At 71.5% G+C, this 57,119-nt stretch carries 51 protein-coding genes (2 of these 51 cut by a window edge); 31 read left to right on the forward strand and 20 right to left on the reverse strand.

Going from position 1 to position 57,119, the window contains the following annotated elements:
- On the reverse strand, positions 1–738 hold the 5' portion of the coding sequence (locus HD557_RS10390; protein WP_196873834.1) for a primary-amine oxidase. The gene continues 1,257 nt to the left of window position 1, outside the view; only the first 738 of its 1,995 coding nucleotides appear in the window; its start codon is at positions 736–738; its stop codon lies beyond the left edge, outside the window.
- 8 nt (positions 739–746) lie between these two features.
- A complete protein-coding gene (locus HD557_RS10395) occupies positions 747–2,228 on the reverse strand; it encodes an APC family permease (RefSeq protein WP_196873835.1) in 1,482 nt (493 codons plus the stop codon).
- Positions 2,229–2,451: 223 nt separating this feature from the next.
- On the opposite strand from HD557_RS10395, the gene HD557_RS10400 reads away from it, so the two are divergent.
- Both HD557_RS10400 and HD557_RS10405 read left to right on the forward strand, forming a co-directional pair.
- Positions 2,452–3,924 (forward strand): APC family permease, encoded by a 1,473-nt coding sequence (locus HD557_RS10400; RefSeq protein WP_196873836.1) that lies wholly within the window; start codon positions 2,452–2,454, stop codon positions 3,922–3,924.
- On the forward strand, positions 3,921–4,580 hold the full coding sequence (locus HD557_RS10405; protein WP_196873837.1) for a helix-turn-helix domain-containing protein: 660 nt from the start codon (positions 3,921–3,923) through the stop codon (positions 4,578–4,580). The genes HD557_RS10400 and HD557_RS10405 overlap by 4 nt, the downstream gene beginning before the upstream one ends.
- A gap of 10 nt (positions 4,581–4,590) precedes the next feature.
- On the opposite strand, the gene HD557_RS10410 is transcribed toward HD557_RS10405, so the two are convergent.
- Positions 4,591–5,502, reverse strand: coding sequence for a cation diffusion facilitator family transporter (locus HD557_RS10410; RefSeq protein WP_040754973.1), 912 nt, complete (start codon positions 5,500–5,502; stop codon positions 4,591–4,593).
- A 58-nt stretch (positions 5,503–5,560) separates the two neighbouring features.
- Between HD557_RS10410 and HD557_RS10415 the strand changes: the two genes are divergently transcribed.
- The 4 genes from HD557_RS10415 (at position 5,561) to HD557_RS10430 (ending at position 9,006) form a co-directional block, all read left to right on the forward strand.
- Complete coding sequence (locus HD557_RS10415) at positions 5,561–6,352, forward strand: isocitrate lyase/PEP mutase family protein (RefSeq protein WP_196873838.1); 792 nt, start codon at positions 5,561–5,563, stop codon at positions 6,350–6,352.
- Between the two features lie 8 nt (positions 6,353–6,360).
- Entirely contained in the window at positions 6,361–7,134 is a 774-nt protein-coding gene (locus HD557_RS10420; RefSeq protein WP_196873839.1) for an MOSC domain-containing protein, read from the forward strand.
- On the forward strand, positions 7,131–7,964 hold the full coding sequence (locus HD557_RS10425; RefSeq protein WP_231380250.1) for an alpha/beta fold hydrolase: 834 nt from the start codon (positions 7,131–7,133) through the stop codon (positions 7,962–7,964). Before HD557_RS10420 ends, HD557_RS10425 begins: the two co-directional genes overlap by 4 nt.
- A gap of 82 nt (positions 7,965–8,046) precedes the next feature.
- Positions 8,047–9,006: a lipid kinase gene (locus HD557_RS10430; RefSeq protein ID WP_040754972.1), complete on the forward strand. Its 960-nt coding sequence runs from the start codon at positions 8,047–8,049 to the stop codon at positions 9,004–9,006.
- 14 nt (positions 9,007–9,020) lie between these two features.
- On the opposite strand, the gene HD557_RS10435 is transcribed toward HD557_RS10430, so the two are convergent.
- Positions 9,021–9,914: an SMP-30/gluconolactonase/LRE family protein gene (locus HD557_RS10435; RefSeq protein ID WP_008356953.1), complete on the reverse strand. Its 894-nt coding sequence runs from the start codon at positions 9,912–9,914 to the stop codon at positions 9,021–9,023.
- Between the two features lie 122 nt (positions 9,915–10,036).
- Here HD557_RS10435 and HD557_RS10440 point away from each other — a divergent pair, with 122 nt between their 5' ends.
- Positions 10,037–10,672 (forward strand): LysE family translocator, encoded by a 636-nt coding sequence (locus HD557_RS10440; protein ID WP_196873841.1) that lies wholly within the window; start codon positions 10,037–10,039, stop codon positions 10,670–10,672.
- A 9-nt stretch (positions 10,673–10,681) separates the two neighbouring features.
- Here HD557_RS10440 and HD557_RS10445 read toward each other — a convergent pair whose 3' ends face one another.
- From HD557_RS10445 to HD557_RS10475, 7 genes are all read right to left on the reverse strand, one after another.
- Positions 10,682–11,869, reverse strand: coding sequence for an ABC transporter permease (locus tag HD557_RS10445; RefSeq protein ID WP_196873842.1), 1,188 nt, complete (start codon positions 11,867–11,869; stop codon positions 10,682–10,684).
- Positions 11,866–12,747 carry an ABC transporter ATP-binding protein gene (locus tag HD557_RS10450; protein WP_196873843.1) on the reverse strand — a complete coding sequence of 294 codons (882 nt, stop codon included), beginning with the start codon at positions 12,745–12,747 and terminating at the stop codon, positions 11,866–11,868. The genes HD557_RS10445 and HD557_RS10450 overlap by 4 nt, the downstream gene beginning before the upstream one ends.
- Before the next feature lie 86 nt (positions 12,748–12,833).
- Entirely contained in the window at positions 12,834–13,499 is a 666-nt protein-coding gene (locus HD557_RS10455) for a response regulator (protein ID WP_196873844.1), read from the reverse strand.
- Positions 13,496–14,866, reverse strand: a complete 1,371-nt coding sequence (locus HD557_RS28960) for a sensor histidine kinase (protein ID WP_196873845.1) — start codon at positions 14,864–14,866, stop codon at positions 13,496–13,498. The genes HD557_RS10455 and HD557_RS28960 overlap by 4 nt, the downstream gene beginning before the upstream one ends.
- Positions 14,867–14,940: 74 nt before the next feature.
- On the reverse strand, positions 14,941–16,239 hold the full coding sequence (locus HD557_RS10465; protein ID WP_196873846.1) for a DEAD/DEAH box helicase: 1,299 nt from the start codon (positions 16,237–16,239) through the stop codon (positions 14,941–14,943).
- 132 nt (positions 16,240–16,371) lie between these two features.
- Positions 16,372–17,526 (reverse strand): zinc-binding dehydrogenase, encoded by a 1,155-nt coding sequence (locus tag HD557_RS10470; protein ID WP_231380251.1) that lies wholly within the window; start codon positions 17,524–17,526, stop codon positions 16,372–16,374.
- A gap of 16 nt (positions 17,527–17,542) precedes the next feature.
- Positions 17,543–18,541, reverse strand: coding sequence for a hypothetical protein (locus HD557_RS10475; RefSeq protein ID WP_196873847.1), 999 nt, complete (start codon positions 18,539–18,541; stop codon positions 17,543–17,545).
- Positions 18,542–18,779: 238 nt separating this feature from the next.
- On the opposite strand from HD557_RS10475, the gene thrS reads away from it, so the two are divergent.
- From thrS to HD557_RS10500, 5 genes are all read left to right on the forward strand, one after another.
- On the forward strand, positions 18,780–20,759 hold the full coding sequence (gene thrS / locus HD557_RS10480; protein WP_196873848.1) for a threonine--tRNA ligase: 1,980 nt from the start codon (positions 18,780–18,782) through the stop codon (positions 20,757–20,759).
- 195 nt (positions 20,760–20,954) lie between these two features.
- On the forward strand, positions 20,955–21,950 hold the full coding sequence (locus tag HD557_RS10485; protein WP_008356931.1) for an AurF N-oxygenase family protein: 996 nt from the start codon (positions 20,955–20,957) through the stop codon (positions 21,948–21,950).
- A 45-nt stretch (positions 21,951–21,995) separates the two neighbouring features.
- Positions 21,996–23,678, forward strand: coding sequence for an FAD-dependent oxidoreductase (locus HD557_RS10490; RefSeq protein ID WP_196873849.1), 1,683 nt, complete (start codon positions 21,996–21,998; stop codon positions 23,676–23,678).
- A gap of 40 nt (positions 23,679–23,718) precedes the next feature.
- Positions 23,719–24,426 (forward strand): TetR/AcrR family transcriptional regulator, encoded by a 708-nt coding sequence (locus tag HD557_RS10495; RefSeq protein ID WP_196873850.1) that lies wholly within the window; start codon positions 23,719–23,721, stop codon positions 24,424–24,426.
- 57 nt (positions 24,427–24,483) lie between these two features.
- Entirely contained in the window at positions 24,484–25,536 is a 1,053-nt protein-coding gene (locus tag HD557_RS10500; RefSeq protein WP_196873851.1) for a M36 family metallopeptidase, read from the forward strand.
- 31 nt (positions 25,537–25,567) lie between these two features.
- Here HD557_RS10500 and HD557_RS10505 read toward each other — a convergent pair whose 3' ends face one another.
- Positions 25,568–26,230: a response regulator transcription factor gene (locus HD557_RS10505; protein ID WP_307785586.1), complete on the reverse strand. Its 663-nt coding sequence runs from the start codon at positions 26,228–26,230 to the stop codon at positions 25,568–25,570.
- Positions 26,209–27,483 carry a sensor histidine kinase gene (locus tag HD557_RS10510; protein WP_196873852.1) on the reverse strand — a complete coding sequence of 425 codons (1,275 nt, stop codon included), beginning with the start codon at positions 27,481–27,483 and terminating at the stop codon, positions 26,209–26,211. The genes HD557_RS10505 and HD557_RS10510 overlap by 22 nt, the downstream gene beginning before the upstream one ends.
- Before the next feature lie 109 nt (positions 27,484–27,592).
- Here HD557_RS10510 and HD557_RS10515 point away from each other — a divergent pair, with 109 nt between their 5' ends.
- From HD557_RS10515 to HD557_RS10525, 3 genes are read left to right on the forward strand one after another with little or no spacing between them, the layout of a single operon-like run.
- Complete coding sequence (locus HD557_RS10515; protein ID WP_196873853.1) at positions 27,593–28,384, forward strand: ABC transporter ATP-binding protein; 792 nt, start codon at positions 27,593–27,595, stop codon at positions 28,382–28,384.
- Entirely contained in the window at positions 28,381–30,264 is a 1,884-nt protein-coding gene (locus HD557_RS10520; protein ID WP_196873854.1) for an FtsX-like permease family protein, read from the forward strand. Before HD557_RS10515 ends, HD557_RS10520 begins: the two co-directional genes overlap by 4 nt.
- A 40-nt stretch (positions 30,265–30,304) precedes the next feature.
- Positions 30,305–30,850, forward strand: coding sequence for an HIT family protein (locus HD557_RS10525; RefSeq protein WP_196876361.1), 546 nt, complete (start codon positions 30,305–30,307; stop codon positions 30,848–30,850).
- Between the two features lie 56 nt (positions 30,851–30,906).
- On the opposite strand, the gene HD557_RS10530 is transcribed toward HD557_RS10525, so the two are convergent.
- From HD557_RS10530 to HD557_RS10545, 4 genes are read right to left on the reverse strand one after another with little or no spacing between them, the layout of a single operon-like run.
- Positions 30,907–32,295, reverse strand: coding sequence for a GntP family permease (locus HD557_RS10530; RefSeq protein ID WP_196873855.1), 1,389 nt, complete (start codon positions 32,293–32,295; stop codon positions 30,907–30,909).
- A gap of 34 nt (positions 32,296–32,329) precedes the next feature.
- Positions 32,330–32,968 carry a bifunctional 4-hydroxy-2-oxoglutarate aldolase/2-dehydro-3-deoxy-phosphogluconate aldolase gene (locus HD557_RS10535; protein WP_231380253.1) on the reverse strand — a complete coding sequence of 213 codons (639 nt, stop codon included), beginning with the start codon at positions 32,966–32,968 and terminating at the stop codon, positions 32,330–32,332.
- An 11-nt stretch (positions 32,969–32,979) separates the two neighbouring features.
- Positions 32,980–34,590 (reverse strand): N-acyl-D-amino-acid deacylase family protein, encoded by a 1,611-nt coding sequence (locus HD557_RS10540; RefSeq protein ID WP_196873857.1) that lies wholly within the window; start codon positions 34,588–34,590, stop codon positions 32,980–32,982.
- Between the two features lie 13 nt (positions 34,591–34,603).
- Positions 34,604–35,935 carry an alanine racemase gene (locus tag HD557_RS10545; protein WP_196873858.1) on the reverse strand — a complete coding sequence of 444 codons (1,332 nt, stop codon included), beginning with the start codon at positions 35,933–35,935 and terminating at the stop codon, positions 34,604–34,606.
- A 126-nt stretch (positions 35,936–36,061) separates the two neighbouring features.
- Here HD557_RS10545 and HD557_RS10550 point away from each other — a divergent pair, with 126 nt between their 5' ends.
- The 3 genes from HD557_RS10550 to HD557_RS10560 are packed head-to-tail and all read left to right on the forward strand — an operon-like array spanning position 36,062 to position 38,264.
- Positions 36,062–37,087, forward strand: coding sequence for a sugar kinase (locus HD557_RS10550; RefSeq protein WP_307785587.1), 1,026 nt, complete (start codon positions 36,062–36,064; stop codon positions 37,085–37,087).
- Positions 37,084–37,833: an IclR family transcriptional regulator gene (locus HD557_RS10555; protein WP_196873859.1), complete on the forward strand. Its 750-nt coding sequence runs from the start codon at positions 37,084–37,086 to the stop codon at positions 37,831–37,833. The genes HD557_RS10550 and HD557_RS10555 overlap by 4 nt, the downstream gene beginning before the upstream one ends.
- 26 nt (positions 37,834–37,859) lie before the next feature.
- Positions 37,860–38,264, forward strand: a complete 405-nt coding sequence (locus HD557_RS10560) for a RidA family protein (protein ID WP_008356904.1) — start codon at positions 37,860–37,862, stop codon at positions 38,262–38,264.
- Here the strand turns inward: HD557_RS10560 and HD557_RS10565 are convergent.
- Entirely contained in the window at positions 38,261–40,426 is a 2,166-nt protein-coding gene (locus HD557_RS10565) for an acyltransferase family protein (protein ID WP_196873860.1), read from the reverse strand. The genes HD557_RS10560 and HD557_RS10565 overlap by 4 nt on opposite strands.
- A gap of 193 nt (positions 40,427–40,619) precedes the next feature.
- Between HD557_RS10565 and HD557_RS10570 the strand changes: the two genes are divergently transcribed.
- From HD557_RS10570 to HD557_RS10580, 3 genes are read left to right on the forward strand one after another with little or no spacing between them, the layout of a single operon-like run.
- A complete protein-coding gene (locus tag HD557_RS10570) occupies positions 40,620–41,741 on the forward strand; it encodes a sugar ABC transporter substrate-binding protein (RefSeq protein WP_008356901.1) in 1,122 nt (373 codons plus the stop codon).
- Positions 41,738–42,487, forward strand: coding sequence for an ATP-binding cassette domain-containing protein (locus HD557_RS10575; RefSeq protein WP_008356899.1), 750 nt, complete (start codon positions 41,738–41,740; stop codon positions 42,485–42,487). Before HD557_RS10570 ends, HD557_RS10575 begins: the two co-directional genes overlap by 4 nt.
- Positions 42,484–43,758 (forward strand): sugar ABC transporter permease, encoded by a 1,275-nt coding sequence (locus HD557_RS10580; protein ID WP_196873861.1) that lies wholly within the window; start codon positions 42,484–42,486, stop codon positions 43,756–43,758. Before HD557_RS10575 ends, HD557_RS10580 begins: the two co-directional genes overlap by 4 nt.
- A gap of 79 nt (positions 43,759–43,837) precedes the next feature.
- Here the strand turns inward: HD557_RS10580 and HD557_RS10585 are convergent, their stop codons facing one another.
- The gene (locus tag HD557_RS10585; protein ID WP_008356895.1) at positions 43,838–44,869 is read right to left on the reverse strand and encodes a LacI family DNA-binding transcriptional regulator; all 1,032 of its coding nucleotides are present in this window, start codon (positions 44,867–44,869) and stop codon (positions 43,838–43,840) included.
- A gap of 159 nt (positions 44,870–45,028) precedes the next feature.
- On the opposite strand from HD557_RS10585, the gene HD557_RS10590 reads away from it, so the two are divergent.
- From HD557_RS10590 to HD557_RS10605, 4 genes are all read left to right on the forward strand, one after another.
- Positions 45,029–46,318, forward strand: coding sequence for an ABC transporter substrate-binding protein (locus tag HD557_RS10590; RefSeq protein ID WP_196873862.1), 1,290 nt, complete (start codon positions 45,029–45,031; stop codon positions 46,316–46,318).
- A 147-nt stretch (positions 46,319–46,465) separates the two neighbouring features.
- Complete coding sequence (locus HD557_RS10595) at positions 46,466–47,335, forward strand: carbohydrate ABC transporter permease (RefSeq protein ID WP_196873863.1); 870 nt, start codon at positions 46,466–46,468, stop codon at positions 47,333–47,335.
- Complete coding sequence (locus HD557_RS10600; protein ID WP_196873864.1) at positions 47,332–48,180, forward strand: carbohydrate ABC transporter permease; 849 nt, start codon at positions 47,332–47,334, stop codon at positions 48,178–48,180. Before HD557_RS10595 ends, HD557_RS10600 begins: the two co-directional genes overlap by 4 nt.
- A 14-nt stretch (positions 48,181–48,194) precedes the next feature.
- On the forward strand, positions 48,195–50,606 hold the full coding sequence (locus HD557_RS10605; RefSeq protein WP_307785588.1) for a beta-xylosidase/alpha-l-arabinosidase: 2,412 nt from the start codon (positions 48,195–48,197) through the stop codon (positions 50,604–50,606).
- A gap of 7 nt (positions 50,607–50,613) precedes the next feature.
- Here the strand turns inward: HD557_RS10605 and HD557_RS10610 are convergent, their stop codons facing one another.
- A complete protein-coding gene (locus HD557_RS10610; protein ID WP_196873865.1) occupies positions 50,614–51,795 on the reverse strand; it encodes an ROK family transcriptional regulator in 1,182 nt (393 codons plus the stop codon).
- Positions 51,796–51,934: 139 nt separating this feature from the next.
- On the opposite strand from HD557_RS10610, the gene xylA reads away from it, so the two are divergent.
- The 6 genes from xylA to pdxT form a co-directional block, all read left to right on the forward strand.
- Positions 51,935–53,089 carry a xylose isomerase gene (gene xylA, locus HD557_RS10615; RefSeq protein ID WP_196873866.1) on the forward strand — a complete coding sequence of 385 codons (1,155 nt, stop codon included), beginning with the start codon at positions 51,935–51,937 and terminating at the stop codon, positions 53,087–53,089.
- 10 nt (positions 53,090–53,099) lie between these two features.
- On the forward strand, positions 53,100–54,494 hold the full coding sequence (gene xylB, locus HD557_RS10620) for a xylulokinase (RefSeq protein WP_196873867.1): 1,395 nt from the start codon (positions 53,100–53,102) through the stop codon (positions 54,492–54,494).
- 158 nt (positions 54,495–54,652) lie between these two features.
- Positions 54,653–55,273: a phosphatidylinositol phosphate synthase gene (gene pgsA / locus HD557_RS10625; protein ID WP_196873868.1), complete on the forward strand. Its 621-nt coding sequence runs from the start codon at positions 54,653–54,655 to the stop codon at positions 55,271–55,273.
- Positions 55,270–56,043, forward strand: a complete 774-nt coding sequence (locus HD557_RS10630; RefSeq protein WP_008356878.1) for an inositol monophosphatase family protein — start codon at positions 55,270–55,272, stop codon at positions 56,041–56,043. Before pgsA ends, HD557_RS10630 begins: the two co-directional genes overlap by 4 nt.
- Positions 56,044–56,133: 90 nt before the next feature.
- A complete protein-coding gene (gene pdxS / locus HD557_RS10635) occupies positions 56,134–57,030 on the forward strand; it encodes a pyridoxal 5'-phosphate synthase lyase subunit PdxS (protein WP_196873869.1) in 897 nt (298 codons plus the stop codon).
- Positions 57,027–57,119 carry the start of a pyridoxal 5'-phosphate synthase glutaminase subunit PdxT gene (gene pdxT / locus HD557_RS10640; protein WP_196873870.1) on the forward strand. Its footprint extends 480 nt past the window's final position, so the window shows 93 of its 573 coding nt (coding positions 1–93); it begins with the start codon at positions 57,027–57,029; its stop codon lies beyond the right edge, outside the window. Before pdxS ends, pdxT begins: the two co-directional genes overlap by 4 nt.

Consider the following 57,119-nt stretch of genomic DNA (forward strand, 5'->3'; position numbering starts at 1 on the left):
CGCCCAGGTCACGGCGTCGCCGTCCACCTGGAAGGACGGACCCTCGGGCTGGGTGATCTCGATCGGCTTGAGCCCCTCCAGCGGCGCCGGGCGCCCCTTGTCGAGGTGGAACTGCGAGGGTTCGCTGGGCACCGGGAGCACCTCGTTGTCGACCAGCTCGATGACCTCGCCGGCGATGATGTCGACGTAGGCACACAGCCCGTCGATCGGGTGGGCCCAGGGATGGTCGGTGGGGTCGGTGAAGCCGAACGGGAAGACCCGGATGATCCGCTTCCCCTCCTCGCCGGGGTTCTCGTAGTAGCCGGGCGAGAGCGGCGCGGTGACCACGTCGGTGACGGCGTAGCCGCGCTTCTCCAGCGCGGCCGCCCAGGCCGGGTCGGCCTGGACGATCGGGTCGATCGCCTCGAACTCCTCCACGAGGATCGGCAGCTGGCCCCGGGAGCCGTCCACCTCGCTCACCGTGACCGTGCCGGCGGTGAGGTCGACCAGCGTGTCCAGGCCTGCTCCGGTCGCGGTGTCAAGGAGCAGGGCCCGTACGCAGCGGGCCGGCGTCGGCCCGCCGGCTAGCGCCGCGAGCACCTCGGCCTTCGCGGGCTCGTCGAGGCCGACGTAGGCGAACCTGGTCTTCTCACTCACGTGCCCGGCCTCGTGGAGGAGCTTGCTGGCGGCGGTGATCTCGGCGGCGGTCAGGGAGGAGACCGGGTTGGTCCGTACGGTGGGTGACATCTGCAGGGTCATGGGATTCCTCACTCGGAGATGGTGTCGATGACGTTCGCGTACGTCTCCGGGCGCCTGCGCCTCAGGACGTACGCCTGGACGATCCCGAGCACCGGGAACGCGGCCATCACGATCAGGAAGGTGAGCGTGAGGGTGCCGAAGCGCGGCGCGCCCGCGGCGTCGACGTCGCCCAGCAGCAGCGGGAAGTTGACGAACAGGACGGCGGTGACCGCGAGCAGCCCCGCGAGCCCGATCCCGGGTGCGACCCAGGTGTGCCAGAGCCCGGCGCCGACCCGGTTGCTCGCCAGGTAGACGATCACCGCGAGGCAGGTCAGCGCCATCAGGACCACGATCGCGAAGGTGGCCACGCCGGAGAACCAGGTGAAGACCTCCAGGAAGGGGTCCAGACCGAGCACGGCGAAGGCGATGGTGAAGAGCGCCGCGGTGACGGTCTGCGCGAGCGAGGACAGGTGGGGCGACTCGTGGCTGCCGTGCACCTTGCCCACCGCCGCGGGCAGCAGCGAGGCGTGAGCCATCGAGTGCTGGTAGCGGCTGATGACGTTGTGGAAGGAGAGCACGCAGGCGAAGAGGCTGGTCATCAGCAGGATCGCGACGATCTCGGCACCCACGCCGCCGAGGTAGCGCGCGGTCGTGGTGCCGATGAAGCCCTCGTAGTCGGTCTGGATCTCCTCGGTGAAGCCTTCGCCCCATCCCTGCACCAGGGCCCAGGAGGTGAAGGTGTAGAAGACGGCGATGATCGCGACCGCGGCGTACGTCGCCAGCGGGATCGTCCGCGCCGGGTCCCGGGCCTCGTCGCGGAAGATCGCCGTCGACTCGAACCCGATGAACCCGGCCATGCAGAACATCAGCGCCAGCGCGGGGGTGCCGGAGGTGATCACCGACGGCGTGAACGAGGAGACGCTGATCCCGTCGGCGCCTCCCTGCACGAGGATCACGACCGCGAGCACGACGACGATCCCGACCTCGGCGGCCAGCAGTGCCCCGAGCACCTTCGCGGAGAGCTCGACGTGGCGGTAGCCGAGCACGCCGACGGCGGCGACCATGGCCAGCGCCCAGACCCACCAGGGCAGCGCCAGGCCGGTCTTGTCCTCGACCCATCCGGCGAGGGTGAGACCGAGGAAGCCGTAGACCGCGATCTGAACGGCCGTGTAGGTCAGCATCGCGAGCCACGCCGCCGCGATCCCGCCGGGGCGGCCCAGGCCGTAGCCGACATAGGTGAAGAAGGCACCGGGGCGGGCGACGTACCGGCTCATCGTGGACAGCCCCACGGAGAAGAAGAGCAGGATCACCCCGCCGATGGCGAACATGGCGGGGACGCCGGCACCGTTGCCCAGCAGGGCGGCCAGCGGGAACCCGCCGCCGATGACGGTCAGGGGCGCCGCGGCGGCGACGACCATGAAGACGATCGATCCGGCTCCGAGCTTTCCGGACAGCCGTCTGGTGGCGGGTGGGGCGGCCGTTGCGACGGTCGCCGGCTGAGCGGTGGTCATGGGGGACTCCTGGGTCGGGGGGCAGGTGGTTCCCACCGTTTCCGGCCGCGCTTTCGTCCCTGTCACCACGACGCAAACATCCGACGCCGACCGAACGGGAACGCCGTTCTCAACTGGTGCGTCGCGCGGCGTGACGGCGGCGTAACCGGTCCGAAACCATCAGGCCCCTAGCCTGGTCCGAACCTTGCGAACCGGATGCGAGGCAGACCGAAAGCAGACGCCGATGAACGCACTCGACCGGGCGATCATCGACCCACCTCGGGTCGCCGGGGTGGGCGAGCGGTCGCCGATGGCAGGGCTGGAGCGGCGTACGGTCGGGTTCGTCGATGTGCTCGCGCAGTCGGTCGGGGCCACCGCCCCGGCGGCCGCCGCCGCGACGCTGCCGGCCCTGATCGCGGTCCGCTCCGGGCACACGCTGCTGGTCTGCCTGGCGCTGGCGTGGATCCTGGTGGCCGGCGTCGGCGCGGCGGTCGGCCAGTTCACCCGCCGGATGGCGGCACCCGGCTCGCTCTACACGTTCGTGACCAAGGGGATCGGGCCGAGCGCCGGGTTCGTGACCGCCGTCGGACAGGTCGTCGGGTACGCGTTCGTGGCCATGTTCGGGCTGGTCGGAGCGGCACTGTCGGTGCAGACGTTCCTGGCCTCGGTCGGGGCTGCGGCCTCCTCGGCGGTGGTGACCGGTCTCGGCGTGGTGGCGCTCGGCGCGGTCTGCTTCGTGGTGCTGCGCCGTGGCATCCGGATCTCGGCGCGGGTCACCCTCGTGGTCGAGGTGGTCTCGGTCGCGATGCTGCTGGTGCTGCTGGTGACCGTGCTGTCCCGGGCCGGGGCCGAGGCGCTGGCAGCACCGTTCCGGGCCGGGCTGCCGGGCCCGGGCGGGCTGGTCGCGGGCACCGCGGTCGCGATCACCGCCTTCGTCGGCTTCGAGACCGCGGCGTCCCTGGGTCGCGAGGCGGCGCGCCCGTTCCTGACCGTGCCGCGCACGATGCGCTGGACCCTGATCGTGGTCGGGTTCACCTACCTGCTCTCCGCCTACACACAGGAGGCGGGCGGGGTCTCCTTCGGTCTGCAGCTCGCCGACAACGACGTCGCGCTCAGCGCGCTCTCCGACGGCGCCGGCGTGCCGCTGCTGGGCCGTCTGCTCGACCTCGGGCAGGCCACCTCGTTCCTGGCGTGCGCGATCGCCTCGCTGACCGCGCTGGCGCGCGTGGTCTTCAGCCTCGGCCGCGAGGGCGTGCTGCCTCGGGTGGTCGGGTTCACCGACCCGCTGCGCAGCACTCCGCTCGGCGCCCTGGCGGTCGTCGTACCAGTCACGGTGGCGCTCCCGCTGCTGCTGCTCGCCGGCGGCCTCTCCGCCTGGCGGACGATGAGCGTCCTGATCGCGGTCGCCGCGGTCGGCTACATCGTCGCGTACGTCCTGGTGGCGGTCGCCGCGCCCGCGTTCCTGCACAGGATCGGGGAGCTGACCCGTTCCGCGGTCTGGGGCTGTGGCGCCGTGGCTGTTGCTCTCACCGGGGTGCTGGGGGTCTATCTCGCGGTCGTGGGTGGCACCGATCCGCTGGCTCTGAGCCTGGTCGGTGTGGTCGTGCTGGGCGGCGGGGCCGGCTACCTCTTCGTCCGGCTGCGGCAGCGCGAAAGCTTCGCCCGGATGGGCCTGTTCGACGAGCCGATCTCGGACGATCTGCTGGGTGGCCGGTGAGCCCCGGCGGCGACGCCGGCGGCCGTCAGCCGCATGCCGTACGCAGCGCACTCTCGGTCCTCGAGGAGGTGGCGCGGGCCGGCCCAGGCATCACCGCCAAGCAGATCTCGGCAGCGCTCGGGCTGCCGCGGGCCACCACCTACAGGCTGGTCAACCTGCTGGTGCAGGACGAGTATCTCGTCCGGTTGCCCGACCTGTCAGGCTTCGCGCTGGGCCACCGGGTGACGCTGCTGGCGTCGAACGCGGTCCCGGACCGCGAGCGAGAGACCGCGGAGATCCTGCGCGGGATGCGGGCCCGGATCCGGGCGGGCGTTCATCTGGCGTCGTTCCGGGACGGGCGCCTCGAGCTGGTCGATGTCGACCCCGACTTCCCGCTGACCGCCGCCGCCCTCGCGGACCCGCCGGAGCTCGGCGCGGACCCGGGTGCGGCTGCGCTGGGGCTGCTGCCCGCGGCCGGCGCCGTGGAGCGCTATGTCGTCTGCGTCGGTCAGTCGGGCTACGGATCCCTCGCGGCGGCGGTCCGCGACGGCGCCGGCGTGCTGGTCGCCGGTGTCGCGCTGGCGGTCCCGGCGCCGCGGCTCGACGACCCTGCCGGTCTCTACGGCCTGGTCCATGACGACATCGAGCGGCTGCGGGTGGTGCTGACCCGGGGCTGACCCGTCGGGCTCAATGCATCCCCGGCTCGTGGGCCAGGTGGGTCTCGGGCTCGAGCTGGAAGGTGGAGTGCTCGACGTCGAAGTGTCCGGCCAGACAGGCCTGGACCCGGTCGAGGACCTTCGGCGCGCTCCCGTCCAGGAAGCACTCGGGGCGCAGCGTGAGGTGGGCCGAGACGGTGGGCAGGCCGGAGGTGACGGTCCAGGCGTGCAGGTCGTGCACGTCGACCACGTCCTCGACCTCGAGCAGGTGCTGGCGCAGATCCTCGACGACGACCTCCGCCGGCGCACCCTCGAGCAGGATCCGGCCGCTGTCGCGGAGCAGACACACACCTGCGTACGTCATCAGGGCGACGACCACGAGCGAGGCCACCGGGTCCGCGCGGGTCCAGCCGGTGAGGAGGATGACGACGGCAGCGACGAGGGTGCCGATGAAGCCGTAGAGGTCGGAGAGGACGTGCTGGTAGGCGCCCTCGACGTTGAGCGAGGTGCGGTTGGCGCGCGCCATCAGGGCCGCGGCGATCACGTTGACGACGCAGCCGACGAGCGCGACGACGAACATCGGCCAGCCCTCGGCGTCGGGCGGGTCGAGCAGACGCCGGATCGCCTCCACACCCACCACCGCGGCGAAGACGAGCAGGGTGATGCCGTTGAGCGCCGCGGAGAGGATCTCGGCGCGCTTCCAGCCGTAGGTCCACTGGCCGTGCGCCGGGCGCGCGGCCAGCCGCATCGCCCACAGCGCCGCCGCGATCGCCCCGACGTCGGTGAGCATGTGGCCGGCATCGGCCAGCAGCGCGAGCGAGTTCGCGAGGATCGCGACCGTCACCTCGCCGAGCAGGAACACACCCAGGAGCGACATCGCGGCGATCAGGTAGCGCCGGTCCGCCGCAGGTGAGATGTGGTCATGATCATGGCCCATGTTCATCGATCCTAGGCCGGAAATCCGGTTCTCGGCGGAGCCGACGCGTGGCAGGGTGGCCGGCATGTCGCTCGCCGAGAACTTCCTGTCGCTGCACCTGCCCGGACGCCCGCTGCTGATGCCCAACGCCTGGGACGCAGGCTCGGCGAAGGTCCTCGCGTCGCTGGGCTTCCAGGCGCTGGCCACGACCAGCAGCGGGTACGCCGCGACCCTGGGCCGCCTCGACGGCCAGGTCACCCGCGACGAGGTCATCGCCCACGCGACCGTGCTGGTCGACGCGGTCGAGGTGCCGGTCTCGGCCGACCTGGAGGCCGGCTTCGCGGCCACCACCGCCGAGGTCGAGGAGACCTTCCGGCTCGCCGTGGCCGCCGGTCTGGCGGGCGGGTCCATCGAGGACTACGCCGGGCTGGAGAAGGACACGATCTACCCCGTCGAGGAGGCCGCCGAGCGGGTCGCCGCGGCCGCCGCTGCCGCCGGGGACGGCTTCGTCCTCACCGCCCGCGCCGAGAACCACATCCGCGGCCACGACGATCTCGACGACACGATCGCCCGTCTCCAGGCCTACCAGGAGGCCGGCGCCGACGTGCTCTTCGCGCCGGGCGTGATCGCCCTCGAGGATGTACGCCGCCTGGTCGACGCCGTCGACCGCCCGGTCAACGTCCTGCTCCTGCCGGGAGGCCCGTCGGTCCCGGAGCTGGCCGAGGCGGGTGCTGCCCGGATCTCGGTCGGCGGCGCGTTCGCCTTCGCCGCGCTCGGTGCCGTCAAGCGCGCCGCGGAGGAGCTGCTCGGCACCGGCACCACCGGATACTCGGAGCTGGCGGCCGAGGGTGCCAAGGCGTTTCGCAGCGCTGGTTGACTGGCCCCGTGACCGATGAGCTGAGGGTGGTGCGCGCGGGCTTCGCGCCGATCAAGGGGACCAGGCACCTGGCCCACGACCGGTTGGTGCTCGACGCCCAGGGGGCGGTCGGAGACCGCGTGTTCGCGCTGGTGTCGGTCGATCCGGTCGACCCGGCGCGCGGCCGGGTGCTGCGCACCGTCCAGAACCCGTCGCTGATCGCGGTGCGCGCATTGCTGGTCGGTGACCGGCTCGAGGTCGAGCTCCCCGGTGGGGAGAGCGCCGCAGCGGAGCCGGTGGCGACGGGGGAGAGCATCACCTGTGACTACTGGGGCCGCGAGGTCGAGCTCGAGCTGGTCGGCGGGCCGCACGCGGACCTGTTCTCGCGGTGGCTCGACCGGCCGGTGCGGCTGGCCCGCGCCCGTCGCGGTGACGTCGTCTTTGCCGGCGCGGTGTCGCTGGTGACCACCGCGTCGCTGGCCGACCTCGCCCGGCAGACCGGCCAGGACGCCATGGACGCGGCGCGGTTCCGGCCGACGCTGGTGGTCGAGACCGACGAGCCCTACGTCGAGGACACCTGGCTCGGCCGGGAGGTCCGGGCCGGCGGGGCCACGCTCCGGATCGGCGTGCCCATCCCGCGCTGTGCCGTGATCGACAGCCATCCGGAGACGGGGGAGCGGGACGTACGCGTGCTGAAGACGCTGGCCTCGCACCGCCCGCTCAACCGGGCCGGCGAGCCGGCGTTCGGGGTCTTCGCGGAGGTGTTGACGCCCGGCGCGGTGTCGGTAGCGTCGCTCCCATGAGCGAGATGGAGCTGACCGAGACCTTCCCCTGGCGGGGGCGCGAAGTCCGGTGGGGGAGCGCCGGCTCCGGTCCGGCGGTCGTCTTCTGCCATGGCACACCGTGGTCGTCGTGGTTGTGGGCGCCGATCGCCTCGGCGCTCTCGCGCTGGTTCACCGTCTTCCTGTGGGACATGCCGGGCTATGGCGCCTCCTCGAAGGAGGCCGAGCACGAGGTCTCGCTCGCGGTGCAGGGTGAGGTGCTCGCCGACCTCGTACGCCACTGGCAGCTCGACCGGCCACACCTGATCGCGCACGACTTCGGCGGCGCCACCGCGCTGCGGGCCCATCTGCTGCACGGCCTCGAGGTCTCCTCGCTGGCGCTGGTCGACGTCGTGGCGCTGCGGCCGTGGGGTTCGCCGTTCTTCGGGCTGGTGCAGGAGCACGCCGAGGTCCTCGCCCGGCTGCCGGCCGACATCCACCGCGGCGCGCTGGTGGAGTACATCGACACGGCCGCGCACCGACCGCTCGCCAGATGGCACCTCGACGCCCTGACCGCTCCCTGGCTCGGTGAGATCGGACAAGAAGCGTTCTACCGGCAGATCGCCCAGGCCGACGAGCGCTACACCGATGAGATCGAGCCGCTCTACCCGTCGGTCACGGTCCCGACCCACGTGATCTGGGGTGCCGACGACGCCTGGATCCCCGTCGATCGCGCGCGCCGGCTCGCCAAGCTGATCCCCGGCGCCGAGCTCACCGTGATCCCCGACGCCGGCCATCTCGTCCACCTCGACCAGCCAGCCGCGCTTGCGGTGAGCATCACCGAGTGGCTGCTGAGGCAGGCCCGGGCCTGAGGCGCTCACCGGGCTTCACAGACGGCGCACAGGCACGTGCCGGCTCGGACTCAGGTGGCCTGCGTACGCTCCTGATGTGGATATGCAATCGCTGTTGTCGCGCGACTCCGTGAAGGTCGCCCTCGTCGTCAACGCCGGCTCGCGCCGGGGACAGGACGCCTTGGCGTCGTCGGTGGAGATGCTGCGGTCCGCGGGGATCCAGAACGTGCACTCCTACGCAGTCCACTCGGGGGAGGAGCTGGAGACCACGCTGGACACGGTGGCCGCCGACAAACCCGACCTGCTGGTCATCGGCGGCGGCGACGGCTCGGTGGGTGCCGCGGCCGCCCGGATCGCCGGGAGCGACGTGGTGCTCGCGGTGCTGCCGCTCGGCACCGCCAACGACTTCGCCCGCACGCTCGAGCTGGACCAGGACCCGGAGACCGCGGTCCGGCAGATGCTCGAAGGCAAGGTCATCAACGTCGACATCGGCCGGGCCAACGGCCACACCTACCTCAACGTCGCCTCCTTCGGCCTCTCTGTCGCGGTGACCGAGGCCCTCAACCCTCGCCTGAAGAAGCTGATCGGGCCGGCGGCCTATCCGGTGGCGACGCTGCAGGCCTACCGCCACCACAAGCCGTTCACCGCCCGGCTGGAGTTCCCCGAGGGCGACCACGACACGATGGAGCTCGACGACCTGCTCCAGGTCGCCGTCGGCAACGGCCGCCACTACGGCGGCGGCAACACCGTCTCGCCCACCGCCTCGGTCGACGACGACCTGCTCGACGTCTACGCCATCGTCCGCGGCCGCCTGCGGGACCACGTCTCGATCGCCAGGCTGCTCAGGAGCGGCCACTTCATCGAGCACGAGCAGGTGCACCACGTGACCACCTCGGCGGTGCGGATCACCACCGACGAGGCGATGCCGGTCAACCTCGACGGCGAGATCCTCACCGAGACGCCGACCGACTTCACCCTCGAGAGCAACGCGCTCCACGTCGCCGTGCCGATCCGGAGCCGCGCCGGCCGCCTCGACGGCCCGCCGCCCGACGTCCAGAGCTGAGCGCGATCAGGGGGCTAGGGGCGCCCGGCCCGCGGGACGTCGACCCGGATGGCCAGCAGCCGTGCCTCGGTGTTCGCCTTGCGCGGCTCCTCGAAGAAGTCGGGGGCGGCGCAGGCGAACAGCGTCCTCCCGTCGCTGCCGCCCAGCATGCACGCGAAGACGCCGCCGCCCGGCTCGATCTGCTCGAGGATCTCGCCACCCTCGGCGACCCTGACCAGCCGGCCGAAGACCGCGTCGGCGGTCCAGATCGCGCCCTCGGCGTCGAGGCAGCAGCCGTCGGGCGCGAGGACGGCATCGCCCATCGCCTCGGCGAACGCGGTGTGACTGCTGAGCTCACCGAACTTCGCCCAGGTACGCCGGTTGGTGAGCGACCCGTCCGCGGCGATGTCGAACGCGCTGATCCGGTTGCCGCAGGTCTCGTCGACGATGAGGGTGCCGTCGTCGGTGATCACGCTGCCGTTGGGGAACCACATGTCGTCGGCGACCTCGGTCACCGTGCCGTCCGGGTCGACCCGCAGCAGCACCGTCGGTGCCACGTCGGCGCCGGCCATGATGTCGAAGCCGAAGTTCCCGACGTACGCCCGGCCCTGCTCGTCCACCACCATGTCGTTGAGGTGGTGGCCGACGTGGTCGCTGAGGTCGGCATGGGTCACCAGCGAGCCGTCGGACTCACGACGCAGGATCCGGCGGTCGTTCATCGACACGACCAGCAGGTGGCCGTCCGGGAGCCAGCCCAGCCCCGAGGGCTGCCCGGGCACCTCGGCCTCGACCTTCAGGTCCGACCCGTCCTCCCGGGCCGAGTAGACCTTGTAGGAGTAGAAGTCCACGAACCAGATCCGGTCCTCGTGCCATCGAGGGCACTCCAGGTAGTGCAGGTCCTTCACGATGGTGTTGATCTCTCGGGGCATGCCGGGCTCCTCCGGTCGACGGTGACAGGTTTCCTGATCCACCCTGGCGTCTCCGGCCCGGGTTTGTCCCGGCGAACGGAAATTCGTTCGGACTCCGGAGCATGTGGTCCTAGCCTCGAACGGTGATCACCGCGTCCGCCGCCCTCGCCGTCGCGACCATCGCGTTCGGGATGGTCGTCACCCCGGGCCCCAACATGATGTACCTGGTCTCCCGCACCCTGCTCCAGGGGCGCACCGCGGGGATGGTCTCGCTCGCCGGGGTGGTGACCGGGTTCCTGCTGTACGTCCTGGCCACGACGCTCGGTCTGGCGCTGCTCTTCGCGGTGGTCCCCGGACTGTTCGTGGCGATCAAGATCGCCGGGGTGGCCTACCTGATCTATCTGGCCTGGGGGATGGTGCGCGGCTCCAACCAGGCGCTCACGCCCGACGCCGACCTGCCACGCCACTCAGCCTGGCGGCTCTACCTCACCGGCCTGACCACCTGCCTGCTCAACCCGAAGATCGCCCTGATGTACGGCGCGCTGCTGCCGCAGTTCGTCCAGGCGGGGAGCGGGCCGACGAGCCTGCAGCTGATCGAGCTGGGACTGGTGCAGATCGCGGTGGCGACCGTGGTCAACGCGATGTGGGTGGTCCTGGCCGGGCGCGTCTCCGGCGTGCTCCGCCGCAGCCGCCGCGTCGAGCGCGGGGTGCGCTGGACGGCGGGCGGGCTGCTGACGGGCTTCGCGATCCATCTCGGCTTCTCGCGCGCCTCGGCCTGAGCCGGCGACTCACTCCTCCAGCCGCCAGGCCGCCTTGAGCGAGAGCTGGCCGCCGGTCTGGAGCAGCGCGCGGCTGTAGAGGCGCTCGGCGAGGCGTACGAGCGCGACGCCGAAGGCCAGGAGCAGGACCAGGGCGACGATCGGCTCCCACCAGGCCGCGCTGCCGTCGACCAGGCGCATCGGCATGAGCACGGCGGAGAGCGGCGGGACGTACGACCCGATCCGCTCGCCGACGCCGTCGAGGTAGAGGGCGCCGAAGAACATCACCATGAGCAGCATCGTGATCGGGGTGGAGGAGGATTGCAGGTCCTCGGTGCGGGAAGCGAGCGCCCCCGCGACGGCCCACAGCGTCGAGAGCACCACGAAGCCGATCAGGAAGAAGACCACGAACCAGCCGATCGCGCCGGACAGCGCCGGCAGCGCGAAGCTGAAGTCGGTCAGGCTCAGGCCGACCAGTCCGACGGCGACGTAGATGAGCATCTGGCCGACCGCGATCACGGCGTTGCCGATGATCTTCCCGGCGAGCAGCTGTCGCAGCGGCACCGCGGCGGCGATCATCTCCACGATCCGCGACTGCTTCTCCTCCACGACGCTGTTGGCCAGCGTCATCCCGAACATGATCGAGGCGAAGTAGAAGACGATCGCGAGCGCGTAGCCGACGACGTAGCGGATCGCGGTCAGCTCGCTGTCGCCCTCGAGCTGGTCGAGCGCGACCTCCGATCCCTGGGTCAGCTCGGCCGCGGTGGTGCCGGCGGCGTCGGCGTTGCCGGCCAGCACGATCGCCTCGACCGCCTGGCTGACCACGTCGCGCAGCTCGGAGTCGGCGTCCTCCAGCGTGACCAGCGTCCAGCCCTCGGCCGTCGGGCGGAGGTACGCATCGGCCTGCTCCTCCTCGAGCGCGTGCCGGGCGGCGTCCGCGTCGTCGACGGCGACCGGTTCGATGCGTACCTTCTCGTCGATGTCGCCGGCGCGCTCGGCGATGCCCTCGACCATCGCCCGGGCGGTCGTCGACGAGTAGGCGACCTCGTAGGTCTTCTCCCGGCTCTCGCTCCACGCGGTGAAGCCGAGCACGCCCACGATCACCGCGAGCATCACCGCGGTGCCGATCAGCGTCGACTTGTCGGTGGCACGGACCGCGATCTCGCGGCGTGCGACGATCTGCCACACCGGCTGGCTCTTGGGCCTGAGCGTCGTCATGCGGTGACCTCCCGGTAGATCTCGGACAGGCGGGGCACGACGCGGTGGAAGTCGAGCACGTTCCCGCGGGCCGTGGCCTCGGTGAGCAGCTTCTGCTCGGCACCGGTGGAGACGACCTCGATCTCGGCCTCGGGGCCGGAGACGTCGCGGACGTGGAGCCCGGGCAGGTCGCGTACCCAACCGGCGTCGCCGTCCAGCACGAGCCGGTAGCGCAGGGCGGCTTCGGCGCGCAGCTCCTCACCGGTGCCCTGGGTGACCACCCGGCCGCGGGCCATCACCACGAGCCGGTCGCACAGCCGGTCGACGAGGTCGAGCTGGTGGGAGGAGAAGACCACGGGTACGCCGTCACGGGCATGCTCGCGCAGCAGGTCCGCCGTCGCGTCGATGGCCTCGGGATCGAGCCCGGAGAACGGCTCGTCGAGGATCAGCGCCATCGGCGCCGGGACGAGCGCGGCGATGATCTGGACGCGCTGCTGGTTGCCCAGGGACAGCTTCTCCAGCGGGTCCTTCATGCGTCCGCCCAGCCCGAACCGCTCCAGCAGCGCGGTGATCTCCCGACGCGCGTCGGCGGTCGTCATGCCGCGCAGCCGGGCCAGGTAGACCAGCTGGTCGAGGATCGGCTGCTTGGGGTAGAGGCCGCGCTCCTCCGGCATGTAGCCGAACCGGCGGCGGTCCTCGCGGGTGACCTCGTGCCCCTGCCAGGTGACCGTGCCGGCATGCGCGGCCAGCACTCCCATGATCATCCTCATGGTGGTGGTCTTGCCGGCACCGTTGCCACCCACGAATCCGGTGAGCCCACCGGACGGGACCGGGAAGGACACCTCGTCGACGGCGACCGTGTCGCCGAAGCGACGGGTCAACCCGCTGACCTCGAGCATCGAATCTCCTCTGTCTCGGTTACGAACGGGGCCCACGCTATTTCAGAGCCGCGCCCGGCGGATCCGTCGCGAGGATGAACCCGTGCTCACCCGTTGGGCGGGCCTGCGGGCAGGAGCCCGTGGCGGTGGATGAAGACGACCGTCTGCACCCGGTCGCGCAGTTGCAGCTTGGCCAGGCAGGCCGACACGTGGGTCTTCACGGTGGCCTCGGTCAGGAACAGCCGGCGCGCGATCTCGTTGTTGCTCAGCCCCTCGCCGATGAGCAGCAGCACCTCGCGCTCGCGGGCGGTGAGCAGGTCGAGCTCCTTGGGCGGCCTCGGCGCCGTCGGGGCGTTGTGGCTGGTCACCCGGCCGATCACGCGCATCGTGACCTCCGGGGCGAGCAGCGCGTGGCCGTCGGCCGCGGCCCGCACCGCCTCGGCCAGCGAGTCGGGGTCGGCGTTCTTGAGCAGGAAGCCGCTCGCGCCGGCGGCGAGCGCGTCGAAGAGGTAGTCGTCGCGGTCGAAGGTGGTCAGGATGATCACCTTGGCGTGCCCCTCGGCGACGACCGTACGCGTCGCCTCGATGCCGTCGGTGCCGGGCATCTGCACGTCCATCAGGATCACGTCGGGCCGCAGCTCGCGCGCCTTGGCGATCGCCTCGGCGCCGTCGGAGGCCTCGCCGACCACGGAGATGTCGTCCTCCATCGAGAGGATGAGACGGAAGCCCGAGCGCACCAGCTGCTGGTCGTCGGCGAGCAGCACCCGGATCATCGCGACGCTCCCGCCGGGGTGACGGGGGAGTCGAGCGGGAACCGCACCCGCACCCGGAACCCCTGCACGGCCCTGGGCCCGATGTCGACCTCGGCCTTCCGGACGGCCGCCCGCTCGCGTACGCCCAGCAGGCCGAGGCCGCTGCCGGAGGTGCCGTGCCGCGGCCGGCCGTTGTCGGTGATCTCGACCTCGGCGTACGGCGCGGCGGCCGCACGGTCGACGCGGAGGACGACCTGGGCGCGGTCGGCGGTGGAGTGGCGGCGTACGTTGGCCAGCGCCTCCTGGACGATCCGGTAGACCGAGTGCGCCAGCGGGAGCGGCAGGTCCGCGACCGGGCCGACGACCTCGTAGTCGACCCGGAGCCCGCTCTCGCGCACCTCGTCCAGGAGCGCGGGCAGATCCTCGAGGCGCGGCTCGGGGCGGCGTACGCCGTCGGGTTCCGACTCCGCGTCGCCCGCCGGGTCGCGCAGGGTGCCGAGCAGCGAGCGCATCTGGGTCACGCCCTCGCGGGCGGAGGCCTCGACGTTGCCGAGCGCCTCGGCGGCCCCCTCGATGTCGCCGGGGCGGCCGCGCTCGAGGAGCTTGCGTCCGGCAGCCGCCTGCACCCCGACGACGGCGACGTGGTGTGCCACGACGTCGTGCAGCTCGCGGGCGATCCGCAGGCGCTCGTCGATCACGGCGCGGCGCTGGAGCTGGCCCGACTGAGCAGCGATCGTCGCCGCCTGTGCGGCGAGCTCGGCCTTCTGCCGCGCGCCCCGCCAGGCGACCTGGCCGCCGACGATCGCGCCGATGAAGTAGAGGAGGTTCATCAAGGTGGTGAGCAGCACGTAGGCGGTCACCGGGCCGACCAGCGTCGAGCCCTCCGCGTCCGAGGTGGACTCGCGGATCTCGTCGATACCGCTGCCGACCGCGAACTGCCAGGACAGCCAGGCGAACATGAACAGGGTGATCAACCCCATCACGACCACCATGTCGCGCCGCCGGCGCGCCCAGGCCGCGCCCGCGAAGAAGGCGACGAAGTAGATGATCTGCATGGGCAGCAGCCCCATCACCATCGGCAGCCAGACCCCGGTGACGAACATGTGGAGCCCGGCCAGGAGCGCGATCGTCAGCGGGAACTGCCGCCGGAAGACGAGCAGCGCGGCGCCGCTGATCACGGCGATCCACTCGACCCAGGTCGGTGCGTCGCTGCTGTCGAGCGTCCCGACTCCCCGGATCAGCTCCAGCGTGACCAGGCTGGCGACCAGCACGACCGCGCCGACCAGCCAGTCGCCGAGGCTGATCGACCCCTCCCGCTCCCAGTCGTCGTCGGTTGCGAAGAAGGTCGCCAGTCGGCCCGAGGAGCCGGCGTCGTCGTGCACAGTCACCCGGCCAACCCTAGTTCCGCAGACGGGTGGGGTCCTCAGTCTCGAGTCGGAGTTCGGCAGGTGGCCGGCCGTTGTCAGCGCGAGCCAGCAGCCCGCTGACGCCGGCGGGCGCGGGAGCCCGGGCGGCTCTTGCGGGCGCCGGTGCCCTCGCCGGCGGGGCGGCGCGGGGGCTGGGTGACGACCGGGACGAAGGGGCCGGGACGGCTCCGCTCGCCCGGCGCCAGCTCGACCAGGATCGGGTGGCTCGGACCGTCCACCCGGGTGGTGGTCGGCTTGATCCCCGCGGCGCGGGTGAGGGTGCGTACGTCCTTGACCTGGTCGGGCAGCATCAGGGTGACCACGGTGCCGGAGGCACCGGCGCGGGCCGTACGACCGGAGCGGTGCAGGTAGGCCTTGTGCTCGGCGGGCGGGTCGGCGTGGACCACGAGAGTGACGTCGTCGACGTGGATGCCGCGGGCGGCGATGTCGGTGGCCACCAGGGTCGTCGCCTTGCCGGAGTGGAAGGCCTCCAGGTTGCGGACGCGGGCATTCTGGGAGAGGTCGCCGTGGAGCTCGACGGCCGGGATCCCGGCGCGGCCGAGCTGGCGGGCGACACCCTTGGCGCCGTGCTTGGTGCGGGTGAAGACGACGGTGCGGCCCGGGGCGGCGGCCAGGTCGGCGAGCACCGGGATGCGGTGCTCACGTGCCGAGAGGTGGAGCACGTGGTGCTCCATCTCGGCGACGGGCGACTGGGCGGAGTCGGCCTCGTGCACCACCGGGGCGGAGAGGAACTGCTTGACCAGCACGTTGATGCCCTTGTCCAGGGTCGCGCTGAACAGTAGCCGCTGGCTGCCCTTCGGGGTCATCGCCAGCAGGCGCCGCACGGCCGGCAGGAAGCCGAGGTCGGCCATGTGGTCGGCCTCGTCCAGGACCGTGACCTCGATGGAGGAGAGGTCGGCGTGACGCTGCCCGATCAGGTCCTCGAGCCGGCCGGGGCAGGCGAGGACGACGTCGGCACCCTTGCGCAGGCCGACGACCTGGGGGTTCTGCCCGACACCACCGAAGACGGTCTGCACGCTCAGGCCCGCCTCCGTGGCGAGGGGACGCAGCGACTCCTCGATCTGCCGGACCAGCTCACGGGTCGGCGCGAGCACGAGGGCGCGGGGCTTGCCCGCCTTCGCCTTCGGGCCGCCGGCGAGGCGGGCGACGAGCGGAAGCAGGAAGGCGTACGTCTTGCCCGACCCGGTCCGCCCGCGGCCGAGCACGTCGCGGCCGGCGAGCGAGTCCGGCAGGGTCGCTGCCTGGATCGGGGTGGGGGAGGTGATGCCGTGGTGGTCGAGAACGGCGGTCAGGTCTGCGGGCACGCCGAGCGCGCTGAAGCTCTGCTGAGACAAGGAGTCAACTTTTCAAGCGAGGTGTCTCGCCATAGGAAAAGAAGCATCCGAGAGCGGCCGGGGGCAAGACCGGAACGGGCCGCTGGTAAGCAGATACTACCGGTAGGTGACCCGTCTACCAGAATCGTGGGCTCACGCCCACGGGTCGACCAGGATCTTGGCGTGCGTCTCCGGGTCGGCGAGGTCGGCGAAGGCCTGGGCGACGCCGTCGAGCCCGACGGTGCCGGTGTGCAGCGGCGAGGGGTCGACCTTGCCTCCGGCGATCAGCTCGAGCGTGCGCGCGAACTCGGCAGGGTCGTAGCCGAAGACGAACCGCAGGTCGATCTCCTTGTGGATCGCGATCGCGGGCCGGATCGTGTCCGGCTCCATGCAGACCCCGACCACCACGACGCGGGTGTGCAGCGGCGCCGCGGTCATGATCTGCTCCAGCATCCCCGGCACGCCGACACACTCGAAGACGACCGGACCGGTCGGCGACTGCCCGAGGCGGTCGGCGTTGAGCAGCACCGTCTCCCACGGGAGCAGCGGGATGCGGCGGATGACCTGCATCGCGTCGATCCCGAAGCCCAGGTACTCGGTCAGAGAGCCCACCGGGCCGCGCTGCTTGTAGGCCTCCCACGGCGAGGACTCGCGCGGGTCGACGACCACGTCGGCCCCGCACTCCACCGCGAGCGCGCGGCGCGCGGGGGAGAGGTCGGAGGCGACCACCGTCTTCACCCCCTGGGCCTTGAGCATGAGGATGACGGCCAGCCCGATCGGGCCGCAGCCGATGACCACGGCCGGGCGCCGCGCGGAGACCGCCCCGCGGCGTACGGCATGGAAGGCGACCGCGAGCGGCTCGGTGAAGACCGCCTGGTCGGGGGAGACGCCGTCGGGGACGGGGAAGGTGAACGCCTCCTGGACGACGCAGTACTCCGCGAAGCCGCCGGGGGAGTCGACGTCGAAGCCGACCATGTGGATCGCCCCGTCCGTACGCAGCACCGGCAGCGCCGCCACCGCGGTGCCCGGCTCCCAGCGACCGCGTGTCTCGGGGCCGTAGGCGACGACCTCGCCGAGGATCTCGTGGCCCAGCACGATCTCCTGGTCGGGCGTCATCGCGGTGGTGTAGCCGATCTCGGTGACCACCTTGTTGAGCTCGTCGCTGTGCTCGCGCACGTGCAGGTCGGAGCCGCAGATCCCGGTGCGCAGCACCTTGATCAGCAATTGGCCCGGCCCGGGCTCCGGACGCGGGACCGACCGCACCGACAGCTCGCCTTGGTGGACCACGGTTGCGCGCATCTGGTTCATCGGCGCTGACGCTACCTCACTCCGCGGGCAGCGATCCGGCGGAGCCGATCCGGTGCAGGTGAGCGGTGAGGGAGTGCTGGTGGTCGACGCGCGGCAGCCGGAGCGCGGCGCCGGTGACCAGGTGCAGCGTGATGTCGATGCGGGGATTGGCCTTGCGCTCGTCGACGACACCGGTGTCGATGCTGGTCACGTCCTCCCAGAGGATGACCTCGGTGTGCCGGGCGTACTCCAGGACCAGGCCGCCCTCGTAGAGCCCGAGGTCGACCGCGAGCGGGCGCTGCAGCCCGAGCCAGGTCAGCCGGAACCCGAGGATCAGCCCGGTGAGCGCGACCAGGCCCCCGGCCAGCACGAGCACCGTCGGCAGGTGTGGCCGGGTGGCGATCCAGGCGCCGAGCGCGATGAGTGCCGGGCCGAGGACCAGTCCGACGGGCGTCAGCCACGCTCGCCCGTGCGCGGGGTGGGTGCTCAGCCGGATGCCGAGGTCCTCGATGAGCGTCTCCTCGCCCGGCGTACGCAGCCATGCCCGCCGCGTCGGCAGCACCAGCAGCCCGAGCACGGTGAGCGCGATCCCGCCCCAGAGCACCGGGTCGCGGCCCATCCCGACGATGCGGGCCGGCCACGGGTTGATCGCATGCTCCCCGTAGGCATCGGCGTCGACCACCCACATCCGGAAGGTCGCCTTCGAGGGGTCGGGGTCGCGGCCGATGTCGCGCAGGGTGCCGTGGATGCTCCCGGTGACCTGCTCGCCGTCGGCGCGCCACCGGCCCTGGCAGGAGGTGATCTCGCCGGTGCCGCCGTCGAACTCGCACCGTTCCACCACGCTCACCTCCGCCCACTGCCCGCTGTTCCAGCGGTCGGCGGACTGCTGGGCCACGACGGTGGCCGGGAACAGCATCGCCAGCGTGCCGAGGCCCAGGGTGATCAGGACGGTCGCCACCGACGTACGTCGCTGTAACCGGGTGACCCGGCGAGACGGGTCGATGAGACGGGACTTGGGGCCGGTGGTGGGGAGCACGAGGCCTTTCACATCAAGGAGTGGGATGGACGTCGATCGAGGCGTCGAAAGTGTAGTCGCATGCCCCCACGGGTTCCGGCCGACCGTGCCGGAGCCCCGGAGGCGTACGAAAGAGGCTGCTCTGCGACCGTATCTGACACGGGTTCACCCATTCGCAGTCCGCCGCCGGCGGCGGATACGATCGGGACGCCGCGCGAGCATCGCGGTCCACCCATCACCGGAACCCACAGGAGCATCCGTGTCCGAGATCAAGATCGCCGTACTCACCCCCGACGGGCGCGAGGAACGGACGGTCACTACGGGCACGAAGGCGTGGGAGCTCTTCGCGGACAACCCCGACGTGATCGCCGCGCGCGTGGGGGAGGACCTCAAGGACCTCTCCTACGAGCTGGCCGACGGCGACGAGGTCGAGGGCGTGCTGATCGACTCCAAGGACGGCCACGACATCCTGCGCCACTCGACCGCGCACGTGATGGCGCAGGCGGTGCAGGAGCTCTTCCCCGAGGCCAAGCTCGGCATCGGACCGCCCGTGACCGACGGCTTCTACTACGACTTCGACGTCGAGACCCCGTTCGTGCCCGAGGACCTGGTCAAGATCGAGTCCCGGATGAAGAAGATCATCAAGGCCAACCAGAAGTTCTCCCGCCGGGTCACCACCGACGACGACGCCCGCGTCGAGCTCGCCGACGAGCCCTACAAGCTCGAGCTGATCGGTCTCAAGGGTTCTGCCGCTGACGCGGCCGAAGGTGCCGACGCCGAGGTCGGCGGCGGCGAGCTGACCATCTACGACAACCTCGACCGCAACGGCGAGATCGCCTGGAAGGACCTCTGCCGCGGCCCGCACCTGCCGACCACCAAGCGGATCCCCGCCTTCAAGCTGATGCGCAGCGCGGCGGCGTACTGGCGAGGCGACGAGAAGAACAAGCAGCTCCAGCGCATCTACGGCACCGCCTGGGAGTCCAAGGAGGCGCTCGACGCCCACCTGGCCCGGATCGAGGAGGCCGAGCGCCGCGACCACCGCAAGCTCGGCCGCGAGCTCGACCTCTACTCCTTCCCCGACGAGCTCGGCTCCGGCCTGCCGGTCTTCCACCCCAAGGGTGGTGTGATCAAGCGGGAGATGGAGGACTATGTACGCCGCCGGCACATCGAGGAGGGCTTCTCCTACGTCGGCACCCCGCACATCTCCAAGGACGGCCTCTTCCACACCTCCGGCCACCTGCCCTACTACGCCGACACGATGTTCCCGCCGATGGAGGTCGAGGGTGCGAAGTACCAGCTCAAGGCCATGTCGTGCCCGATGCACAACCTGATCTACAAGGCCAAGGGCCGCTCCTACCGTGAGCTGCCGCTGCGCCTGTTCGAGTTCGGCACCGTCTACCGCTACGAGAAGTCGGGCGTGGTCCACGGGCTGACCCGCGTGCGCGGCCTGACCCAGGACGACTCCCACTCCTACGTCACCAAGGAGCAGGCGCCGGCCGAGATCAAGCACCTGCTCGACTTCGTGCTCGGCGTCCTGAAGGACTTCGGCCTCGACGACTTCTACCTCGAGCTGTCCACCCGCGACGCGGACAACGCCAAGTTCATCGGCTCCGACGAGCAGTGGGAGACCGCGACGAAGATCCTCGAGGACGTGGCCACCGAGTCCGGCCTCGAGCTGGTCGCCGACCCGGGCGGCGCGGCCTTCTACGGCCCGAAGATCTCCGTCCAGGCCCGCGACGCGATCGGCCGCACCTGGCAGATGTCGACGATCCAGTACGACTTCAACCAGCCCGCCCGCTTCGGGCTGGAGTACCAGGCCGCCGACGGCACCCGGCAGGAGCCGGTGATGATCCACTCGGCCAAGTTCGGCTCCATCGAGCGGTTCCTCGGCGTGCTCGTCGAGCACTACGCCGGGGCGATGCCGCCGTGGCTCGCGCCGGTCCAGGTCGTCGGCATCCCCGTCGCAGACGCCTTCGCCGACTACCTCTACGAGGTGGCCGGCAAGCTGAAGGCCAAGGGCATCCGGGTCGAGGTCGACGAGTCCGATGACCGCTTCCAGAAGAAGATCCGCAACGCCCAGCTGCAGAAGATCCCGTTCATGCTGATCGCCGGTGGCGAGGACGTCGCCCAGGGCGCGGTCAGCTTCCGCTACCGCGACGGCCGCCAGGAGAACGGCATCCCGGTCGACGAGGCGATCGAGCGGATCGTGGCTGCGGTGGAGTCCCACGAGCAGGTCTGACCTGACAGATCCCGAGGGCGGTGCGTGCATGTCACGCACCGCCCTCGCGGCATTTCCGGGCGGTCCGGCGAGCGGCGGAGAACTACGCGCGACACTAAGTCGCGCGTACTCTTGTTATCGGGACGCGTGTCCGGGTAACGTGGGTCACGTCGTTAGCAGCTCAACGTAGAACTCAACGGTGAAGGAGCGATCGTCATGACCGCCGTTCAGGATGAGAAGTCCACCGGATACGTCCGTCAGGGCAAGCAGGCCTACCTCGACACGCTTCGCACGCTGTCCGAGGCATCGGTCGAGGTGCACTTCGACCCGTTCAAGGACATCGACTGGGACTCCGACGAGCTCGCCGTGCTGCCCGATGACGAGCGCTGGATCCTCAACGACGCCGACGAGATCGGTGCCCACCCGTGGTACAAGGCGCTGCCCAAGCAGCGCCAGATCGAGATCGGGATGTACCGCTGGGCGCAGGTCGCCAAGGTCGGCCTGCAGTTCGAGCAGCTGCTCATCGGCGGCGTCATGAACCACCTGGTGTGGTCCGAGAACAACAACCCGGAGTTCCGCTACGCGACTCACGAGGTGACCGAGGAGACCCACCACACCCAGATGTTCCAGGAGTTCGTCAACCGGGTGAACCCCGACGTGGCGGGCGCACCGACCTACTTCAAGGTCCTGGTGCCGCTCATGGCCTCGGCCGGCGCCTGGTTCCCGGAGGCGTTCTTCACCGGCATCCTGGCCGGCGAGGAGCCGATCGACCACCTGCAGAAGGGCGCGATGCGCTCGGGCGGCAGCCACCCCGCGGCCAACCGGATCATGCAGATCCACATCGCCGAGGAGGCCCGCCACATCGGCTTCGCCCACCAGTACCTCGAGCAGCACGTCCCCGAGCTCGGCCGGGTGAAGAAGACCCTGCTGGCCTACGTCTTCCCGGTCATCATGCGACTGCTCTGCGACGTGATCATGGTCCCGAGCAAGCAGGCCCGCTACGACATGGGCATCCCGGACGAGGTCGCCCGCGAGATCTGGTGGAAGTCCGAGGAGTCCGAGAAGCTGCTGCGTGACCTCTTCGGTGACGTACGCCTCCTCGCCGACAACCTGGGCATCCGCAAGGGTCCGGCCAAGCTGCTGTGGAAGCTGACCGGCATCGACGGGCGCGCCTCGCGCTTCCGTGCGGAGCCGCGTGCGGCCTCCTACTGATCCCTCAGATCCCTTCAGCCCGTGGTCCTAGAACGGTAGTCACCAGTGCCTCACGTCGTCACCCAGTCGTGCTGTGCGGACGCCTCGTGCGTCGTCGCCTGCCCGGTCAACTGCATCCATCCCGCCCCGGGCGAGCCCGGCTTCGGTGAGGCCGAGATGCTCTACGTCGACGCCAAGAGCTGCGTCGACTGCGGAGCCTGCGTCACCGCCTGCCCGGCCGACGCGATCGTGCCGCACACGACGCTGTCGGAGGGGCAGAAGCCGTTCCTGGCCATCAACGCCGAGTACTTCGAGGTCTTCCCGCACAAGGACCGCACCCCGCTCGCCCTGGTCCACCCCCAGCGCCGGCTGACCCGCACCGGGCCGTTCCGGGTCGCGGTGGTGGGGGCCGGGCCGGCCGGGATGTACGCCGCCGACGAGCTGCTCAAGCACCCCGAGATCACCGTCGACGTCTTCGACCGGCTGCCGACGCCGTACGGCCTGGTCCGGGCCGGCGTCGCGCCCGACCACCAGAACACCAAGCAGGTCGAGAAGCTCTTCGCCCAGATCGAGTCGCAGCCCGGGTTCCGCTACTTCCTGGGCGTCGAGGTCGGCAAGGACGTCTCCCACGCCGAGCTGACCGCCCGCTACGACGCCGTCGTCTACACGGTCGGCGCGGCGAGCGACCGGCCCCTCGGGATCGACGGCGACGACCTGCCCGGCTCGCTCAGCGCCACCGACTTCGTGGGCTGGTACAACGGCCACCCGGACAAGCAGGACCTGCCCGTCCACCTCGACGCCGAGTCGATCCCGTCGGGTCGGGTCGTCCTCGTCGGCAACGGCAACGTGGCGCTCGACTGTGCCCGGATCCTCGCCGAGGACCCCGAGCGGCTGGCCGGCACCGACATCGCCGAGGGGCCGCTGGCGGTCCTGCGCGACAGCGCGGTGCGAGAGGTCGTCGTCCTCGGGCGCAGGGGGCCCGGGGAGGCGGCGTTCACCGTGCCCGAGCTGGTCGGGCTGATGGGCCACACCGGCGTCAACGTCGTCGTCGACACGGGGGACCTCCCGCTCGAGGAGGCGCTGGCCGGGGGCGACACCACCGTCCGGCTGCTGCGCGAGCTCGCCGGCCGCGAGGTGCGTCCGGAGCTGCGTACGATCGTGCTCCGCTTCCTCAGCTCGCCGGTGCGCGTGCTCGGCGAGGACCGGGTCACCGGCGTCGAGGTCGGCCGCAACCGCCTCGAGCGCGACGCCGACGGCGTCGTCCGGGCCGTGCCCACCGGCGAGACCGAGGTCGTCGAGACCGGCATGCTGCTGCGCGCGGTCGGCTACAAGGGCCTGCCCGTGGCCGACCTTCCCTACGACGCCGCGACCGGCACCGTCCCCAACGAGCGCGGCCGGGTACTCCCGGGCGTCTACGTCGCGGGCTGGGTCAAGCGCGGCCCGAACGGCTTCATCGGCACCAACAAGACCGATGCCGAGGAGACGGTCGAGCAGCTGCTCGACGACCTCGACGCCGACCGGATCCCGGCGCCCGTGGGCGATACCCGCGAGATCACCGCGATCGTACGCAGCCGCCAGCCCGGCATGGTCGACCTGGCCGGGTGGCAGGCGATCGACCGCGAGGAGAAGCGCCGCGGTGCCGAGTCCGGCCGCCCGCGGGTCAAGATCACCGATGTCGAGGAGATGCGGGGCATCGCGGCGAAGTCGCGGAAACCCCGATACGCTCTGGGGCGTCGCAAGGAGCGCTGAGAAGCTCTCGGCACGATCACGGGATCAGGGGGAGACGCGGGTGGCCGGCGAGAAGCGGGATGGCCGTCATGACCGGTGGAGCAAGCACAACGAGCAGCGCCGCCAGCAGATCATCGATGCCGCGATCGCGGTGATCGAGGCCGGTGAGCCGGGGGCTGACGTGCAGGTGCAGCAGATCGCGGTGCGCGCCGGGCTGTCCCGTACGGTCATCTACCGTCACTTCGAGGACCGCGCCGACCTCGACCGGGCCGTGCAGCAGGCCATCCTCGACGGCCTCTGGTCCGACCTGATGCCCGGGATCACCCTCGACGGCACCGTGCCGCAGATCATCGAGCGGATCATCGGCACCTACGTGCGCTGGGCCCGGGCGCATCCCGCCCTCCACCTGGCCGCCGACCACGACATCGACGGCGGGGACGACGGCCCCCTCCAGCAGGGGATGGAGCAGCTCGCCGGCCGGATCTCGACCATCGTCGGCACCGCCGTGATCGCCCTCGGCGGCAACCCCACCGAGGAGGAGGCCGAGGCGCTCGACCCGCTGATCTACGGCCTCGTCGGCGCGGTCTTCGGTGCCGTACGCCGCTGGCTGACCCGCACCGGGGAGCGCCTGCCCGCCGAGACGCTGGAGCGGCTCACCGCCCAGTCGATCTGGTACGTCATCGACGGCCACGCCCGAGGTTTCGGGATCGAGCTCGACCCCGACCTTCCTCTGGAAGAACTCCTGTCCAAGGACATCCTCGCGGTATAACCTCCCGGTATCACCCGGCCGCACGGCCGATAAGTCCAGGAGAAGACCATGCCCCACATGCGCAGACTCTCGATCGCCGTCACCGCAGGCCTGGCGGCCACCGCCGGGCTCGCCGTCCCGCTGAGCACGGCCACCGCGGCCCCCGGAAGCGGCTCCTCCGAGGGCTCCGCCCGCGTCTTCATGGTCAACCCGGTCCAGTCCAGCAACGACCAGGACCTGACCGACCAGAAGGACGCCGCGAGCGCCGTTCCCGAGAGCGCCTACGCCGAGGTGCCGCTGACCCACCTGGACGGCTCGGGCTACCTGCGCGGCGACTACGCGGTCGTCGAGTCGAGCACCGGCACGCCGGCGTACTCCACGACCAACACCTACTCCTACGACCGCCACCAGGACCAGTTCGAGCAGGTCATGGGCTACTTCTGGGTGACCCGCGCGCAGACCTACCTGCACACCCTCGGTTTCGGGGAGACGCTCCCGGGCGTCCTGAACGAGCCGTTCTCGGTGAAGATCAACCAGTACGGCGGCGACAACTCCTACCAGACCGACAAGCCCTTCCGGATCCGGCTGGGCAAGGGCGGTGTCGACGACGCCGAGGACGCCGAGGTGATCGTCCACGAGTACGGCCACGCCGTCCACGCCAGCCAGGTGCCGGGCTACGGCAGCAGTCTCGACGCCGGCGCGATCGGGGAGTCCTTCGGTGACTACCTCGCGGTGACCGTCGGCCTGGACGCCGCCGCCGAGTTCGGCTGGCCGGTCGCGGCCGACCCGTCCTGCCCGATGGACTGGGACGCGACCTCCTACACCGACGCCCCGCACTGCATCCGCAGCTTCCACCTCGACCTGACCCTCGAGGACCGCCGCAACCAGGTCCACTACGACGGCCAGATCTGGAGCCAGGCCCTATGGGAGATCCGTGAGGGCTACCAGGCGCTCGGCCTCACCACGCGCGACTGGGACACGACCCTGATCTACTCGCAGTTCTCCTACGCGCCGGACACCAGCTTCCAGGCCGCGGCCGCGGAGACGTACGCCGCGGCGGCCGCCCGCGACGGCCAGGCGGCCGCCGACCTGGTCCGCGACCGCTTCGCCGCCCGGGGGATCACCTTCTGAGGACCGTCTGGGGCGTGGGCTCGGCCGCGCCCTAGGCGTCGCGGAGGTAGGCGAGCACGGCGGAGACCCGTCGGTCGGTGGCGGGGTCGAGCCGGAGCTTGGCGAAGATGTTGCCGACGTGCTTGCGCACGGCGGCCTCGGAGACGAAGAGCGCGGTCGCGATGCTGCCGTTGGTGCGGCCCTCGGCCATCAGTGCCAGCACCTCGCGCTCGCGCTCGGAGAGCACGTCGAGCGGACCGTCGGGCTGGTGCCGGTTGAGCAGGCCGCGTACGACCTGGGGGTCGACGACCGTCTCACCGCCGGCCACCCGGTCCAGGCTGTCGAGGAAGTCCCGGACGTGGCCGACCCGGTCCTTGAGGAGATAGCCGATCCCGCCGCCACCGGTGGTGTCGAGGAGCTCGGCGAGATAGGCGTCGGCGACATACGCGGAGAGCACCAGGACGGCCAGGTCACGGTGGCGCCGGCGGAGCTCGGCGGCGGCCCGCAGCCCCTCGTCGGTGTGGGTCGGCGGCATCCGGATGTCGGTGATGACCACGTCGGGGCGGGTGTGGTCGGTGAAGGCGAGCAGGGCGTCGGCGTCGCCGACCGCGGCGATGACCTCGTGGCCGGCCCGTTCGAGAATGGCGAGGAGGCCCTCGCGCAGCAGCGCGGCGTCCTCGGCCAGGACGATCCTCAGGGGAGCGCGGTCGCGCACGTCATCCTCACTTCCGTCGGTCCGCCCGGTGGGCTGATGACCTCCAGGTGGCCGTCCAGGGCGGCCAGACGGGTGGCGAGGCCGGCGAGCCCGCCGCCGGGACGCACGACGGCGCCGCCGGCCCCATCATCGCGTACGCCGACCTCGAGCCGGTCACCGGTCAGCTGTCCCTCGACCCGGGCCGAGCGGGCACCGGCATGGCGGACCGCGTTGGTGAGCGTCTCCGCGACCACGAAGTAGGCCGCGGCCTCGACCGGCGCCGGCAGCCGGCCCTCCACCCGCAGGTCGACGGAGACCGGCAGCCCGGCGGCGTCGGCGAGCTCGTGGACGGCCGCGGTGAGCCCGTGGTCGACCAGCACCCTCGGATGGATGCCACGGACGGTGGCGCGGAGCTGGGCCAGCGCCGTCTCCGCCTGGGCGTGGGCCTGCCGGACGAGGTCGAGCCCGGCGCCCTCGGGCACCTCCAGCTCGGCCAGCCCGAGCGTCATGGTCAGCGCGACCAGCCGCTGCTGGGCACCGTCGTGGAGGTCGCGCTCGATCCGGCTGCGTTCGGTCTCGAAGGCGTCGACCAGGTCGACACGGGAGCGGCGCAGGTCGGCGACGGCCGCGGCCAGCCGGGTCTGGGCCGGTTCGAGCAGGAGCCGCGCCAGGCTGGCCTGGGCGGCGGCGAGGAGGGTGGCGGCGTACAGGCCGGCGATGAGCAGCACGAGCCCGGGGGCCACCGCGATCCAGGCCTCCGTGGGCGTGCTGAGCTGCCAGGGGCCGACGGCGATGGGAGCGTCGAGCCGCACCAGCACCGGAGCGAGCACGAGCACACCCGGGATGGTGATGATTAGGTTGAGCACGACGGCGTCGACCAGCCACAGCACGGTGGCGAGCAGCACGGTGTAGCCGACCTCGGGGCCGGAGATCCGCAGCCGGCGCAGCGCCCGGAGCCGGTCGCTCCAGGCGATCGGCGCGGGCCGCTCGGCCGGTCCTGGACCGACGTCGGGGAGGATCAGACGGAGGCGTACCCGTTCCACGTCGGCGACGAGCGCGGCCAGCAGCGGGATCCCGGCCAGGACGAGCACCCCGACGACGAGGATCAGGGTGAGCACGCCGATGCCGGTCAGCACGAACAGCAGGACGGCGACGACGAGACCGACCACGGCACCGGAGGCCAGGTAGGCGAGGGCGCGCCAGGGCCAGCTGGAGGCGAGCAGCCGCCAGGGGGAGGAGCGCAGCGCCGCCCAGACGTCGGCCGGAGGTCTCATGACTCCGAAGCCTAGGCACTCCTCATCCCACCGCGGGGTAGCGCACGCGCTACCTCGTCGTGGCGTCCGCGCCCGTGTGCGCGACGCGTGGGCGGCGTTGGCTGGAGACATGACCGCCACCATCCCGGCCGCCGTCCACGCGCCCCGGCCGCCCGGCCCTCCCGCCGTCGTCCTCGACGACGTCACCCGCACCTACCGGTCCCGCTCCGGCAAGGTCGACGCCCTGCGCGGCGTGAGCCATGCCTTCGCCGCCGGGACGTTCACCGCGATCATGGGGCCGTCCGGATCGGGCAAGTCCACGCTGATGCAGATCGCCGCCGGCCTCGACCGGCCCACCCGGGGCAGCGTCCGGGTCGCCGGGACCGTCCTGGCCGGCCTGAACCGGACGATCCTGACGAAGCTGCGCCGCGAGATGATGGGCTTCGTGTTCCAGCAGTACAACCTGCTCGCCGCCCTCACCGCCTACGACAACGTCGCCCTTCCCGCCCGTCTCGCCGGACGGCGCCCGGATCGCGCCGAGGTGATCGGGGCCCTCGAGCAGGTCGGTCTGCACGGGCTCGCCCGGCGGCGGCCGCCGGAGCTCTCCGGCGGCCAGCAGCAGCGCGTCGCGATCGCGCGTGCGCTCCACTCCCGGCCCGCGGTGCTCTTCGCCGACGAGCCGACCGGTGCGCTGGACCGCCACGCCGGGCGCGAGGTGCTCGAGCTGCTGCGCGACCTCGTCGACGCGCCGGGGACCCGCGGGCCGGCGCAGACCATCGTGATGGTCACCCACGACCCGCTCGCCGCCTCGTACGCCGACAGCGTGCTGTTCCTCGCCGACGGCCGGGTGGTCGGGCAGATGGAGCGCAGCGACCCGGTCCGGATCGGTGCGCGGATGGCCGAGCTCGAGGCCGCCCGATGAGTGTCCTCGTGATGGTCTCGCACAGCCTGAAGACCCTGCGCCAGTCGTGGCCGCCGTACGCCGGGGCCGCCGTCGCCCTCGCCGGCGGGATCGGCCTGATCACCCTCGCCACCAACATGTTGGGAGCGCTCGGCACCGTCACCGACGGGCTGGACCAGCAGAACCGCACGCAGATCGACGACCTCGGGTCGCTGTTCGGGATCATGGCCGGAATCTCGCTCTTCCTGGCGCTCTTCGTGGTCTCCTCGACCTTCGGGTTCGTGGTCGCCACCCGGCGCCGCGAGCTCGGCCTGCTCCGGCTGCTCGGCGCGACGCCACGCCAGGTGCGGACGCTGCTGCTCGGTGAGGCGGTCGCGGTCGCGGTGGTGGGCACGGTCGCCGGCTGCCTGCTCGGCACCGCTGTGACGATGCCGGTGCTGCGCGTCCTGCACCTGGCCGGCGTCACCCCCGTCCTGCTCGGCATGCCGAGCCAGGGAGCCGGGTGGGCGATCGCCGCCTCCTGCGGGGTCGGGGTCGCGCTGGTCGGGGCCTGGCGCGCGGGCGCCCGCGCCGGACGTACGCAGCCGGTCGAGGCGCTGCGCGACGCGGTCCTCGAGCGCCGACGGCCCACGGTGGTCCAGGGGCTGGTCGCGCTCACCGCGGTCGGCGCGCTGGTCACCACCGCCTGGTTCGCCCCCGGGATGCCGCTGCTCTTCGCCCTGCTCGTGGGCATGTTCCTCCCGATCGTCGCCGTGATCGGAGCCAACGCCGTGGGTGGCCTGCTCTACACCGAGCTCGCGGCCGTCGCCGGTGCCGCGGTGGCGCGACGGGACCCCGCGGCCCACCTGGCCCGCGACCTCGCCCGCACCAGCGGCCGGATGACCGCCGCGGTGGCGGCGCCGGTGGTGGCCATCATGGCGGTGGCCGGCTCGATGGTGCTCGCCGTCGGCGCGACTGCCGACTGGAGCGAGGGCGCCGACCGGGCCGCGCTCAGGTCGGAGCTGGTCGTCGAACAGACAGATCATCCCGAGCGGATCCAGGACGTGCCCGGGGTGGAGGTGAGCGACGTACGTCGCACCGCGACGGTCGGGTTCTGGGACGGTCCCACCGAGGTCGAGGTCGTCGACGTCGCCGGTGCGGCCGCCACCCGGAGCCTGCAGGCGAGGCAGGGGAGTCTCGCGGACCTGCACGGCCGGGCGATCGCCGTCACCGCCTCCTACGTCACCGACCTCGGTGGCCGGGTCGGCCGGACGTACCGGATGCGCGTCGGCGGCCGCAAGGTCGACGTGCGTCTGGTCGCCGTGGTCCCCGACGCCCCGAACCTGTGGGCCGACGTCATCGTGCCCGACGACCTGCCCGGCATCGGCAAGGTCGCGCGCGACACCGGAACGGTCTTCGTGCGCACCGACGCCGGCGCCGACGTCGTCGGGACGGCACGCTCGATCCGGGACACCGGCGCGCAGGTGAGCACCGCCGCCGAGTGGGTCGGCACCGTCTCCGCCGAGGCCCGCGCCACGAACACGGTCGTGCTGTGGGTGATGCTCGGCCCGGCCGGGGTCTACGCCGCGATCGCGGCCGTCAACGCTGTCCTGATCGGGATGAGCCAGCGCCGCCGCCAGACCGCCACCGCCCGGCTCCTCGGTGCCACCCCGGCACAGGTGCGCCGGACCACGCTCTGGGAGACGGTGTTCACCGGCGCCGGGGCCTTGCTGGTCGGCGGCGCGATCACCGGGTTCACCGGCTGGCTGGTGCGCCAGGCGGTCGTACGCGACGTGCCGGATGCGCCGCTGACGGTGCCCTGGCAGGCCCTGTCCGGGATCACCGCGGCCTGCCTGGTCGTGCTGCTCGCCGCCGCCGTCGCCGGAGCGTACGCACTGCGGGGCGGGGAAGCGCCCGACTGACCTTTCCAGGGGATTAAGTAGTGTTTGCCGCGTGACAGAGATGGACGGCGTACTCACCCAGGACGGCATCGGCGAGGGCGACGGGCTGGAGCGGCTGTGGACCCCCTACCGGATGGCCTACATCCGTGGGGAGAACAAGCCCAGCGACCCCTCGGAGACGAAGTGCCCGTTCTGCCGGGTGCCGATGCTCGAGGACGCCGAGGGCCTGGTGGTCCACCGCGGCGAGACCTGCTTCGTGGTGCTCAACCTCTACCCGTACGCCCCGGGCCACATGATGGTGTGCCCCTACCGTCACGTCGCCGGCTACGTCGAGACCACCGACGAGGAGGCCGCCGAGATGGCGGTGCTGACCAAGCAGGCCGTACGCACCCTCGCCGGCGTCTCGCAGGCTGAGGGCTTCAACATCGGCATGAACCAGGGCACCGCCGGTGGCGCGGGCATCGCCGCCCACCTGCACCAGCACATCGTGCCCCGCTGGGTCGGCGACCAGAACTTCATGCCGATCATCGGCCGCACCAAGACCCTGCCCCAGCTGCTCACCGACACCCGCGAGCTGCTCGCGAAGGCGTGGGCCGAGAACGCGTAGCGACGAGGTGCGAAGGGCCGGGAGCGGGTGCTCCCGGCCCTTCGTGACGCAGTGGGTCAGACGATCGCCCAGGCCACGGCGGCGGCCGCGAAGCCGGTGACCGAGAGCACTGTCTCCAGCACGGTCCAGGTCGCCAGCGTCTGCTTCACGCTGAGGTTGAAGTAGCGCGAGACGATCCAGAAGCCGCCGTCGTTGACGTGGCTGAGGATGATCGAGCCGGCGGCGATCGCGACCGCGATCACGGCGAGCTCGGGCTGGGAGTAGCCCGAGGCGAGCGTCGGACCGACGATGCCGCCGGTGGTCACGATCGCCACGGTCGCGGAGCCCTGGGCGATCCGGAGACCGCAGGAGATCACGTAGGCCAGCAGCAGGACCGGCAGACCGGCGTCGGCGAGCACCTCGGCGAGGGCGGCACCCACCCCGGTCGCGGAGATGACGGAGCCGAAGAAGGCACCGGCGCCGACGACGAGCAGGATCATGCCGACCGGGCGCAGCGAGGCGCCGGTGAACTCGGAGATCTCGTCGAGCTTCATGCCGCGCCGGATGCCGAGCAGCCAGAAGGCCAGCAGCACCGCGATGGTGAGCGCGATCGCCGGGTTGCCCAGGAAGGTGAGCACGCTGAGCAGCCGGCCCGGGTCGAGCAGCATCGTGCCGAAGGTCGCGCCGAGGATGAGGATCAGCGGTACGGAGATGACGGCGAGGACGAGGGCGAGCGAGACCGGGGCGACGGGTGTCGGGTCCTCCTCGGCCTCGGTCTCCGCGACCAGGAACTCCTCGGGCACCGAGACCTGGACGCGCGGGGCGATCCAGATCGGGAACAGGATCCCGGCCGCCGCGAACGCGGGCAGGCCGCACAGCAGGCCCATGATGATCAGCCAGCCGAGGTCGACGCCGAGGAGACCGCCCAGCGCCGTCGGGCCGGGGTGGGGCGGCAGGAAGGCGTGTGTCATCGACAGGCCGGCCAGCACCGGGAGGGCGTAGAGGACCAGCGAGCGACCGCCGCGGTGGGCGGCGACGTACACCAGCGGGGCGAGCACGAAGATGCCGATGTCGAAGAAGACCGGGATACCGAAGATCAGGCCGACCAGGCCCATCGCGATCGGGGTGCCGCGCTCACCGAAGATGCCGATCAGCTTCGAGGCGAGGACGTCGGCTCCGCCGGACCGCTCCAGGAGCGATCCGAGCACGGTGCCGAGACCGATGATGAGCGCGATGTGGCCCAGTACGCCGCCGAAGCCGGTCTCGATGAGCGACTCCTTCGACGCGAGGGCGGTGCCGACCATCTGCTCGACGGACAGCCCGGCCGCGACGGCCAGGCCGATGCCGCTGATGAAGAGTGCGATGAAGGGTTCGAGCTTGACCTTGATGATCAAGAAGAGGAGCACGGCGATCGCCGCTGCGCAGAGCAGCAACAGGCCGGGCGTGCTTGTCTGGAGCCAGTGCATGGCTGTTCTCCTGTCGGGTCAGGTGGGGGACGGGTCAGCGCAGCGCTGCGCGGAACCGGGCGGCGTTGGTGGTGATCTGCTCCCACCGGGCCTCGTCGACGTCGGCGGGCTTGACCACCGACGTCCCGGCGGTCACGGCGATGGCGCCGGCCCGCAGGAACTCCGCGGCGTTGTCGTCATCGACTCCGCCGGAAGGGATCAGGGCGACCTCGGGGAACGGGCCCCGCAGGTCGGAGAAGTAGCGCGGGCCGACGGCCCGGGCCGGGAAGATCTTGACCGCGTCGGCGCCCAGTGCGGTCGCGGTGAGGACCTCGGTCGGGGTGAGCGCGCCGAGCACGACGGCCGCCCCGTGGGCGTGAGCCTCGGCGACGATCTCCGCGGCCTCGGCCGGGAGGCCGGGCGTGACCAGGAACCGGGCGCCGGCGGTGAGCGCGGCGCGCGCCTGGTCGGCGGTCAGCACCGTCCCGGCGCCGATGACGATGTCGTCGTCCGCACGAGCGGCGACGTCGGCGAGCAGGTCGGTCAGGCCCGGTGTCGTGTAGGTCAGCTCGACGGTCCGGATTCCGCCGGCGGCCAGCGCGTGGCAGAGCGCGACGGGATCGTCGAGCCGGGAGGCGCGTACGACGACCAGCGCCTGGTCGGTGCGGAGGGTGTCGATCACGGGGTTGCTCATCGGGCTCTCGTTCATCGGGGTCGGGTTCCTTCGTCGGTGCGGCGCAGCGCGCGTCCGGGCAGCGCGTCGGTGCGGTGGCCGTCCTCGATGACGGCGGTGCCGTTGACCAGCACCCAGTCGATGCCGTGCGCCTGCTGCCGCGGCTCCTCGAACGTGGCGGTGTCCTGCACGGTGTCGGGGTCGAGGAGCACCAGGTCGGCGGCGTACCCCTCCTTCACGAGGCCGCGATCCGTGAGCCGCAGCCTCGCCGCCGGGCGGCCGGTCAGGTGGTGGATGCAGTCGACGAGGTCGAGCACGCCGAGGTCGCGTACGTAGCGGGCCAGGTAGCGGGGGAAGGTGCCCCACGCGCGCGGGTGCGGGCGCTCGCCGACGAGGATCGCGTCGCTGCCGCCGCAGTGGGTGCGGTGACGCATGATCGTCTGCACGTTCTCCTCGTGGCCGACGTGCTGGAGGATCGTGGTGGCCATCCGGTCACGGACGAGGAGGTCGAAGAAGACGTCGGTGGCCACCTGGCCGGACTCCTCGGCGATCTCGGCGACGGTGCGGCCGACGTGGCGCGACAGCTCGGGGTTGCGTACGCCGCTGATCTGGATCGTGCGCCAGTCGGTCACGCAGCCGTGGCAGCCGTCGGTGCCGACGTGGTCGAGCTCGTGGGCGATCCGGGCCCGGTCGGCCGGGTCGGCGATCCGGGCCATCAGGGCGTCGGGGCCGCCGGAGGTCGACCAGCTGGGTAGCACTGCGCTCAGCGTGGTGGCGCCGGGGAGGTAGGGGTAGGTGTCGAGGGTGATGTCGACACCCTCGGCCAGGCCGGCCTCGATGAGGTCGATGAGCTCACCGGCCCGCCCGCGGTTGGGCTCGAAGTTCATGGTCGCGTGGGTCAGGTGCAGGGCGCACCTGGAGGTGCGGGCGACGGCGATCATCTCGGCGTACGCGTCGAGGGCCCCGGCCCCGTAGGAGCGGTGGTGGGGGCTGTAGTAGCCGCCCGCCTCGGCGACGACCCGGCACAGGGTCGCGAGCTCGTCGTCGTCGGCGAACATGCTCGGCGGGTAGGTCAGGCCGCTGCTCATCCCGACCGCGCCCTCCTCGAGGCCGACCCGCAGCAGCCGCGCCATCTCGGCGATCTCGGCGGCGGTCGCGGGCCGGTCGTCCGGGCCGACCACCATCAGCCGCAGCGTCCCCTGCGGCACCAGGTACGCCGCGTTGCACGCGATCCCGCGGTCGAGCCGGTCCAGGTAGCCGGCCACGGTGTCCCAGTCGAAGTCGAAGTCGTCCGGCTCGCCGTTCCAGCCCGCGATCTGCCGGCGCAGGTGGTCGCGTGCGGCCGCGTCGGCGGGAGCGAAGGAGAGACCGTCCTGTCCGACGACCTCGAGCGTGACGCCCTGGCTCACCTTGGCGGTGTGGTCCGGGTTGACCAGGATCTGCAGGTCGGAGTGGGCGTGCATGTCGATGAACCCCGGCGTCAGCGTCCGGCCGGCGGCGTCGACGGTGCGGCGCGCGGCCGGCGCCGAGCCGTCGGTGTGGATGCCGGTGATCCGGCCCGCGTCGATGCTGACGTGGGCGTGGAAGGCCGGGGCGCCGGTGCCGTCGATGACGGTCGCGTCCCGGATGAGCAGGTCGGTCATGGTCGGTCCTCTCTCAGAACCAGGTGCGCACGAGGTCGACGACGACCGGGTCGTCGGCGTCGGCGTCGTCGAGGACCGGGATGAGGCCCCACTTGTCGAAGGCGGTGCAGGGGTGCGAGAGCCCGAGGCGGAGCTCGTCGCCGATCTCGACGGGCGCCTCGGCGGCGGGGTCCCAGCGGAGGAAGCCGTGCTGGTCGTTGAGCGCGGTCACCTCGACGCCGGTCAGGGGTGTCGCAGGGGAGCCGGTGGTCCGGGCGCGCAGGAGCTGAGCCTCGGGGAGGCCCTCGTCGAACGGTAGGTCGCGCTTGCCGGCGTCGAACAGCGCGAGCCCCGGCTCCGGCTGGGAGCTGATCCGCACCCATCCGTGCAGGGCGCTGCGCAGGCCGGGGCCGCTGGTGCGGGGTGCGTTCCCCAGCGGCGAGATGCCGCGGTAGAAGCCGTCGTCGTGGGTGATGTAGGCGCCGCTGCGCAGCACCACCCGCGCTTCCTCGCCCGTCACGAGCGGGGCGAGCGCGTCGGCCACCTGCTCGAAGTAGGCGCTGCCACCGGCACTCACGACCGGGGTGCCGTCGGTGGGGAGCAGGTGGGAGATCCGCCGGTGCAGGGAGACCAGGCTGTCGACGTACGCATGGACGACGCCGAGCGCGGCCGCGTCCGTGGTGTGCGCGAGGGCGCCCTCGTAGCCGGTGGCCCCGGCGAGCTCCAGGTGGGGAGAGGCGGCGATCGCCTCGGCCACGGCGACCGCGGTCGCCTCGTCCCGGGTGCCTGTGCGACCGCCTGTGGCGCCGCGCTCGACGAGGACGCCGAGCGGTCGACGCGGCCCGGCCGCGGCGACATGGGCCGCGAGGGCGTCGTGCATCAGCGCGACCGTCCGCGGCGAGTCGGCCCAGACCAGCACCTCGAGATCGGGGTCCTCGGTGAGCTGGTCGGCGATCCAGCGCAGGGCGAGCGGGGAGACGATCGCGTTGGCCACGATCACCCGGGAGACACCGAAGGCGCGGGCGACGGCGAGCTGGGGGAGGTTGGCGACGGTGATCGCCCACGCCCCGGCGGCGAGCTGTTCGGCCCACAGCTGCGGAGCCATCGTGGTCTTCCCGTGCGGGGCGAGGGCGATGCCGCGCTCGGCGCACCATGCCGCCAGCACGTCGCGGTTGTGGCTCATCGCGACCCGGGACAGGGAGAGCACGGGCGTGGGCAGCTGCGAGAGCCGGGGCGCCTCGTCGAGCACCTCGGCGACCGTACGTCCCCAGAGTGCGGGCGGGATCGCCTTGTGGCGCCAGTCGACCCGCTCGTCGCGCAGTGCCGCGACGGCGGTCGTGTCGATGTGGGCTGCCGGGTGATCCATGGCCCGTCCTTCCTCGCGTTGCACATGATGCAACGGTGATTGCGTAATCTGATTTGATAGTTGTAGCATCGGTCACAGCGGTCGTCAACGGGCCGGAGGTGAAGCAACAGGGGAGGAGCTCCATCGGTGGGCAGCAGAGAGGTGCGAGCGGTCTGTCTCGGGGAGGCGATGGTCGTCCTGCGTCCGGAGGGCGACCGGCCGCTGGCCGAGGCGGCGACGTTGCGTCGCTCGGTCGGGGGAGCGGAGGCCAATGTGGCCGGAGCCCTGGCGGCGCTCGGCGTGCCGACCGCCTGGGTGTCCCGGCTCGGCCGGGACCCGTTCGGCGACGTCGTGACCGACGACCTGGCCGCGCGCGGCGTGGACGTCCTGGCCGAGCGCGACCCCGAGCGGCCCACGGGGCTCTACGTGAAGGAGCCCGCCCCTGACGGCAGCCGGATGCACTATTACCGCGCCGGTTCCGCGGCAGCCGCCATGGACGCGGACCTGCTCGACGGGCCCGGGGTCGCGCAGGCGCTGGCGTCGGCCGAGGTCGTGCACACCTCCGGCATCACCGCCGGCATCCTCGAGGAGGGGTCGGCGCTGGTCGCCCGCCTGCTGGCGCTGCGCGAGGAGCTCGGCTTCCGGCTCAGCGTCGACCTCAACTGGCGACCGGCGCTCTGGGCCGGCCGGGACGTCGCCCCCTTGGTGGACCTGCTCCGCGCGGCCGACGTGGTGCTGCTCGGCGCCGACGAGGCGCGCGCGGCCCTCGGCGTGGACACTCCTCACGAGCTGCGCGGCTTCCTCGGCGACCGGCCGCGGCTCGTGATCAAGGCCGACTCGCACGCGGCCGGTGAGCACGACCCGGACGGGAGTGCCGCCGAGGTCCCGGCGCTCCGGGTCGACGTGGTGGAGCCCGTCGGCGCCGGCGACGGCTTCGCGGCGGGCTACCTGGCGGCGCTCGTGGACGGGATCGGGCCGGTCGGCCGGCTGCGCCAGGGCCACCTGGTCGCAGCGGGCGTGCTGGCCGCGACCGGCGACCACGCCGACCCGCCGGCCGCCGACGTACGTGCCCGGCTGCTCGGCTGCTCCGATGACGAGTGGGCGGCGACCCGGGTGAGCGCCGCCGGCATCGACTCCCCGGCGCTCGAGACCCCTGCGGAGGCATCACGATGAGCCAGAGCCTGTCCCGCGCGCTCCAGATCCTCATCGAGCTCGGTGAGGGCGAGCGGTCCCTCGACCAGGTGGCCGCCAGCCTCGGCGTCCACAAGACCACCGCGATGCGGCTGCTGCACACGTTGGAGGCGGACCGTTTCGTACGCCGCGACGACCGCCAGCGCTATCACCTCGGCTCGCGGCTGTTCGCGCTCGGCACGATGGCCCTCGCCCAGCACGCGATTCGCGACGTGGCCCAACCGCACCTGACCCGCCTCGCGGCGGAGACGGGCGGCCAGGCCGTCCACCTGGCTGCGTACGAGAACGGCACGGCGATCTATCTCGCCAAGGTCGAGAGCACGCACTCGGTGCGGATGTACTCCCGCGTGGGACTGCCCGCCGCCCTGCATGCCACCGCCGTCGGCAAGGTGCTCGTCGCCGGCCTGCCGCCGGGGGAGCAGGACGCCGTGATCGCGGGCATCGACTTCCGCCCGTTCACGAGCCGCACCATCGCCGACGCCGCGGGCTACCGCGAGGTGCTCGCCCGCACGCGCGAGCAGGGCTGGGCCGAGGACGCCGCCGAGCACGAGGACTTCATCAACTGCGTCGGGGCGCCCGTACGCGACGAGGCCGGGCGGGTCATCGCCGCGGTCTCCGTCTCCGTGCCCGACGTCATCCTGCCCCGCGAGGGGGTGCGTGCCCTGGTGCCGCAGCTCCTCGCGGCCACCGAAGCGATCTCCGCCGACTGGGCCGGCCGGAGCTCATGAGAACACCCCGAGAGGAAACCCAACCCATGTCCGACATCCGCATCTCCACCGACCAGGCCCCCGCTCCCGCGCACACGTTCTCCCAGGGCGTCGTCCGCGGCGGGATGATCCAGGTCTCCGGCCAGGGTCCGGTCGACCCCGTCACCAACGAATACCTGTTCCCCGGTGACGTGAAGGGTCAGACCGTGCGCACCCTGCAGAACGTGGAGGCGATCCTGGCTGCCGCCGGTGCGGGGTTCGAGGACGTGCTGATGCTCCGGGTCTACCTCACGACCCGCGACGACTTCGCCGCGATGAACGAGGCCTACGGTGAGTTCATCGGCTCGCGGGTCGCCGAGGGCGGCATCCTCCCGTGCCGTACCACCGTGATGACCGGTCTGCCGCGCGAGGAGATGCTGGTCGAGATCGACGCCCTGGCCGTGGCCCGTTAGCCGATGACCCCGGCCAGCTCCCGGCCCAGGTAGGGAGCCAGCGTGCGGGCGTAGCGCGAGGTGATGTGGTTGCCGTCGCGGTAGACGATGACGTTGCCGATCACCGCCGGGCAGATCCTGTCCTCGCAGAAGAGGTGGGTCATGTCGATCAGGTGCGCGTTCGGGTCGCGAGCGACCGCGTCGCGGTGCGGGTCCTTGACGACCACGTCCGTGCGCGGCCGCCCGCACGCCTCGCCGGCCGTCTCGGGGGAGTGCCTCTGGATGCAGCCCAGCGTGGTGCGGAGATAGGCGGCGTTGTCGGGCTCGAACATCGGGTTGTCGACGAGCGCGATCACCGGGACGTCCTTCGAGGGCCGGTGGCTCCACGCCTCGACCAGGCCGTTGACCGTGGACTCGTAGGGCGTCTCGCCGGCCAGCGGCTGTGTGGTCTTGCGGGCGGAGTGGGTGACGATGATCGCGTCGAGGTCCTTCTGCTCGGGTGCGCGCAGGTAGCTCTCGAGCTGCCGGTTCCACTCCGCGCAGGCGGGGCGGTTGTCGGCGATGTTCTGGCCGAGCGGGCGGGCGTTCCAGTGGCAGGCGGCTCGCGAGGCGACGTCGATGCGCCAGTTGCGCTGCTTGCCGATCAGGTCGAGGGCGCCCACCGGCGCGACGGCATGGGAGTCGCCGACCATCAGCAGGCGCTTGTCGTAGCCCTCGACGGCACCGTTCGGGCAGGCGCTGAACCGCACCGGCCGCTCCTCGAAGGACCAGCACTGGCCGCGGTTGTCATCGTCCGCGCCGATGGTGGCCACCGCGGGGATCAGCGCGCCGCGCAGGTCGGGGTTGCGGCACTCCCCGCCCGCGGAGGTCGCCGCCATCGCGGCGGCGCCCAGGCACTCGGTCGTGAAAGGGTCGGCGGTGGCGAGCCGTGCCGCCGCCGCGATCGCCCTGTCCTCGGAGTAGCTGATCGCGGCCAGGCCGCTCCACCCGGCGCCGACGGCGACCGCGAGAGCGGCCATGGTGGCGACCAGGGCCCGTGGCCCGCCGGGCTTGATGACGTAGGTCTGGACCTGGCGGGTCACCAGGCGGTTGGTCGCCCACGCCAGCACGGTCGAGACGACCAGCACGCCCGCGGCCGAGACCAGGGTGAGGCGCTCGGCGCCGGTGTAGTAGAGCCACGCGATGAGCAGCGGCCAGTGCCACAGGTAGAGCTCGTAGGAGATGTCGGCGACGGACCGCAGCGGCCGGGTCTCCAGCAGCCGCCGTGGGCCGCGCGCGGACGAGGTCGAGCCGACCATCACCAGCAGCGCTCCGGTGACCGGCCACAGCGCCGCCGGGCCCGGGAAGCGGTCCGCGCCGTCCATCACGAAACCGCAGGTCACGACCAGGGTGAGACCGGTCCATGCGGTGTACGGCTTGATCTTCTCGGGCAGGCTCAGGCGGCGCAGCGCGAGCGCGGTCAGGGCGCCGGCGGCGATCTCCCAGAAACGGGTGATGGAGTTGAAGTACGCAGCCGCCTGGTCGGCCCCGGAGACCTTGATGGCGTAGAGGAAGGAGACCGCGAACGCGGCCGCGGTCAGCACGAACAGCGTCCGCGCCAGGCCGATCCGGCCGCGTAGGACGAAGGCGAGCCCGACGACCACGAGCGGCCAGAGCAGGAAGAACTGCCCCTGCACCGCGAGCGACCAGAAGTGCTGCACCGGCGTCGAGGACGGTCCCGCCGCGCCGTAGGAGAGCTGGCTGGCGATGAGCTCCCAGTTGAGCAGGTAGGTCGCGGCCGCGATGATCTCGCGCGTGGTCTGCGTCCACAGCGTCTGCGGGATGAAGGCGACCATCAGCGCGGCCGTCGCGGCCAGCACGATCAGCGCCGGCGCGGCGAGCCGCGCGAACGTACGTCCGTAGTGCTCGGCCAGCCGGACCTTGCCGCGCTCGGCCCTGCCCACCAGCGACCGGGTGGCGAGGAAGCCGGAGATCACCAGGAAGACGTCGATCCCGCCCGAGACGCGGCCGTTGCCGAAGAGGTGGAACGCGACCACGAGCGCCAATGCGATGCCACGCAGGCCGTGGATCTCGCTGATGTGCCCGGCGGAGGTCCGCGTCGAGGTCTGCCCAGATTTGGGGCTCTTGGGTTCGAGGTCTGCCCCAGCGGCCGGAGGAGTGGGGAAATCCGAAATGGCGGTCACGTGTCGCTGTTTCTAGTGGGGCGTCGGTGGGCGGGAGCCGTCGCACCATAACGGGCGGTGGTGACGTGTTGGCGTACGGGCGTTGTCATTCCGCCGTCGAGATCTCCTCGAAACCGTTTCACATCGCCGCCGGAGGAGATAGGTTGCACCCCGACGTGACTTAGATCACACCCAGGACTGAGGAGTTCGGACGATGAACACGCACAAGATCGGCCGCCTGATGGCGGTCGCAGCGGTCGCGACCCTGTCGACCGCATCGCTCGTGGCATGTGGCGGCTCGGATGACGACGGCGGCGACTCGGGCGGCTCGGGCGGCACCGACGTCGGGGTGATCCTCCCCGACGCCACCACGTCTCCCCGGTGGGAGTCCCAGGACCGGCCCAACCTCGAGAAGGCGTTCACCGACGCCGGCCTCAAGGCCACGATCCAGAACGCCCAGGGCGACACGGCCAAGTTCGGTCAGCTCTGCGACAGCATGATCAACGAGGGCGTCAAGGTCATCATCATCACCAACCTCGACTCCGAGTCCGGCGCGGCCTGCCTGAAGAAGGCTGCCGACGCCGGAGTGACGAGCATCGACTACGACCGGCTGACGCTCAACGGTGGCGCGTCCTACTACGTCTCCTTCGACAACGTGAAGGTCGGCGAGCTGATGGGCGCGGGCCTCGACGAGTGCATCACCGCCGCGGGCAAGAAGGGCGGCAACATCGTCTACGTCAACGGTGCGGCCACCGACAACAACGCGGCGCTGTTCAAGTCGGGCTACGAGAAGGCGCTCAAGGCGAAGATCGACGACGGCACCTACAAGCTCGTCGGCGACCAGTCGGGCGAGTGGGACGCCACCAAGGCCGGTCAGGTCTTCGACCAGATGTACACCGCCAACGGCGGCAAGATCGACGGCGTGGTCTCGGCCAACGACACCATGGCCGGCGGCATCATCGCCCGGCTGAAGGCCAACAAGGTGCAGGGCAAGATCCCGGTGACCGGCCAGGACGCCTCGGTCGAGGGTCTGCAGAACATCCTGCAGGGCTTCCAGTGCGGCACCGTCTACAAGAACACCGCGCTCGAGGCCAAGGCCGCCGCCGACCTGGCGATCGCGCTGATCGAGGGTGACGAGGACGCAGCCTCGGCGCTGGCCACCGGGTCCGTGGAGGACACCGAGGCCGGCAAGGACGTGCCCTCGGTGCTCGCCGAGCCCGTCTGGGTCACGAAGGAGTCGGTCGGAACCGTCATCAAGGACGGTCAGGCCGATGCCGCCGAGGTGTGCGCCGGCCCGATCGCGGACCTGTGCACCGAGAACGGCGTGCCTCAGTGAGTCCGCTGCTGGAGCTGCACGGCGTCGAGAAGTCCTTCGGCGCCGTGCAGGTCCTGCGCGGCGTGGACCTCACGGTGCAGGCGGGCAAGGTGACCGCGCTCGTCGGTGACAACGGCGCCGGCAAGAGCACCCTGGTGAAGGGGATGGCCGGGATCCATCTCTTCGACGCCGGCGACTACCTTTTCGAAGGCGAGCCGGTGAAGGTGACCAGTCCGAAGGACGCCGCCGCGCTCGGGATCGAGGTCGTCTACCAGGACCTTGCGTTGTGCGACAACCTCGACGTCGTCCACAACATGTTCCTCGGCCGGGAGATGAAACGCTTCCGGCTGGTCGACGAGGACACCATGGAGCAGCGGGCTCGCGAGACGCTCGACGGTCTCTCGGTGCGTACGCTCAAGTCGGTGCGTACGCCGGTCGCCTCCCTCTCCGGTGGCCAGCGTCAGACCGTGGCGATCGCCCGGGCGGTGCTGTGGAACTCCAAGCTGGTCATCCTCGACGAGCCGACCGCGGCGCTCGGGGTGGCGCAGACCGAGCAGGTGCTGCGACTGGTGCGGCGCCTGGCCGACCGCGGCCTGGGCGTCGTGCTGATCAGCCACAACCTCAACGACGTCTTCGAGGTCGCCGACGACATCGCGGTCCTGCACTTGGGGCGCATGGTCGGCCAGATCGAGGCCGCCTCGACCACGCGCGGGCGGGTCGTGGAGGCGATCACCACAGGTGTTGTTCCACAAGGAGGTGCGGCATGAGTGCGGACGTGGACGACCGGCCGGTGACCGATCCGGCGTCACCGGACCCGATGCCCGACAACTCGCTGGCCGGGATCCTCCGCGCCTACCTGGCCAAGCTCAGGGGCGGTGAGGTCGGCTCGCTGCCGGCGGTGCTGGGTCTGGTCGCGCTGGTCGTGGTCTTCTCCGCGCTGCGTCCGGAGCAGTTCACCAACTCGTTCAACTTCGCCAACCTGATCGGCCAGTCGGCGGGTGTGACCGTGCTCGCGATGGGCCTCGTCTTCGTGCTGCTGCTGGGCGAGATCGACCTCTCGGCAGGGTTCGCGGGCGGCACCTGTGCCGGCGTGCTCGGGGTGTTCCTGACCCGGCAGGAGTGGCCGCTGCTGCCGGCCCTGGTCGCGGCGCTGCTCGCCGGCGCCGTGATCGGCCTGCTCATCGGGCTGCTGGTGGCCAGGCTCGGGATCCCGTCGTTCGTGGTCACCCTGGCCGCGTTCCTCGGGCTGCAGGGGGTGCTGCTGACGATGATCGGTGAGGGCGGGACGATTCCCTACCGCAACGACTTCATCAACGGCCTCAACAACTCCAACCTCCCGGTCTGGCTCGGCTGGACGCTCGGCATCATCTGCATCGTGGGCTATGCGGCCTCGACGTACGTCACCGACGCCCGGCGCCGCGCCAAGAACCTCACGGTGCAGCCGATCCTGCTGTGGGCGCTCAAGACCGGGCTGCTGACGGTCGTGGTGCTCGCGGTGGTCGGCTATCTCTCGGTCGAGCGCAGCCGCAACCCGGCGCTGACCTCGCTCAAGGGGGTGCCGGTCTCGCTGCTGGTGATCGTCGGCCTGCTGATCGTGCTGACCTTCATGCTGACCCGCACCGCCTGGGGCCGGCACGTCTACGCGGTCGGCGGCAACGCCGAGGCGGCGCGGAGGGCCGGGATCAACGTGTTCCGGGTGCGCCTGTCGTGCTTCATCCTCTGCTCCACGATGGCGGCGATGGCCGGCATCATGATCGCCAGCCGCACCAACTCGGTGAACCCGAACACCGGTGGCGAGACGACCCTGCTGTACGCCGTGGGCGCCGCCGTCATCGGCGGCACCTCGCTCTTCGGCGGCAAGGGCCGGGTCATCGACGCCGTCATCGGTGGCACCGTGGTCGCGGTCATCGACAACGGGATGGGCCTGCTCGACCAGCCCCAGGGCACCGTCTGGATGGTCACCGGCCTGGTCCTCCTGGTCGCGGCCAGCGTCGACGCGCTCTCCAGGCGCCGGGCCTCTGCTACGGGGCACGTGTAGCCGGCCTCGCCGAGACTGCAGAAGTGGCGGACGAGACGACAGTTTCGTCCGCCGCTTCTACATTCTCGGCCCGCCAGAACTACGGTTTCGGCGGTGCGGTGCTGCTGCGCACGACCAGCTCGGCGGGCAACCGCAGGTGGCGCTCGGTCTGCTTGCCCTCGAGCAGCTCGAGCAGGAGCTCGAGGGCTGCCCGGCCCATCTCGTGGAGCGGCTGGGCGACGGTGGTGAGCGGGGGAGTGGCGTCGCGGGCCTCGGGTACGTTGTCGAAGCCGATCACCGAGAGGTCCTCGGGCACCCGCAGGCCGAGGGAGCCGGCGACCTCGATGACCTTGATGGCCGAGATGTCGTTGGCGGCGAAGATGGCGGTGGGCCGCTCGCCGGCGGGGAGCGAGAGCAGCTCGCGAGCCGGTGCCTCGGCGACCTCGGGGTGGTAGCCGCCCACCCGGATCAGGTCGGCGGAGACGCTCAGGCCGGCGTCGTAGAGCGCCTCGCGGTAGCCCTGCTCGCGCAGCGCGGCGGAACGCAGGTCGGGGCGGCCGCCGAGGAAGCCGATGCGCTGGTGGCCGAGCCCGATCAGGTGGTCGACGGCGAGCCGGGCGCCGGTGATGTTGTCGGCATCGACGGTCATCGGTCCGTCGGGGCCGGTGTGGGGGTCGATCGCGACGACCGGGATCGTGGTCTCGTCGGTGATGATCATCGAGGGCGTCACCACGATCGCCCCGTCGATCAGGGTGTGGCCGAGACGGGAGAGCGAGCGCCGCTCCCAGCCGGTGTGGTTGTGGGCGCCGCTGCGGCCGGCATGCGCCAGGAGCTCGTAGCCCGTGCCGTCCAGGGCGGCCGAGATTCCCTTGAGCAGCTCGGCGGAGTAGGGCTCGAACTCGGCGACGAGCACGCCGATGACGCCCGTCGACTTGCGGCGCAGGCTGGAGGCGATCAGGGACGACTGGTAGCCGAGCTGGTCGATGACCGCGAGGACCTTCTCGGCCGTCGCCTCGCTGACCCCGTAGCGCTCGTTGATCACCTTCGAGACCGTGGCCACCGAGACACCCGCCTCCCGGGCCACGTCCGTGATCGTCACCCGTCGGGGGCGGGGCTGGTCGAGCGTACTCATGCCCCTGACAGTAGCCCACTCGGGGGATTGTCGATAACCATCTACGAAAACGTTATCGACAACGATTGACATCGGTGCCCGACAACCGCCATGCTCGACCCGACAATGTGGCGGCAGTCACATGACCCCATCCAGAGCTGTGACGAAGAAGGTCCAAAGATGTCGAGGAAGACACAGGCGCTCGCCGCGCTGTGCGCCGGATTGATGATTGCCGCCACCGGTTGTGGCGGCTCGGGCGACTCCGGTGGCGACGACAACACCATCACGTGGTGGCACAACTCCAACAACGACCCCGGAAAGGGGTACTACGAGCAGGTCGCGAAGGACTTCGAGAAGGCCAACCCCGGCGTCAAGGTCAAGGTCGAGGCCTTCGCGCACGAGGACATGCTCACCAAGCTCGACGCCGCGTTCCAGAGCGGTGACCCCGAGCAGATCCCGGACGTCTACATGGAGCGTGGCGGCGGCGAGCTCGCCGACCACGTCGAGGCGGGTCTGACCAAGGACCTGTCCGAGGACGCGGCCGACGAGATCGACATGATCGGCGGCTCGGTCGCCGGCTGGCAGGTCGAGGACAAGACGTACGCACTGCCGTTCTCCATCGGCGTGGTCGGCTTCTGGTACAACAAGGAGCTCTTCGCCAAGGCCGGCATCACCGCCGCGCCGACGACGCTGGAGGACTTCTACGACGCCGTCGACAAGCTCAAGGCCGCGAAGATCCAGCCGGTCTCCGTCGGCGCCAAGGACGCCTGGCCGGCCGCGCACTACTACTACTGGACCGCGGTCCGGGAGTGCTCCGAGGACGTCTTGACCTCGGCGGTCAAGAGCCTCGACTTCTCCGACCCCTGCTTCGAGAAGGCCGGCGACGACCTGGTCGACATCGTCGCCCACAAGCCCTTCAACAACGGCTTCCTCTCCACCGGTGCCCAGGAGGGCCCGACCTCGGCCTCCGGCCTCCTCGCGACCGGCAAGGTCGCCATGGAGCTCGCCGGTCACTGGGAGCCCGGCGTGATGCAGGGCATCACCGAGGACAAGAAGGGCCTGGGGGACAAGACCGGCTGGTTCGCCTTCCCGCAGATCGAGGGCGGCCAGGGTGACCCGGGCGCGCAGATGGGCGGCGGCGACGCCTGGGCGGTCTCCGAGGGTGCCCCCGACGCCTCGGTCGACTTCGTCAAGTACCTCCTCTCCACCGACGTCCAGACGGGCTTCGCTGAGAACGGGATGGGCCTGCCGACGAACCCCGACGCGACCGGCGCGCTGACCGACCCGGCCCTGGCCGACCTGATCAAGGTGCGCGACAGCGCTCCCTACGTCCAGCTCTACTTCGACACCGCCTTCGGTCAGGCCGTCGGCGGAGCGATGAACGACGCGATCGTCAACGTGTTCGCAGGCAAGGGCACGGGGACGGACATCGTCACCGCCACCCAGGAAGCCGCGGACAAGGAAAAGTGAGCTGAGCCTGTGACACACGACGTGACCGAAGCCGCTCCCGCGGCGTCAGGGCACGCCACATCGGACGCCCGGCGTACAGGTGCTGTACGCCGGGCACCCGGCGGTCCCGGAAGGACCGGACTTCGTGGTGACGCCTGGCGCAAGCGCTTGGAGATCCTTGTCTTCGTAACCCCTGCGCTGGCGCTCATCGCGCTCTTCGTCGCCTGGCCCATCGTCACCGCGGTGCGCTTCTCGGTCTACGACTGGAAGGGCTTCGGCGACCTGACCGACTTCGTCGGCCTCGAGAACTACGTCGAGGTCCTCGGCGACGAGGTCTTCCGCAGCGCGGTCGGCCACAACATGATGATCGTGGTCGGCTCGATCCTGCTCCAGCTCCCGCTGGGCGTGGCCATCGCCCTCCTGCTCAACCGCAGGATGCGCGGCCAGGGCCTGCTGCGCACGATCATCTTCGTGCCGTACGTGCTGGCCGAGGTCATCGCCGCGGTCGTCTGGCTCCAGCTGCTGCAGCCGCAGTACGGCTTCATCGACGCCTTCACCGCGCAGATCGGCCTCACCCCGCCCGAGCAGGGCTGGCTCGGCACCCCGGAGTACGCCCTGTGGATCGTGCTCCTCGTGCTGACCTGGAAGTACCTCGGCCTCGCCGTGCTCCTCTTCCTGGCCGGCATGCAGGGCGTCTCCGAGGAGCTCCACGAGGCCGCCCAGCTCGACGGCGCCTCCTGGTGGCAGACGCAGTGGCGGATCACGATCCCGCTGCTGGGACCCACCATGCGTACCTGGGCCTTCTTGTCGATGATCGGCTCGATCCAGTGCTTCGACATGATCTGGGTGCTCACCCAGGGCGGTCCCGCGGACGCGACGGCCACCATGGCGACGTACCTCATCGACGAGGGAACCAAGCGCCACAACTACGGCATCGCAGGTGCCGCCTCGGTGATCCTGTTCGTGATCGCCTTCGCGATGGCCCTCGCCTACCAGGTCCTGATCCTGCGCCGCGACACCAAGGAGGACACGGTATGAGCGTGACGGCCGATCTCACCCCACGCCGCCGTAGCGGCGGCAACCTGTGGGTCTACCTGATCGCGCTGATCGTGGTCGCGATCACCGTCGGCCCGGTCCTCTACGGGGCGCTCGGCGGCTTCCGCACCAACGCCCAGCTTGCCGACAAGCCGGCCGGGCTGCCCGACCCGTGGGTGTGGAGCAACTACGCCGGGGTGCTGAGCAACCCCTCGTTCTGGCAGTACGCCCTCAACTCGACGATGATCGCGATCATCACCACGGTGGTGACCGTCGTGTTCGGGCTGATGGCGGCGTACCCGCTGGCTCGCTACCAGTTCCGGGGGCGCGAGGCGCTGTTCATGGTCTTCGTCCTCGGTCTGCTGTTCCCGGCGGCCGTGGCGATCATCCCGCTGTTCATCATCATCACCCGCAACCTGCACATGGCGAACACCTGGTGGGGCGTGGCCCTGCCGCAGGCGGCGTTCGCGCTGCCGATGACGGTGGTCATCCTGCGGCCGTTCCTGATGGCGCTGCCCAAGGAGCTCGAGGAGGCGGCGCTGATGGACGGCGCCGGCCGGATCGGCGTCTTCTGGCGGATCCTGATGCCGCTGTCGGCACCCGGGATGATCACCGTCGGGGTGCTGGCGTTCGTGACCTCCTGGAACGCCTATCTGCTTCCGCTGCTGCTGCTCCAGGACAAGATGCGCACCCTCCCGCTCGGCGTCGCCGACTTCTCCACCGAGCACTCCGCCGACACCGCCGGCGTCCTCGCTTTCACCACCCTCGCGATGATCCCCGCCCTCGTGCTCTTCCTCGCCTTCCAGCGCCGCCTCGTCAGCGGCCTGCAGGGCGCGGTCAAGGGCTAGAACGGACACCTCCTGTGACTGAACCAACGACCGAACCGACTCTGCCTGCCTGGCCCCAGGTCTCCGAGCGCGTACGCGACCTGCACGCGCAGATGACCTTGGAGGAGAAGCTCGCCCAGATCGTGGGCTACTGGCTCGACCGCGGCGGCGACGTCGTGGCGCCGATGGCCAACGAGATGACGCGCGACATCGACGGCGACGGCCGGCGTCTCTCGGAGATCACCGCCCACGGCCTGGGCCACTACACCCGGGTGTACGGCACCCGGCCGGTCGATCCGGCCGAGCGCGCCGCGTGGCTGTGGGAGGAGCAGAGACGCCTGGTCTCGCAGACCCGGCTGGGGATCCCGGCCCTGGTCCACGAGGAGTGTCTGACCGGGCTGGCCGCCTGGCAGGCCGCGACCTTCCCGACGCCGCTGGCCTGGGGCGCGAGCTTCGATCCCGAGGCCGTCGAGGAGATGGCCCAGATGATCGGTGCGGACATGCGTGCCCTCGGTGTGCACCAGGGGCTCGCCCCGGTGCTCGACGTGATCCGCGACGCGCGCTGGGGCCGCTGCGAGGAGGCCATCGGCGAGGATCCCTATCTCGTCGGGACGGTCGCGACGGCGTACGTCCGGGGGCTGCAGTCCGCCGGCGTGCATGCCACGCTGAAGCACTTCGTCGGTTACTCGGGCTCGCGGGCCGGCCGCAACCACGCGCCCGTCTCCGCGGGTCCTCGCGAGATCGCCGACATCTTCCTGCCGCCGTTCGAGATGGCGGTGCTCGACGGTGGCGCGAGGTCGGTGATGGCGTCGTACAACGACATCGACGGGGTGCCGCAGCACTCCTCGGTCGACCACCTCACCACCCTGTTGCGCGAGACCTGGGGCTTCGACGGGGTCGTCGTCGCCGACTACTTCGGGGTGGCGTTCCTCGCGGTGATGCACGCGATCGCCGCCGACCGCGGGCGGGCCGCGGCGCTGGCCCTGGAGGCCGGTGTCGACGTGGAGCTGCCCAGCGGGGATGCCTATCTCGAGCCGCTCGCGGCGCTGATCCGCGCCGGGGAGGTCTCCGAGTCGCTCGTCGACCGGGCCGTGCTCCGGGCGCTGGCGCAGAAGGAGGAGCTCGGCCTGCTGGACGAGTCCTTCGGGGCGGGTCTGGAGGAGGGAGCGCCGGAGTCGATCGACCTGGACTCCCCGGCACACCGCGCGCTGGCGCGCCGGCTGGCCGAGGAGTCGGTGGTGCTGCTCAGCAACGACGGTGTCCTTCCGCTGGCGGTTGGCGCCGGCAAGGTGGCCGTCATCGGCCCCAACGCCGACCGGCCCGAGGCGCTGATGGGCTGCTACTCCTTCGTCAACCACGTGATGGCGAGCTACCCCGAGGAGCCGCTCGGCATCGAGCTGCCGACGATCGCCGAGGCGATCCGGGCCGAGCTCGGCGGCGCCGCGCTCGAGGTCGTCGCCGGATGCGACGTCGAGGGCACGGACCGCACCGGCTTCCCAGCGGCCGTCTCGGCGGCTGCCGAGGCCGATGTCGCGGTCGTCGTCGTGGGTGACCAGGCCGGGCTCTTCGGCCGCGGCACCGTGGGGGAGGGCAACGACTCCGAGTCGCTCGAGCTTCCCGGGGTCCAGCGCGAGCTGGTCACCGAGATCGTCGCGACCGGGACCCCGGTCGTGCTCGTGGTCGTCACCGGCAGGCCGTACGCCATCGGCTGGGCGCTCGAGGACGAGGTGCGTCCCGCGGCCGTGCTGCAGGCGTTCTTCCCCGGCGAGGAGGGTGGGGCGGCGCTGGCCCGCATCATCTCGGGTGCGGTCAACCCGTCGGGCCGGCTGCCGGTCTCGCTGCCGCGCGTCTCCGGCACCCAGCCCTACAGCTACCTGCAGCCCCTCCTGGGTGGTCCGTCGGAGGTCACCGCCACCGACCCGACGCCGGCGCGCCCCTTCGGCTTCGGCCTCTCCTACACCACCTTCGGTCACAGCGGGCTCTCGGCCGACCGCACGGTCACGGCCGGGGGCACCTTCGAGGTGGAGGTGACCGTCACCAACCTCGGCGACGTCGCCGGTGTGGACGTGGTCCAGCTCTACGGCCGAGACCTGCTGGCCTCGGTGGTCCGCCCGGTCTCGCAGCTGCTCGGCTACCAGCGGGTCGCGCTGGAGCCGGGGGAGTCGGCGGTGGTGCGCTTCGAGGTGCCCACGACACGGCTGGCGTTCACCGACCGCAGCCTCACCCGTGTCGTCGAGCCCGGCGACGTCGAGGTCTGGGTGGCCGCCTCGGCCGGCGAGAAGGTCGCGACCGCGGTCGCCGAGGGCATCGCCGAGCTCTCCGAGGTCGAGGCCGCCTCGGCCGCCGTCGAGTCGGGCAGCGACAAGGTGCTGGTCACCATCACCGGCGAGACCCACCGGGTCGGCACGGCCGACCGGCGGATCACGACGGCGACGGTCTCCCGCTAGCGATGGGTCAGGGGCGGCGGGCCAGGTAGGCCGCGGGATCGTCGATCACGCGGCGTACGACCGTGCCGGCCGCCCCGCGCACGGCCGCGTCGCTGCCGAGGCCGGAGACGAGCAGCGGCGGCGGCGCGGTGGCACCGGTGTGGCGAGCGATCGAGGCCTCGGTCGCGGTGGCGAGCCAGGGCGCGAGGGTGGCGAACGCGCCGCCGAGCACGATCGCGGCGGGGTCGAGGAGGGTGAGCACCGAGGCGAGTGCGACCCCGAGGTGGCGGCCGGCGTCGGTGACCGCGTCCAGAGCGGCCCGGTCGCCGGCCTCGCAGGCCCGGGTGAGATCGGCCATCGTCGCCACCTGGGCGCGGGAGAGGATCTCCTGCTGCCCGGCCATCCGTTCCAGGCAGCCGTGGCCGCCGCAGGCGCAGCGCGGTCCGTCGGGCGCGACGACGACATGGCCGAGCTCGCCGGCACCGGCGTGCGCACCGCGGAAGACCTCGCCGCCGACCACGATGCCGCCACCGATGCCGATCTCGCCGGAGACGTGCACGAAGTCGCGCAGGGGCCCGCCCTCGTGCTCGTGACCGCCGAACCACATCTCGCCGAGAGCCGCGAGGTTGGCCTCGTTCTCCAGCTCGACGTCGAGCCCGGTCGCCTCGCCGACCGCGTCCGCGAGGTCGACCCGCGGCCAGCGCAGGTTGGGCGTGCGTATGACGGTGCCGTCGACGGCCAGGCCGGGCACCGCCACGCAGGCCCCTGCCAGGGGCAGGCCCTGGGCGGCCGCGCTGCCGGCGGCGGTGCGGGCCACCTCGACGAGGTCGGCGACGACCTCGTCGACCTCGCGGTCGCGGTTGTCGCGGCGTACGACATGGTGGTAGCGCGGAGCGTCGGTCAGATCGGTCACCACGGCGGCCAGGTAGTCGACGTTGATCTCCAGGCCGAGGCCGGCGGTGCCGCCGGGAGCCAGGCTGAGCGCCGTGGCGGGCCGGCCACGCTCGGTCGCGGCCGGGCCGCTCTCCCCGATCAGCCCGGCGGAGATCAGGTCGGCCACGAGCCCGGAGACCGACGACTTGGTCAGTCCGGTGCGCGCCGCGACCCGGGCCCGGGAGACCGGCCCCGTGCGGGCGACCTCGCCGAGCACGAGCGCGAGGTTGCTCGCCCGCATCCCGGCATGTTGGGCTGGCTCGCTTCGGACCGTCATGGATGGGATTAGACCAAGTTCTGAACTTGAGGTCAACCAGTCGACTTTTCCGCTGGCAACCGGTTGACAATGTGACGAGCATCGCGTTTCATCGGAGTTACATAGTCCGAGTCGTGAACTAAAGTGAGGAAGCAAGGCTATGACGGAGTACACCCCCACCCCGGACGACAAGTTCACCTTCGGTCTGTGGACCGTGGGCTGGAACGGCCAGGACGTCTTCGGGTCGGCGAGCCGGCCGCACCTCGACGTCGCGCACTCGGTCCACAAGCTGGCCGAGCTGGGCGCCTACGGCATCACCTTCCATGACAACGACGTCTTCGCGATCGACGCGAGCGACGCCGAGCGCCAGGCGGAGATCGACAAGCTGAAGGCGGCGCTGGACGAGACCGGCCTCAAGGTGCCGATGGCCACGACCAACCTCTTCGGCCACCCGGTCTTCCGCGACGGCGGGTTCACCTCCAACGACCGCGAGGTGCGCCGCTACGCGATCGCCAAGGTCGCGCGCAACATCGACCTCGCCGCGGAGCTCGGGGCCACGACGTACGTCATGTGGGGCGGGCGTGAGGGTGCGGAGTCGCACGCCGCGAAGGACATCGCGGCGGCGCTGGACCGATACCGCGAGGCGGTCAACCTGCTCGGCGACTACGTGACCGAGCAGGGCTACGACATCCGGTTCGCCATCGAGCCGAAGCCCAACGAGCCGCGCGGCGACATCCTGCTGCCGACCATCGGCCACGCGCTCGCCTTCATCAACAGCCTCGACCGCCCCGAGATGGTCGGGCTCAACCCGGAGGTCGGCCACGAGGAGATGGCCGGGCTCAACTTCGCCTCCGGCGTCGCCCAGGCGCTGTGGCACGGCAAGCTCTTCCACATCGACCTCAACGGCCAGCACGGACCGCGCTTCGACCAGGACCTCCGCTTCGGTGCCGGCAACCTGCGCGGTGCGTTCAACCTGGTCGACCTGCTGGAGACCAAGGGCTACGAGGGCCCGCGCCACTTCGACTTCAAGCCGCCGCGCACCGAGGACGAGGACGGCGTGTGGGCATCGGCCGCGGGCTGCATGCGCAACTACCTGGTGCTGCGTGAGCGGGCCAAGGCGTTCCGGGCGGACCCGGAGGTCAAGGCAGCGCTCGAGGCCTCGCAGGTCGAGGAGCTGTCCGTGCCGACGCTGGCCGAGGGCGAGACGCTCGAGGACATCCGCAACGTGGCCTACGACATCGAGAAGCTGGACCACGGCTACAGCTTCGAGCACCTCGACCAGCTGGCCATGGACCACCTGCTCGGGCTTCGTTAGGTTGCAGGGCATGCCGCTCGTCGCCGGGGTCGACTCCTCGACCCAGTCCTGCAAGGTCGTCGTCCGCGACGCGGAGACCGGGGCGCTGGTGCGCTCCGGCTCCGCGCCCCACCCCGAGGGGACGGAGGTGGACCCGGCGGCGTGGTGGACCGCGCTCGAGGTGGCCGCCGAAGCCGCCGGCGGGCTCGACGACGTCGCCGCGGTCTCCGTCGGCGGTCAGCAGCACGGGATGGTCTGCCTGGACGAGGCCGGAGAGGTCGTACGTCCCGCGCTGCTGTGGAACGACACCCGCTCCGCCGCCGCGGCCACCGCGCTCAACACCGAGCTCGGTGCCGCGGCCTGGGCCGACGCCGTCGGCTCCGTCCAGGTGGCCAGCTTCACCGCCACCAAGCTGCGCTGGCTCGCCGAGCAGGAGCCTGAGTCGGCGGCTCGGGTGGCGGCGGTGTGTCTGCCCCACGACTGGCTGACCTGGAAGCTCGCCGGTGCGCCGGGGCTGGAGGCGCTGCGTACGGACCGGAGCGACGCCAGCGGCACCGGCTACTACTCCGCGGTGACCGGCGAATACCGTCGCGACCTGCTCAAACGAGCTCTCGGGCGCGACGACGTCGTGCTGCCGGAGGTGCTCGCGCCGACGGCGTCGGCGGGGCACACGTCCTCCGGAGCCCTCCTCGGTCCGGGCTGCGGCGACAACGCCGGCGCGGCCCTGGGCGTGGGTGCCCGGCCCGGCGACGTGGTCGTCTCGATCGGCACCTCCGGGGTCGCCTGCGCGGTCTCGGAGACGCCTACCTCGGACGCCTCGGGGACTGTGGCCGGCTTTGCCGACGCCACCGGTCGCTACCTGCCGCTGGTCGCCACGCTCAACGCCGCCCGGGTCCTCGACGCGACGACCCGGCTGCTCGGGGTGAGCCACGAGGAGCTGTCCCGGCTGGCGCTCTCGGCGCCCTCGGGCTCCGGCGGCCTCGTCCTGGTGCCCTACCTCGAGGGCGAGCGCACCCCCGACCGGCCCTCGGCCCGTGGCGTGATCCACGGCCTGACGCTCGCCACCGCCGAGCCTGCCCACCTGGCACGTGCGGCCGTCGAAGGCCTGCTCTGCGGCCTTGCCGACGGCATCGACGCGCTCAAGGCCCAGGGCGTCGCGGTCAACCGCGTGCTCCTCGTCGGCGGCGGTGCCCGCTCCGAGGCCGTACGCCGCCTCGCCCCCGTCGTCCTCGGCCACCCCGTCCTCGTCCCCGAGCCGGGGGAGTACGTCGCCGACGGCGCCGCCCGCCAGGCCGCCTGGACCCTCGCCGGCGGCGAGGAGCCGCCGTCGTGGGAGCTCGCCGGGACCGAGACGTACGAGGCCGACCCCGACCCCGCCGTCCGCTCCCGCTACGCCGAGGTCCGCGATCTGACCGAAGGCGTATAGCCGAGGCGTCACCCCGGTCGGCCGAGACGTCACCCGCTGACCTCTCGGCCGACCGGACCGACGCCTCGCCCGACGTGAGTGACGCCTCGGCAGAATGTGGGTGACGTTTCGGCGCGCGGCGCTGACGCCTCGGCGGTATCCGATAGCGTGGCCGCGCCATGTTGGATCACATCAAAGGCTTCGTCCAGGGAGTCGTCCTCGCGCCCATCGTCCGGCTGTTCATCGCACTGAAGATCAGCCCCGACGCCGTCACGCTCGTCGGCACCCTCGGAGTGGCGGTCGGCGCGCTGGCGTTCTACCCGCGCGGCGAGCTCCTGGCCGGCACCATCTTCATCACCTGCTTCGTCTTCAGCGACCTGATCGACGGCGCCATGGCGCGTGCCGTCGGCCGCACGAGCAAGTTCGGCGCCTTCTGGGACTCCACCCTCGACCGGATCGGCGACGGCGCGGTCTTCGGCGGCCTGGCGCTCTACTTCGCCGGCCCGGGCGACTCCGACCTCTACCTCGCGCTGACCCTGTGGTGCGTGGTGATGGGCGCGGTCACCTCCTACGCCCGCGCCCGCGCGGAGTCGCTGGGCTTCACCGCCAACGTCGGCATCGCCGAGCGCGCCGACCGTCTCGTCCTCGTCCTGGTGCTGACCGGCTTCGCCGGCATCTTCGACCTCGACCTCCTCATCTACGTCGCGCTGTGGATCCTCGCGGTCGCCTCGACGGTCACCGTGGGACAGCGCGTGTGGACCGTCCGCAGGCAGGCTCTCGCCGAGGAGGCCGCCTCGTGACCGCGCCGAGCGCTGCCGACGTACGCCTGGCCACCGAGCTCGTCCGTGGCGCCGGCGCTCTCGCCGCCAAGATGCGCAGCGCGGGCATCGGCGACTCGATCGAGACCAAGACCTCGGTCTCCGACCTGGTCACCGCCGCCGACAAGGCCGCCGAGAAGGCGATCGTCGACCGGCTCGCGTCCGAGCACCCCGGTGACGGCGTGCTGGGCGAGGAGGGGTCGGCCCGCGAGTCGACAACGGGCCGGGTGTGGACCATCGACCCGGTCGACGGCACCTACAACTTCGTCCGCGGGCTCGACTGGTGGTGCTCGGCGCTGGCGCTGACCGACGGGGACGATCTGGTCCTGGGCGCCGTCTACTCGCCGGCCGAGGACGCCGTCTACGTGGGTGGACCCGAGCTGCCCACCACCCGCAACGGGGTCAGGCTCGACGCGGTGCTCGACACGCCGCTCGCCCTGGCCTGCCTGACGACCTACCTCCACCCGGCCAAGCTGAGGCACCCGGTCGGCGAGGCCTACGTCCGCGTCGCGAGCCAGGCCGCCTCCATCCGGATCCTCGGCTCCGGGTCGATGGACCTGACCGCCATCGCCCAGGGCAAGCTCCACCTCTTTCTCCAGCACTCCGTCCCCGACTGGGACCGCCTCCCCGGGGCGGCCCTCGTCCTCGGCGCCGGCGGCACCACGGCCCAGGTCGAGGCGGGCGGCGTCCTCTGGTCCCTGGCCGGCGCCCCGGCCGCGGTCGCCGAAGCGGTCGAAGCACTGGCCTCCTGAGTGGCCTCCTAGCAGTCCACTTTGGGAACAGTGGCCTGACCAGGCCTTTCCGAGGGTGGCGTACGTCCGATCCCGACCTACGATCGCACCATGGCAACAAGCACGAATGAGACGGGAACCTCGCGCGTCAAGCGCGGGATGGCGGAGATGCTCAAGGGCGGCGTGATCATGGACGTGGTCACCCCCGAGCAGGCGAAGATCGCCGAGGACGCCGGGGCGGTGGCGGTGATGGCGCTCGAGCGCGTCCCCGCCGACATCCGCGCCCAGGGCGGCGTGAGCCGCATGTCCGACCCCGACATGATCGACGGCATCATCGAGGCCGTCTCCATCCCGGTCATGGCCAAGGCCCGCATCGGCCACTTCGCCGAGGCGCAGGTGCTGCAGTCCCTGGGCGTCGACTACATCGACGAGTCCGAGGTGCTGACCCCGGCCGACTACGAGAACCACATCGACAAGTGGGCCTACACCGTGCCGTTCGTGTGCGGTGCGACCAACCTCGGCGAGGCCCTGCGCCGCATCACCGAGGGCGCGGCGATGATCCGCTCCAAGGGCGAGGCCGGCACCGGCGACGTCTCCAACGCCGTCACCCACATGCGTACGATCCGCCGCGAGATCCGCCGCCTCGGCGCGCTCGCCGACGACGAGCTCTACGTGGCGGCCAAGGAGCTCCAGGCCCCCTACGAGCTCGTCAAGGAGGTCGCCGAGAACGGCAAGCTCCCGGTGGTCCTGTTCACCGCCGGCGGCATCGCGACCCCGGCCGACGCCGCGATGATGATGCAGCTCGGCGCCGAGGGCGTCTTCGTCGGCTCTGGCATCTTCAAGTCCGGCAACCCGGCCCAGCGCGCCGAGGCGATCGTCAAGGCGACCACCTTCCACGACGACCCCGACGTCGTCGCCAAGGTCTCGCGTGGTCTCGGCGAGGCGATGGTCGGCATCAACGTCGACGAGCCCGCCCGGTCGATCCAGTTCGCGGAGCGCGGCTGGTGACCACGGTCGGCGTACTCGCCCTCCAAGGCGACGTCCGCGAGCACCTCGCCGCCCTCGACCGGCTGGGGGTGAAGGGCACCTCCGTGCGG

Origin of the sequence: Nocardioides luteus (assembly GCF_015752315.1) — a bacterium.
Classification (GTDB): Bacteria; Actinomycetota; Actinomycetes; order Propionibacteriales; family Nocardioidaceae; genus Nocardioides.

Bases quoted from the DNA above. Each gene is read 5' to 3' on its own strand.
- HD557_RS10555 (WP_196873859.1), top strand. From the start codon at position 37,084: ATGAGCCAGAGCCTGTCCCGCGCGCTCCAGATCCTCATCGAGCTCGGT.
- HD557_RS10580 (WP_196873861.1), top strand. From the start codon at position 42,484: ATGAGTGCGGACGTGGACGACCGGCCGGTGACCGATCCGGCGTCACCG.
- HD557_RS10520 (WP_196873854.1), top strand. From the start codon at position 28,381: ATGAGTGTCCTCGTGATGGTCTCGCACAGCCTGAAGACCCTGCGCCAG.
- HD557_RS10515 (WP_196873853.1), top strand. From the start codon at position 27,593: ATGACCGCCACCATCCCGGCCGCCGTCCACGCGCCCCGGCCGCCCGGC.
- HD557_RS10510 (WP_196873852.1), bottom strand. From the start codon at position 27,483: ATGAGACCTCCGGCCGACGTCTGGGCGGCGCTGCGCTCCTCCCCCTGG.
- HD557_RS10525 (WP_196876361.1), top strand. From the start codon at position 30,305: ATGGACGGCGTACTCACCCAGGACGGCATCGGCGAGGGCGACGGGCTG.
- HD557_RS10610 (WP_196873865.1), bottom strand. From the start codon at position 51,795: ATGACGGTCCGAAGCGAGCCAGCCCAACATGCCGGGATGCGGGCGAGC.
- HD557_RS10400 (WP_196873836.1), top strand. From the start codon at position 2,452: ATGAACGCACTCGACCGGGCGATCATCGACCCACCTCGGGTCGCCGGG.
- HD557_RS10500 (WP_196873851.1), top strand. From the start codon at position 24,484: ATGCGCAGACTCTCGATCGCCGTCACCGCAGGCCTGGCGGCCACCGCC.
- HD557_RS10545 (WP_196873858.1), bottom strand. From the start codon at position 35,935: ATGGATCACCCGGCAGCCCACATCGACACGACCGCCGTCGCGGCACTG.
- pdxS (WP_196873869.1), top strand. From the start codon at position 56,134: ATGGCAACAAGCACGAATGAGACGGGAACCTCGCGCGTCAAGCGCGGG.
- HD557_RS10430 (WP_040754972.1), top strand. From the start codon at position 8,047: ATGCAATCGCTGTTGTCGCGCGACTCCGTGAAGGTCGCCCTCGTCGTC.
- pgsA (WP_196873868.1), top strand. From the start codon at position 54,653: ATGTTGGATCACATCAAAGGCTTCGTCCAGGGAGTCGTCCTCGCGCCC.
- HD557_RS10590 (WP_196873862.1), top strand. From the start codon at position 45,029: ATGTCGAGGAAGACACAGGCGCTCGCCGCGCTGTGCGCCGGATTGATG.
- xylB (WP_196873867.1), top strand. From the start codon at position 53,100: ATGCCGCTCGTCGCCGGGGTCGACTCCTCGACCCAGTCCTGCAAGGTC.
- HD557_RS10445 (WP_196873842.1), bottom strand. From the start codon at position 11,869: ATGACGACGCTCAGGCCCAAGAGCCAGCCGGTGTGGCAGATCGTCGCA.
- HD557_RS10600 (WP_196873864.1), top strand. From the start codon at position 47,332: ATGAGCGTGACGGCCGATCTCACCCCACGCCGCCGTAGCGGCGGCAAC.
- HD557_RS10540 (WP_196873857.1), bottom strand. From the start codon at position 34,590: ATGACCGACCTGCTCATCCGGGACGCGACCGTCATCGACGGCACCGGC.
- HD557_RS10455 (WP_196873844.1), bottom strand. From the start codon at position 13,499: ATGATCCGGGTGCTGCTCGCCGACGACCAGCAGCTGGTGCGCTCGGGC.
- HD557_RS10560 (WP_008356904.1), top strand. From the start codon at position 37,860: ATGTCCGACATCCGCATCTCCACCGACCAGGCCCCCGCTCCCGCGCAC.
- HD557_RS10585 (WP_008356895.1), bottom strand. From the start codon at position 44,869: ATGAGTACGCTCGACCAGCCCCGCCCCCGACGGGTGACGATCACGGAC.
- HD557_RS10470 (WP_231380251.1), bottom strand. From the start codon at position 17,526: ATGAACCAGATGCGCGCAACCGTGGTCCACCAAGGCGAGCTGTCGGTG.
- HD557_RS10535 (WP_231380253.1), bottom strand. From the start codon at position 32,968: ATGAGCAACCCCGTGATCGACACCCTCCGCACCGACCAGGCGCTGGTC.
- HD557_RS10530 (WP_196873855.1), bottom strand. From the start codon at position 32,295: ATGCACTGGCTCCAGACAAGCACGCCCGGCCTGTTGCTGCTCTGCGCA.
- HD557_RS10570 (WP_008356901.1), top strand. From the start codon at position 40,620: ATGAACACGCACAAGATCGGCCGCCTGATGGCGGTCGCAGCGGTCGCG.
- HD557_RS10395 (WP_196873835.1), bottom strand. From the start codon at position 2,228: ATGACCACCGCTCAGCCGGCGACCGTCGCAACGGCCGCCCCACCCGCC.
- HD557_RS10485 (WP_008356931.1), top strand. From the start codon at position 20,955: ATGACCGCCGTTCAGGATGAGAAGTCCACCGGATACGTCCGTCAGGGC.
- HD557_RS10415 (WP_196873838.1), top strand. From the start codon at position 5,561: ATGTCGCTCGCCGAGAACTTCCTGTCGCTGCACCTGCCCGGACGCCCG.
- xylA (WP_196873866.1), top strand. From the start codon at position 51,935: ATGACGGAGTACACCCCCACCCCGGACGACAAGTTCACCTTCGGTCTG.
- HD557_RS10450 (WP_196873843.1), bottom strand. From the start codon at position 12,747: ATGCTCGAGGTCAGCGGGTTGACCCGTCGCTTCGGCGACACGGTCGCC.
- HD557_RS10425 (WP_231380250.1), top strand. From the start codon at position 7,131: ATGAGCGAGATGGAGCTGACCGAGACCTTCCCCTGGCGGGGGCGCGAA.
- HD557_RS10435 (WP_008356953.1), bottom strand. From the start codon at position 9,914: ATGCCCCGAGAGATCAACACCATCGTGAAGGACCTGCACTACCTGGAG.
- HD557_RS10410 (WP_040754973.1), bottom strand. From the start codon at position 5,502: ATGAACATGGGCCATGATCATGACCACATCTCACCTGCGGCGGACCGG.